This is a genomic window from Streptomyces sp. NPDC085900, from assembly GCF_044540925.1.
Classification (GTDB): Bacteria; Actinomycetota; Actinomycetes; order Streptomycetales; family Streptomycetaceae; genus Streptomyces; species Streptomyces gilvifuscus.
The window spans coordinates 1-56,486 of sequence record NZ_JBITSP010000018.1 but is presented as its reverse complement, the minus strand read 5'-3'; the positions used below and the strand labels follow the sequence as shown (position 1 = coordinate 56,486).

The following is a 56,486-nucleotide window of genomic DNA, read 5'->3' as shown; positions in this document are numbered from 1 at the left end:
GTAGTCGTTAAGGTCAAGACGACAAAGCCGGGACGACCACCGTCCGCGGGCGCGGGACGACCACGGTCCACGGGTTGGGCCCGTCAACCGGGGGAGCTGAAGGGACACCGTGAGAGAGCTGCGCATCAGGGTGCTGGCCGGCGTGTTCGTCGTGGCCGCAGTCCTGTCCTGGGCGGGCGCCCGCCTCTGGAACTCGATCGGGACGCTCCCCAGCGTCCCCTTGGCCGCCCCCATCGTCCTCGCACTGATCGCCGTGGTCCTGATGGCCACGGCGCTCTCGATCCGCGGCCGCCTCAAGGCCCAGCGCGAGCGCCGGCCCGAGGCCAAGGGCGTCGACCCCCTGATGGCGGCCCGCGCGGTCGTCTTCGGCCAGGCCAGCGCGCTGGTCGCGGCCCTGGTCGCCGGCATGTACGGCGGCACCGGTGTGTTCCTGCTGGAGCTCCTGGACATCCCGGCCCGCCGCGACCAGGCCATCTACGCCGGCTTCTCGGTCGTGGCGGGCATCGCGGTCATAGCGGCGGCCATCTTCCTGGAGCGCGTGTGCAAGCTCCCGGACGACGACGAGACCGACAACGGCGCGGCCTCTCCGGCCTGACGGCCGAGACACCGACGCCCGGGCCGACACCGACACCCACACCGCGCCGAAGTGCCCCGACGGGCCCTACTTCGCCATGATCAGGCTCATGGCCTCGTTGCGGGTGGCGGGATCGCGCAGCTGCCCGCGCACCGCCGACGTTATGGTCTTGGCGCCGGGCTTGCGGACACCGCGCATGGACATGCACATGTGCTCGCACTCGACGACCACGATCACACCGCGCGGCTCCAGGATCTTCATCAGCGAGTCGGCGATCTGCGTGGTGAGACGTTCCTGCACCTGCGGACGGCGGGCGTAGACGTCCACCAGCCGGGCCAGCTTCGACAGCCCCGTGATCTTGCCGTCCGCCGACGGGATGTACCCGACGTGGGCGACGCCGACGAACGGCACGAGGTGGTGCTCGCAGGAGCTGAGCACCTCGATGTCCTTCACCAGGACCATCTCGTCGTGCCCCAGGTCGAACGTCGTCGTCAGCACGTCCTCGGGCTTCTGCCACAGCCCCGCGAAGATCTCCCTGTACGCCCGCGCCACCCGGGCCGGCGTCTCCTTGAGGCCCTCCCGGTCCGGGTCCTCTCCGACCGCGATCAGCAGCTCACGGACGGCGTTCTCGGCACGCTTCTCGTCGAACTCGCCGATGGTGCCTTCGCCGTCCAGCGTCACGGGGTCGGTCATGTGGATTCTCGTTCCTGTGCGGGTCACGCGTGCGGGTCACGCGCCTCGTCTGCGGCCTGGCTGAAAACGCCGCGCCCCCCAGGCTAAACCTGGGGGGCGCGCACAGCCATTCCGGTCCCGAGGGACGGAAGGACCAGGTCAGCTCTCGGGTCGGTCCTCCGGGACCGCCTCGGTCGCCGGAGCGTGCTCCGTCGCCGTCGACTTGGCGGTGGAGATCGCCGGGGTCGCGCCGTTGGCACCGTTGGTCAGTGCGAGCTCCCTGGGGGAGAGCACCGGCGGGCGGGTGGACGGCGTGCGCCGCGAGGAACCGGTCCAGGCGGGCCGGGGCGGACGCTTGACGATGGGGGCGAAGATCTCGGCGATCTCCTCCTTGTTCAGCGTCTCCTTCTCCAGCAGCTGGAGCACCAGGTTGTCGAGGACGTCGCGGTTCTCGACCAGGATCTCCCAGGCCTCGTTGTGCGCGTTCTCGATGAGCTTCTTGACTTCCTCGTCCACCAGCGCGGCGACCTCTTCCGAGTAGTCGCGCTGGTGAGCCATCTCACGTCCGAGGAAGGGCTCGGTGTTGTCGCCGCCGAACTTGATGGCGCCCAGCCGCTCGGTCATGCCGTACTGGGTGACCATCGCGCGGGCCGTGGCGGTGGCCTTCTCGATGTCGTTGGCCGCGCCCGTGGTCGGGTCGTGGAAGACCAGTTCCTCGGCCGCCCGGCCGCCCAGCATGTAGGCGAGCTGGTCGAGCATCTCGTTGCGGGTGGTCGAGTACTTGTCCTCGTCCGGGAGCACCATCGTGTAGCCCAGCGCACGGCCGCGGCTCAGGATGGTGATCTTGTGGACCGGGTCGGAGTTCGGGGAAGCAGCCGCGACCAGGGCGTGTCCGCCCTCGTGGTACGCGGTGATCTTCTTCTCCTTGTCCGACATGATCCGGGTCCGCTTCTGCGGGCCCGCGACCACACGGTCGATGGCCTCGTCGAGCATCGAGTTGTCGATGAGCTTGCGGTCGCTGCGGGCCGTGAGCAGAGCCGCCTCGTTGAGGACGTTGCTCAGGTCCGCACCGGTGAAGCCCGGAGTACGGCGGGCGACCGCCGCGAGGTCGACGTCGGGCGCGACCGGCTTGCCCTTCTGGTGAACCTTGAGGATCTCCAGACGGCCCTGCAGGTCCGGCGGGTCGACCGCGATCTGGCGGTCGAAGCGGCCGGGGCGCAGCAGCGCCGGGTCGAGGATGTCCGGACGGTTGGTGGCCGCGATGAGAATCACACCACCCTTGACGTCGAAGCCGTCCATCTCGACGAGCAGCTGGTTCAGCGTCTGCTCGCGCTCGTCGTGACCGCCGCCGAGGCCGGCGCCGCGGTGGCGGCCGACCGCGTCGATCTCGTCGACGAAGACGATCGCCGGGGCGTTCGCCTTGGCCTGCTCGAACAGGTCACGGACTCGGGAGGCACCGACACCGACGAACATCTCGACGAAGTCGGAACCGGAGATCGAGTAGAACGGGACCCCCGCCTCACCGGCGACGGCACGCGCGAGCAGCGTCTTGCCGGTACCGGGGCGGCCGTAGAGCAGCACGCCCTTGGGGATCTTGGCGCCGACCGCCTGGAACTTCGCCGGCTCCTGCAGGAACTCCTTGATCTCGTGGAGTTCCTCGACGGCCTCGTCACAGCCCGCGACGTCGGAGAACGTCGTCTTCGGCGTGTCCTTGGTGATCAGCTTGGCCTTGGACTTCCCGAAGTTCATGACCCGGGAGCCGCCGCCCTGCATCTGATTCATCAGGAACAGGAAGACGACCACGATCAGAACGAAGGGAAGCAGAGAGAGCAGGATGCCCAGGAAGGGGTTCTGCTTGGACGGCGACACGGTGTAGCCGTCGGGGATCTGCTTGTCCTGGTATTTGGTCTGCAGCGTGTTGGCGATGGCCACGCCCTGGTCGCCGATGTAGCTCGCCTGGATCTTCGAGCTGCCCTCGACCTTTTCGCCTGACTTGAGCTGGACCTTGACGGTCTGCTCGTCACCGGTGGTCAGCTTGGCCGATTCCACCTTGTTGTCGTTGATCGCTGCGACGACCTGGCCGGTGTCCACCGTCTTGTAGCCGCCGGACGAACCGACGACCTGCATCAACACGACCACGGCAAGGACGGCCAGCACGATCCACATGACCGGCCCACGGAAGTATCGCTTCACGTCCATCCATACGGAGCGATGTCGCCCCGTCCCTCCTGCCATAGTGAGTTTGATAAGACAGTTCTTCTGACGGTACCCCAGCATTGTCGCCCGAAGCCGCACGGGCGGGCTGGCAAACCCGTCTGCATGCTCCAACGGCGCGAAACCCGCTGGGGTTCCCGATCGTCCTACAAAGACGGCTCTCTTGGCCGCAAGCGCGGCCCCAAGAGTGGCCCCAGGGGCCGGTCAGCCCCCGTAGACGTGGGGCGCGAGCGTACCCACGAACGGGAGGTTGCGGTACTTCTCGGCGTAGTCGAGGCCGTAGCCCACGACGAATTCGTTGGGAATGTCGAAACCCACCCACTCGACGTCGATGGCCACCTTGGCGGCGTCCGGCTTGCGCAGCAGGGTGCAGATCTTCAGGGACTCGGGCTCGCGGGAGCCGAGGTTGTTGATCAGCCAGGACAGCGTCAGCCCGGAGTCGATGATGTCCTCGACGATCAGGACGTGCTTGCCCTTGATGTCGGTGTCGAGGTCCTTGAGGATCCGCACCACTCCGGAGGACTGGGTGCCCGCGCCGTACGACGACACGGCCATCCAGTCCATGGTGACGGGGGTGGACAGCGCCCGCGCGAGGTCGGCCATGACCATCACCGCGCCCTTGAGGACACCGACGATGAGCAGGTCCTTGCCCGCGTACTCCGCGTCGATCTTCGCGGCCAGCTCGGCCAGTTTCGCGTCGATCTCTTCCTTGGTGATGAGCACCTGCTGGAGGTCGGCACCCATGTCTTTCGCGTCCACCCGCATCACTTTCGGTCGTCCCACCGGCTGCCCGAGCCCCGGGAGGGGTCCGGATTCCCTGCAAAGGGGATGAGATTCAGCCTTGCCGAATCACCAGTCTGCCACCCTGGCGCTGGGCGACGACTTTGCCGGGCAGGTTGATGACCCCTTGGCCGCGCCAGCCGGTGATCAGCCGGTCGACTTCCTCGATGTGGCGGGCGAACAGGGAACCCGCGGGAGCACCGGCCTCGATGGCGGCCTGGCGCAGGATGCGGCGGCGCACGGCGGGCGGCAGGGCGTAGAGCTTGGCGCACTCCAGCAGACCGGCGGCGTCCCGTACGGAGGCCTCGGCCTGGCGCGCCCAGGTGTCGAGGGCGTCCGCGTCGTCGCGGGAGAGCTGGGCCGTCCGGGCGAGAGCCTCGACGACACCCTTGCCGAGCGCCTTCTCCAGGGCGGGCAGGCCCTCGTGGCGCAGCCGGGAGCGGGTGTAGGCGGGGTCGGCGTTGTGGGGGTCGTCCCAGACGGGCAGGGACTGGACCATGCAGGCCTTGCGGGCGGTCTGCCGGTCGAGCTGGAGGAAGGGGCGGCGGTAACGGCCGCCGGCCCCCGAGACCGCGGCCATTCCGGACAGGGAGCGGATGCCGGAGCCGCGGGCGAGGCCGAGCAGGACGGTTTCGGCCTGGTCGTCGCGGGTGTGGCCGAGCAGGATCGCGTCGGCGCCGTGGCGGGCGGCGGCGGCGTCGAGGGCGGCGTAGCGGGCGTCGCGGGCGGCGGCTTCCGGGCCGCCTTCGCGGCCGACGGTCACGGCGACGGAGTCGACCGGGTCGAGGCCCAACTCGCGCAGGCGCAGGGCGACTTCCTCGGCGCGCAGGTCGGAGCCGGGCTGCAGGCCGTGGTCCACGGTGACGCCGCCGGCGCGGATGCCGAGCTTGGGGGCCTCGAAGGCGAGGGCGGAGGCGAGGGCCATCGAGTCGGCGCCGCCGGAGCAGGCCACGAGCACGAGCGGCGCGGACCGGGGCTCGTGCGAGCGCTGCTCGGCGACCACGGCCCGCCCGGAGGCGGCAGATGCCCCGGAGACGCCGGAAGACCCCGAGGCCGCGGACGGCTCGGAGCTCAAGTCGTTGAGGATGTCGTGTAGGACGCGGCGGACCGCCAGGCGTATCGCCGCGACCGCAGGATGGGGACCCATGTCCGGTTCCCTTCATGAAGTTTTCGGGGGGTGAACCCGAGGCCGGTCACTCAGAGTGTGTAGATGGTGACAGAACCGGGGCGTTCCCCGAGCATCGCACGCCTACCCATGGCTCACGGTCCCTCGGACGGGTGATTGGAGGGGCGTTCGCCTGCCGTCGGCCGGATTCGTCTCACGACCTTTCCACGACGCTCACGACTCGCTCTTGCGGTGCACCCGCGCGACCCAGTCCGCCGGTTTGGCGATCTCCGTCTTCGTGGGGAGGGTGTTGGGAGACGTCCACACACGGTTGAAGCCGTCCATGCCGACCTCCTCGACGACGGCCCGTACGAACCGCTCGCCGTCCCGGTACTGCCTGAGCTTGGCGTCCAGGCCGAGCAGCTTGCGCAGGGCGATGTCCAGCCGCGAGGCGCCCTTGGCGCGGCGCTGCTGGAACTTCTCGCGGATCTCGGAGACGGTCGGCACGACGTCCGGGCCCACACCGTCCATCACGAAGTCGGCGTGGCCCTCCAGCAGGGACATCACGGCGGTGAGCCGCCCGAGGATCTCCCGCTGGGCGGGGGTCTGCACGATCTCCACGAAGGACCGGCCGCCGTCGTCCTCCTCGCCCTCCGGGCGTCCCCCGGCGAGCGACTGGGCGGCCTCCCGGACGCGCTCCAGGACGGTCATGGGGTCGACGTCGGTCTCCCCCAGAAAAGACTGGATCTCGCCCTCGAGGTGGTCGCGCAGCCAGGGCACCGCGGTGAACTGCGTGCGGTGCGTCTCCTCGTGCAGACAGACCCACAGGCGGAAGTCGTGGGGCTCGACGTCGAGTTCGCGCTCCACGTGCACGATGTTGGGCGCCACCAGGAGCAGCCGGCCGCCGCCGTTCTCGCCGGCCGGGAGGTCGCGGGTGGACGGGGCGAAGGTCTCGTACTGGCCGAGGACGCGGGAGGCCAGGAAGGACAGCAGCATGCCCAGTTCGACGCCGGTGACCTTGCCGCCGACCGCGCCCAGGACCGCTCCGCCCGGCGTGTTGCTGCGCCGCTCCTGCATCTTGTCCAGCAGCGGCTTGAGGATCTCCCGGAAGCCGGCGACGTTCGCCCTCACCCAGCCGGGGCGATCGACGACGAGGACCGGGGTGTCGTGCGTCTCCTCCGTCCCCAGACGGGTGAAGCCCCGCACGTGTTGCTCCGAGGCCTTGGCATGCCGACGCAGTTCCGCGACGACCGCTCGGGCCTCGTCGCGGCTCACGTCGGGGCCCGGCCTCACGAGCCGGGTCGCGGTCGCGACCGCGAGATTCCAGTCGACCATCTCGGCACCACCGATGCTCGTCATGCGTCAACCGTACGTGAGCGGCTCCTCTTCGGGCAGGGCGTGACGGTCGGCCGGGTGGCCCGTGCTGCTGGGTCGACCGGCGGTGCGGCCGGGGTGCGTGGGTTCGCGCCGTCAGCGGCAGCCGCACGCCGCCAGCGCCGTGGCGGTCCGGTCCAGTGCCGACTGCGCCGCCGTCGGGCTGGTGGTGTCCGACGCCAGGAACGCGAACGCCAGCAGGCGGCCGTCCTGGTCCACGACCGTTCCCGCCAGGGTGTTCACGCCGGTCAGCGTGCCCGTCTTCGCCCGTACGACGCCTGCCGCGCCGTCCGCGTAGCGGCCGGTCAGGGTGCCGGTGAACCCGGCCACCGGGAGGCCGGTGAGGATCGGGCGGAGTTCGGGGTGGGCGGGGGCGCCCGCCTTCGCCAGCAGGGCCGTCAGGAGGTCCGCCGTGAGCCGGTCGTCGCGGTTCAGGCCGCTGCCGTCGTGGAACCGGGCGCCGCGCAACGGCAGTCCGAGCTTCTTCAGCTCGGCGGCGATCGCGCCGGCGCCGCCGTCGAAGCTCGCCCGGCCGCCCGTCGCCACCGCCGTCTGGCGGGCCAGGGCCTCGGCGATGTCGTTGTCGGAGTTGGTCAGCATGCGTTCGACCAGCGCCGAGAGCGGGGGCGAGGAGACGGCGGCCAGCGACTGCGCGCGCGTGGTCGCCTTGGACGGCCCCGGAGACGTCGTCCTGATCCCCCGCGCGGCCAGGAAGCCGGCGAACTTCGCCGCCGCGTCCGCCGCCGGGTTTGTCACGCGCGGGGCGGGGCCGCCGGCGGAGTCGTCCGTGCGGCCCTCGTCGGCCATGAGGGCGCTGACGGGGGCGAGGTTGTCGTTGACGCCGATGGGGTGCAGGTCGGGGCCGGTGTAGAGGGTGGTGTCGTAGGAGAGCGTCACCTTGGACAGGCCGCGCTTCTTCAGGGCCTTCGCGGTGGCGGCGGCCAGGTCGCGCAGGCTCGCCCAGCCCTGCGCGTCCTTGTGGGCCGTCAGGGTCGGGTCGCCGCCCCCGATCAGGACGAGTTCCCCGGTGTCGGGCTCCAGGGCGGTGCGGGTGGTGAGGCGGTGGTCCCCGCCCATCGCCGACAGGGCCGCGACGGCCGTGGCGATCTTCGTCGTGGAGGCGGGGGTGAGGGCGTCGTCGGCTCCGGTGCCGTACAGGCGCTTGCCGGTGGTGACGTCGACGACGGCCGCGGTGCGGTGGCCGCCGAGGGCCGGGTCCCCGAGGAGGGGGCCGAGGACGTCGGCGAGGGCCGGCCCGTTCGGGGCCGACTTCACGGTGTTCGTGGAGCCGCCGAGACCCACCAGGACCGACGCCGCGCTCGGCGCGGGACGGGGCGCCCCCGCCGCCGTATCGGACGATCCGGATGTATCGGTATTACGGCCGTGATCTGCGCCACCCGTGCGTTCCAGGGCGACCGCGCGGTCGCGCTCGGCCGTACGCTGACCGTTGGCGTCCCAGGGGCCGGCGGCGGTCACCACCCCACTGGCCAGCACCAGCCCGAGGGTCGTCGCGCCTGCTGTGTACTGCCAGGTCTTGACCGATCGCGGACGCGGAGCCCGCAGTGCCGCGAGTCGTGGACCCACGGCCCGTCGCGCTCGCGCGAGTCGCGGCTTCGCGACGGCCACGGCTCGTTCGAGACGTGGCCGTGCGGCGTTCGTGGCTCGTTCGAGCTGTGGGCGTACGGTCCCGGCGGCCCGTGCCAGACGTGGTCGTACGGCGTTCGCGGCCCGCGCCACGTGCGGTCTCGCGGCCCGCCAAGGCCTCAGTTCAGGCACGACCACCAGCCCCTTTCGCGATCACACACCTGCGTGAGGGACACTTAACCACCAGAACTATGTGTTGATCATGGAGGAGCCACCGGTGGAGTTCGACGTCACGATCGAGATCCCGAAGGGTTCGCGGAACAAGTACGAGGTGGACCACGAGACCGGTCGGATCCGCCTGGACCGTCGACTCTTCACTTCGACCGCCTACCCGACCGACTACGGCTTCGTCGAGAACACCCTCGGCGAGGACGGCGACCCGCTGGACGCGCTCGTCATCCTGGACGAGCCGACGTTCCCGGGCTGTCTGATCCGCTGCCGCGCGATCGGCATGTTCCGGATGACGGACGAGGCCGGCGGCGACGACAAGCTGCTGTGCGTCCCGTCGACGGACCCGCGCGTGGAGCACCTGCGTGACATTCACCACGTGTCGGAGTTCGACCGGCTGGAGATCCAGCACTTCTTCGAGGTCTACAAGGACCTCGAGCCCGGCAAGTCCGTCGAGGGCGCCGACTGGGTGGGCCGTACGGACGCCGAGGCCGAGATCGAGCGTTCCTACAAGCGCTTCAAGGACCAGGGCGGCCACTGAGCCCCCAGAAGTGCTCTCGGGCCGCACGCGTACGCGTGCGGCCCGTTTGTCATGCTGTGCGCATACTGGGCATTGCCGTACGCGTCGTACAGGGAGCGTTACTCACGTGACGGAGGCGGAGGACCGCAAGCCGCAGTCGGACGAGGCCAGGGGCACGTTCGATCCCGAGATCACATCCGAGTTCGCGATTCCCGCGGGCTTCGTCGCCCCCAGAGTCGCCGTCGAGCCGGAGACCACCTCCGAGTTCGCCGTCCCGGACGGGCTGGAGGTCCCGCAGCCGCCCGGTGCGGACTCCGAGGGGTCGGCGTTCAGCATGCCGAGCACCTACAGCTCCAAGCAGGCCCCCGTCGCCTTCACCCCGGCCACCGGCGTGCCGGTCGTCAGCCTGACCAAGGACGTGCCCTGGCAGGACCGGATGCGCACCATGCTGCGCATGCCGGTGGCCGAGCGGCCCGCGCCGGAGCCCCCGCCCAGGGTGGAGGACGGCGGCCCCGCCGTCCCGCGCGTGCTCGACCTGACCCTGCGTATCGGCGAGCTGCTGCTGGCGGGCGGCGAGGGCGCGGAGGACGTCGAGGCCGCGATGTTCGCGGTGTGCCGGTCCTATGGGCTGGACCGCTGCGAGCCGAACGTCACCTTCACGCTGCTGTCGATCTCCTACCAGCCGTCCCTGGTCGACGACCCGGTGACCGCGTCGCGGACCGTGCGGCGCCGGGCCACCGACTACACGCGGCTGGCGGCCGTCTACCGGCTGGTGGACGACCTCAGCGACCAGGAGACCCACATCTCCCTGGAGGAGGCCTACCGCCGGCTGGCGGAGATCCGCCGCAACCGGCACCCGTACCCCACGTGGGTGCTGACCGGCGCGAGCGGCCTGCTCGCCGGGGCGGCCTCCGTGCTCGTCGGCGGTGACCTGGTCGTGTTCCTCGCGGCCATGCTGGGCGCGATGCTCGGCGACCGGCTCGCGTGGCTGTGCGCGGGGCGCGGGCTGCCGGAGTTCTACCAGTTCACCGTCGCCGCGATGCCGCCGGCCGCCATAGGGGTCGCGCTGACCGTCGCCCACGTGGACGTGAAGGCGTCCGCGGTCATCACCGGTGGGCTGTTCGCGCTGTTGCCGGGGCGGGCCCTGGTGGCGGGCGTGCAGGACGGGCTGACCGGGTTCTACATCACCGCGTCGGCGCGCCTGCTGGAGGTCGTCTACCTGTTCGTCGGCATCGTCACGGGCGTGCTGGTCGTCCTGTACTTCGGGGTGAACCTGGGCGCCAAGCTCAACCCCGACGCGGCCCTGCGGATCGCCGAGCGGCCGCTGTGGCAGATCACCGCCTCGATGCTGCTGTCGCTGACGTTCGCGGTGCTGTTGCAGCAGGAGCGCTCGACGGTGCTGTGGGTGACGCTGAACGGCGGCGTGGCGTGGTGCGTGTACGGCGCGCTGCGCTATCCCGGCAACCTGTCACCGGTCGCCTCGACAGCTGTGGCGGCGGGGCTCGTCGGGCTGTTCGGGCAGCTGCTGTCGCGCTACCGGTTCGCGTCCGCCCTGCCGTACACAACGGCGGCGATCGGGCCGCTGCTGCCGGGTTCCTCGACGTACTTCGGGCTGTTGTCGATCGCGCAGAACGACGTCGACAAGGGGCTGGTGTCGTTGGCCACGGCCGCCTCGCTCGCCATGGCCATCGCCATCGGGGTCAACCTCGGGTCGGAGATCTCGCGGCTGTTCCTGCGGATCGGCTCCGCGGAGAAGCGGCGGGCCGCGAAGCGGACGCGGGGTTTCTGAGGTTCCGTTACGCCGGCTCAGTAGCCCTGGTTCTGGTTGTCGTACGGGTACTGCCCGCCGCCGTACGGCTGCTGCTGCGGGTACGGCTCCTGGGGGTACTGCTGCGGGTACCGCTGGTCCGGGTATCGCTGGTCCGGGTACTGGGGCTGCACGTACTGCTGGTTCTGGTCGTACGGCTGCTGGTACGGCTGCTGCTGGTACTGCTGGGAGTGGTCCTGGTCCGCCGACGGGATGCGGCGCAGCTGGGTCGTCGCGTCGTCCATGACGACCGGGAAGGGCTGCGTCTGCTCCTGGACGGGCTCGGACGCCTCGGGCGCGGCGTTCCGCTTCTTGGAGCGGGCCCGCAGGAACTCGATGATGATCGGGACCACCGAGACGAGGACGATCAGGATCAGGATCGCCTCGATGTTGTTCTTGACGAAGTCGATCTTGCCGAGCCAGGAGCCGAGCAGGGTGACGCCGGCGCCCCACAGGACACCACCGATGACGTTGAAGGTCAGGAACGAGCGGTACTTCATGCCGCTGACGCCGGCGATGATCGGCGTGAACGTGCGCACGATGGGCACGAAGCGGGCCAGGACCAGGGACTTGGGGCCGTACTTCTCGAAGAACTCGTGCGCCTTGACCACGTTCTCCTGCTTGAACAGGCGGGAGTCGGGGCGGTTGAACAGGGACGGGCCGACCTTCTTGCCGAACATGTAGCCCGCCTGGTCGCCGAGGATCGCGGCGACGCAGATCAGCGCGATCGCTCCCCACAGGGGGAAGTTCAGCTGGTTCGAGGTGATCAGCAGACCGCAGGTGAACAGCAGCGAGTCGCCGGGCAGGAAGAAACCGATGAGCAGGCCGGACTCGGCGAAGACGATGAGGAGCAGGCCCCAGATGCCGAACGTGTCGAGGAGGTAGTTCGGATCCAGCCAGCTCGGGCCGAGGGCAAGCGTCGTCACGGTTCCGGGCTCCTGAGGGGTGGGGAGAGGTACGGCGTCCCTGTGCGGGCGCTCAAAGCTATCAACGTTGTGTGTCCGCCCCAGGTTCCACCGGTGTCTCCAGGATGCACTGTGTGCCGATTGGGAGAAAGCTGTGAGGTCATGGGAATCGATGAATACGGCGGCGGCCAGGAGCCTCGCCCGGACGTACTGGTCGTCACGACGAACGACGTGCCCGGCCACCGGGTCGTGGAGGTCCTCGGCGAGGTCTTCGGGCTGACGGTCCGGTCCCGGCACGTGGGCAGCCAGATCGGGGCGGGACTGAAGTCGATGGTCGGCGGTGAGCTGCGGGGGCTGACCAAGACGCTCGTGCAGACCCGGAACCAGGCCATGGAGCGGCTGGTGGAGCAGGCACGCGCGCGTGGTGCGAACGCGGTGCTGATGTTCCGCTTCGACGTCACCGAGGCGGCGGGCGTGGGCACGGAGGTGTGCGCGTACGGCACAGCGGTCGTCCTGGCCCGGGAGTGATCCCCCGGGCCGGGACGACGGTCACGCCTCGTGGCGGGCGGCGTTCGCCGTGATCGCGTCCCTGAGGTGCTCGGCGAGGCCGGGGTGCATGGCGTCGTAGTACGCCTTGAAGCGCTCGTCGGAGACGTACATCTCCGCGAAGCACTTGTGCATGGCGTACGAGACCTCGAAGAACCAGCGGCTGACGTGCTGCCGGTGTTCCTCGGCCAGTGCCATCGCCGCCTCGCCGGTCGCCGGGGCGCCGTCGGCGACCAGGGCCGCGTACCGCTCGCTCCAGTCGTCGACCTCGGCCTGCAGGCGCTGCCAGTCCGCCTTGGTGTAGGTCGCGGCCCGGCGCTGCGACTCCGCGTACGCCTCGGTGCCGCCCCAGCGTGCCTCGGCCTCCTCGGCGTACTGGTCGGGGTCCTTGTCCCCGAAGACCTCGAAGCGCTCCTCGGGGGTGAGGTTGATGCCCATCTTGCGTGCCTCCATGGCGTGCTCCACGGCCTCGGCCATCTTCTGCAGCTTCTCGATCCGGGCGGTCAGCAGCTCGTGCTGGCGGCGTAGGTGCGCGCGCGGGTCCGTGTCCGGGTCGTCGAGCAGGGCCGCGACCTCCTCGAGCGGGAAGCCGAGCTCCCGGTAGAACAGGATCTGCTGCAGCCGGTCGAGGTCGGCCTCGCTGTAGCGCCGGTGGCCCGCGTGGCTGCGCTCGCTCGGGACGAGCAGCCCGATGGCGTCGTAGTGGTGCAGCGTGCGCACCGTGACGCCGGCGAAGCCCGCGACTTCTCCGACCGGGTAGCCGTCCCGTCCTGACCAGTGGCTCACTTCGTCCGCTCCCTTCTGGGTACGCACTCCACGGTGGCTCCTCACGTCGCGTGAGGTGCAAGCCCGATTCTCCCGGGATGTTCGGGCGCACAGGCCCGCCTGGGGTGGGCGGGGGAACTCCGCTCCGACGGCACTCGTTGATCGGCTGAGGCGAGGAGGCACTTCCATGGCGCTCCACAAAGGTCCCGACCAGCCCGACGAGCGCGCGCTGTCCGTCAACCCCTTCTTCGGCGAGGCGAATCCGGTCGGCGGCATGACCGAGGCCCCGCCCCGGCACCGGCTGCCGGACGCGCCCATGGCGCCGACGGCCGCCTACCAGCTGGTGCACGACGAGTTGATGCTGGACGGCAACTCCCGGCTGAACCTGGCCACTTTCGTCACCACCTGGATGGAGCCGCAGGCCGGCGTCCTGATGGCGGAGTGCCGGGACAAGAACATGATCGACAAGGACGAGTACCCGCGCACGGCCGAGTTGGAGCGGCGCTGCGTGGCGATGCTGGCCGATCTGTGGAACGCGCCGGACCCGTCGGCCGCCGTGGGCTGTTCGACGACCGGTTCGAGCGAGGCGTGCATGCTCGCCGGCATCGCGCTCAAGCGCCGCTGGAGCCGCCGGAATCCGGCGCCGGGCGCCCGGCCCAACCTGGTCATGGGCGTCAACGTCCAGGTCTGCTGGGAGAAGTTCTGCAACTTCTGGGAGGTGGAGGCCCGCCAAGTCCCCATGGAGGGCGACCGGTTCCACCTCGACCCACAGGCCGCGGCCGAGCTGTGCGACGAGAACACCATCGGCGTCGTCGGCATCCTCGGATCCACCTTCGACGGCTCCTACGAACCCGTCGCCGACCTCTGCGCGGCCCTCGACGCCCTGCAGGAGCGCACGGGCCTGGACGTCCCGGTGCACGTCGACGCCGCGTCCGGCGGCATGATCGCGCCCTTCCTCGACGAGGACCTGGTGTGGGACTTCCGCCTCCCGCGCGTGGCGTCCATCAACACCTCGGGGCACAAGTACGGGCTGGTCTACCCGGGCGTCGGCTGGGCGCTGTGGCGCGACAAGGAGGCGCTGCCCGAAGAACTCGTCTTCCGCGTCAACTATCTGGGCGGCGACATGCCGACCTTCGCCCTGAACTTCTCCCGGCCCGGCGCCCAGGTGGTCGCCCAGTACTACACGTTCCTGCGGCTCGGGCGGGAGGGCTACCGCGTCGTGCAGCAGACGACGCGCGACGTGGCCCGCTCCATCGCCGAGCGGGTTGCGGCGCTCGGCGACTTCCGGCTGCTGACCCGGGGCGACGAGCTACCGGTCTTCGCCTTCACGACGGCGCCGGGGGTGGAGTCGTACGACGTCTTCGACGTCTCCCGGCGGCTGCGCGAGCGCGGCTGGCTGGTGCCCGCGTACACCTTCCCGCCCCACCGCGAGGATCTGTCGGTGCTGCGGATCGTGTGCCGCAACGGCTTCTCGGCGGACCTGGCCGACCTGTTCGTGGAGGACCTGACCCGCCTGCTGCCGGAACTGCGCCGGCAGCCGCACCCGTTCACCCGGGACAAGGAGGCGGCGACCGGCTTCCACCACTAGGGTCCGGCGGTCCGCTCCCCCGTCGCGTACGGGTTCTCCTGCCCGTCCAGGAGGACGCCGACGAACGGCTCGCCCTCCCCGGTGAAGGTGTGGGCGCCGCCCTCGATCCGGCCGATCAGCCCCTGGGTCCACTCGGCCTCGGCGTCGGCCGTGTGGACCCAGAGGTTCATGATCTCGCCGATGTGGCCGAGCTGTTCGGGCCCGCCCTCGGGGACGTAGTGCTCGGTGACGTTCGTGCGCCACTCCTCGATGCGCCGGATGCGCTCCTTCAGCAGGGACACCACCTCGGCGCGCGGCAGGTCGACCATGAAGCCGATGGCCGCCGACTTCACGTCCATCTTCTGGTCGTAGGCGGTCAGCGCCTCGCGCAGCAGCCGGAGGAACTCCTCGGTGCCCCTGTCGGTGATCTCGTACTCCGTGCGCGGGGGACCGCCGGCCGTGGACGGGGCGATCTCGTGCGCGTGCAGAAGCCCCTGCTTCGCCATCTGCTTCAGGGCGTGGTAGATCGAGCCGGGCTTGGCGTTGGACCACTCGTGCGCGCCCCAGTACTCCAGGTCGTTGCGCACCTGGTAGCCGTGGGCCCGCCCGTGCTGGCGGACCGCGCCGAGCACCAGGAGACGGATCGCTGACATGGGGCCAGCGTAGGACCCCGCAAGGTCACCCCCAGCTCTTGCCCTGCTCCAGGGCGACCAGCTCGAACGCCGTCTTGCCGTCCAGCGACTCCCGGATGATGTCGGCGTGGCCCGCGTGCCGGGCGATCTCGCGGATGAGGTGCAGGCAGAGCCAGCGCACCGAGACGCGGGCGTCCGGCGGGAACCACGGGTCGTTCGGGAGCGGGAAGGTGTCGTCCAGGCTGGGCACCGAGCGGACGTAGGCCTCGGTCTCGGCGGCGACCTTCTCCCAGTACGCGAGCTGGGACTCGACGGTCTCGCCGTCCATCAGCCGGAAGGTCTCGTGCCAGTTGGACTGGTCGCGCCGGATCGCCGGCGGCTCCTGCTTGGCGCGCGCGATCCAGCCCTGCTCGACCTCTGCGACGTGCTTGAGCAGACCGGACAGCGACAGCTCGCTCGCGCTGGGGCGGGACGCCGCCTGCTCCTCCGTCAGCCCGAGCAGCGCCCTGCGGATGCCGCCGCGCTGCTCCTCGATGTACGCGAGCAGCGCTCCCCGCTCGTCGCCCTTCGCCTCCGCGGGAACGTGAGTGACCATGAGGGCCGCCTTTCGCCGGTGGCAGGAGGTCCGTCCCCCTGCCGACACCGACGAAGCTACGGGCCATCGAGGACAGCTACTGTCCTCGATGGCCCGCGGCGACGAAACCTGCCGGGCCTAGAAGGGGAACCCGCTCCTTCCATGCTGCACCGAAATCCACTTCAGCGTCGTGAAGGAGTCGATCGTGGTCTCGCCGTTCAGACGGCCGACGCCGGAGCTCTTCTCGCCGCCGAACGGCACCAGCGGCTCGTCGTGGACCGTGCCGTCGTTCACGTGGAACATGCCGGTGTCGATCTGCTTGGCGAAGTTCACGCCGCGCTCGATGTCACCGGTGTGCACGGCGCCGCTCAGGCCGTACGGCGTGTCGTTGACGATGCGCACCGCCTCCTCCTCGCCGTCGAAGGGGATGAGGAAGGCGACCGGGCCGAAGACCTCCTGGCGCAGCAGGGCCGAGTCGGCGGGGACGCCGGTCAGGACGGACGGCTCGACCAGGTTCTCGGTGGTCGTGCCGCGCAGCAGTACCGTCGCGCCCTCGGCGATGGCCTGCTCGACGGTGCCCGTGAGGGCCTCCGCCTGCGAGGAGTTGATGACCGGGCCGATGACGGTCTGCGGGTCGCTCGGGTCGCCGACCTTGAGCGTCTTGACCTTGGCGACGAACTTCTCGGTGAACTCGTCGGCGATCGAGCGGTCCACCAGTACGCGGTTGGCGGCCATGCAGACCTGGCCCTGGTGGACGTAGCGGCTGAAGACCGCCGCGTCGACCGCGTAGTCGAGGTCGGCGTCGTCGAGGACCACGATGGCGCTGTTGCCGCCGAGTTCGAGGACCGAGCGCTTGAAGTGCGAGGCGCAGACGGTGGCCACGTGGCGGCCGACCTTGTCGGAGCCGGTGAAGGAGATGACCTTCGGCACCGGGTGCTCGATGAAGGCGTCGCCGATCTCGGCGATGTCGGTGATCACGACGTTGAGGAGACCGCCCGGGAGACCCGCGTCCTCGAAGATCTTCGCGACCAGCGAGCCGCCGGTGATCGGGGTGTTCTGGTGGGGCTTGAGGACCACGGCGTTGCCGAGCGCCAGGGCGGGGGCGACCGACTTGATCGACAGCAGGAAGGGGAAGTTGAAGGGGCTGATCACGCCGACCACGCCGACCGGGACCCGGTAGAGGCGGTTCTCCTTGCCGTCCACCGGCGAGGGAAGGATCCTGCCCTCGGGCCGCAGCGCCCACTGGATCGACTCGCGCAGGAACTCCTTGGCGAGGTGGAGCTCGAAGCCGGCCTTCAGACGCGTGCCGCCGAGCTCGGCGATGATCACCTCGGTGATCTCCTGCTCGCGCTCCTCGATCAGGCGCAGCGCCTTCTCGAAGACGGCGCGGCGGGCGTACGGATTGGTCGCGGCCCACTTCTTCTGCGCACGGGCGGCCGCCCGGTAGGCCTCATCCACCTCGTCGACCGTGGCGATGGTGATGGACGCGAGCTTCTCGCCGTCGTACGGGTTGAAGTCGATGATGTCCCAGGAGCCCGTGCCCGGGCGCCACTCACCGTCGATGTACTGCTGGGCCAGGTCGGTGAAGTACGACGACATGTGATCCCCAAATCACTAGCAGACACACGATCAACGTCACGGTCTGATCTGGTGTCATCGTACTTGTGACACAAGTGAGTTGGGGACGGTGAGCGAAGTTCTGGGGAGAACCGGGGCAGATCCCTAGGAAAGCTGGAGGAGACCCCGTAGAAGGTCCCGGCTCTCGTCCGGTCCGGGGCTGTCCTGCTGGAGTTCCTTGAGGGCCTTCTCGTACTGGGCCACGTCCTCGGCCTTGTCCAGGTAGAGCGCGCTGGTGAGCTGCTCCAGGTAGACGACGTCCGTCAGATCCGACTCCGTGAAGGACAGGATCGTGAACGCGCCGCTCTCGCCGGAGTGGCCGCCGAAGCTGAACGGCATGATCTGCAGCCGCACGTTCGGATGCTCGGAGACGTCGATCAGGTGCTGGAGCTGACCGCGCATCACCTCGCGGTCGCCGTAAGGGCGTCGCAGGGCGGCCTCGTCGAGCACGATGTGGAAGTCGGGCGCGTTCTCGGAGACGAGGTACTTCTGCCGCTCCAGGCGCACCGCCACCCGCTTCTCGACCTCGGCCTCGCTCGCTCCCTTCATGCCGCGCCGGACGACGGCACGTGCGTACTCCTCGGTCTGCAGCAGCCCGTGGACGAACTGCACCTCGTACGCGCGGATGAGGGAGGCGGCGCCCTCCAGGCCCACATAGGTGGGGAACCAGCTCGGCAGGACGTCGGAGTAGCTGTGCCACCAACCCGCCACGTTGGCCTCCCGGGCGAGGGAGATGAGTTGGGTGCGCTCCGCCTCGTCGGTGATGCCGTACAGCGTCAACAGGTCTTCCACGTCACGCGTCTTGAAGCTCACCCGGCCCAGCTCCATCCGGCTGATCTTCGACTCCGAGGCGCGGATCGAGTAACCCGCGGCCTCGCGCGTGATCCCCCGCGCCTCGCGCAGTCGCCTCAGTTGCGAGCCGAGCAGCATGCGCCGCACCACCGATCCGGGCTCTCCCACGCTCACGTTCGCCAGCCTCCCCAACCGCCTTCAGGGGCCGCAGTCTGCCACTAAATCACTCCGAGCAGTACTCGTCCGATTACAGAGAAGCAAAGAACCCAAAGATTCTGCACAGGAAGAGGGAGGGAGTTGGCAAGTACGGGGAGAGAAGATGGCGGAAAAAATGGCCAACAAGCGGTACGGGAACGTCCAATTCGGTCACGTGCACGTGCATCTGCACCTTGCATCTGCACCACACATCCGAAACCATGGTCTCGCGCAACCGCTGCATCGTGCACGCTTGGACCGCGAATTCCCGGGAGTGCCTCGCATGGGGACGAATGGATCGACCATGCTCGAGCCGTTACGGCAGGGCCTTCCGCCGCTGGACATCGCGGCCGTGTCCAACGCCGCCTCCTGCGCCCTTCCCGCCCGCTACGAAGCGGTGCGCGAAGCGAGGGGCTTCACCCGCAGAACGCTGGACCAGTGGGAGATAGGCGACCGCTTCGACGACGTCTGCCTGGTGGTCTCCGAACTCGTCACCAACGCGCTGCGGCACGCCCTGCCGGCCGGTGCGGTGCGTTCCGCGGAGCCGACCCCCTGTGTACGGCTGCACCTGCTGCGCTGGACCGAGCGGCTGGTGTGCGCGGTGCGCGACCCCAGCCAGGACACCCCGGTCGAGCGCGAGACGGAGGACTTCTCGGCGGAGTCCGGGCGCGGACTGTTCCTGGTCGACTCCTTCGCCGACGGCTGGGGCTGGCACCCGCTCGCGGGCACACTCGGCGGCAAGGTCGTCTGGGCGCTGTTCCAACTGCCCGAGCCTCACTCGGAGTTGGCCGAGTGAGGCACCGCGGCGTTTTCTGAGGCCACTGTTCTACGCGCGTCGCGGGACCCGGCCCCGACCGTCACCGACGGCAGGGGTCAGCCCACGAGGTGGTCGAACTCCCCGTCCTTGATGCCCAGGAGCATCGCCTCGATCTCCGCCCGCGTGTAGACGAGCGCGGGCCCGTCGGGAAAGCGGGAGTTGCGCACGGCCACGTCACCGCCGGGCAGCCGGGCGAACTCCACGCAGGAACCCTGCGAGTTGCTGTGCCGACTCTTCTGCCAGGCCACCCCGTTCAGCTCCGTGGCTGCCATGCCGTTGTACACGTCGCGGTCCACAGGTCGCTCCCCGGTGGTGCGGTGGCCCTGGGGCCATTGATGCAATGGTCAACTGCTCGGGATCATAGCTCTGTTCACGTGCAGATGCATGAGCAAATGCACGTGCACGGGGGGTGTTCCTGTGGTTACGGATGTGAAGTGCGAGGTGCTACATCCGTTCCAGCGCCTGCCCCAGGCTCGGCATCACATGCGCCCTCCAGCCCCCGCCCATGATCGTGCGGGCCATCAGCTGGGCGGGATCGTCCGGGTCGAATCCCTCGTGCACAAGGAAGAGACGCGTTCCGCGGCCTTCCTGTTCCAGTGTCCACGTGATGGTCCAGTCCGCCGGGTTGGCCGGATCGGCGTCCGCCCAGCGGAGCGAGAGCATCCGCTCGACGTCGTACTCGAGAACCATCACGTCGACGACGCCCGAGAAGTTCACGTTGGGCCGGGGTACGGAGGTCAGGCGGTAGCGGTGACCGACCTCCAGCCGGAAGTGCTCGCTTCCCTGCATCTGCCACTGCACGAGCAGCGCGGGGTCGGTCAGGGCCCGCCAGACCTTGGCGGGCGGGTGCGGGAAGAAGCGGTCGACGCGGACGACGGTGAGGTCGTCGTCGGGCTCGGCCTCGGGGCCGGTCATGCCGGATCACCGTCGGGCATGCGGTCCAGGAGGTCGCCGAGGTCGTTCAGGCGCTCGCGCCAGAAGCGCTCGTAGGGATGGAGCCAGTCCTGCACGTCGGCGAGCGGGGCCGCCTCCAGGCGGTAGATGCGCCGGCGGCCCGAGCGCTGCTCGGAGACCAGGCCGGCCTCGCGCAGCACCCTGAGGTGCTCCGACAGGCTCGGGCGGCGCATGTCGAAGTGGTCGGCCAGTGTTTGCACCGGCTGCGGTCCGCCGTCGCGGAGGAGCCGCAGCACCTCGCGGCGGGTGGCGTTGGCGAGCGCGGCGAAGACGCGGTCCGCGTCCGCCTCGACGGCCCCGGCTGCGGTCATCCCGGCCTTCCTAGTGGTGTGCCTCCGTGAGCAGCATCAGACCGTTGCCGTCGGGGTCCGCGAAGGAGGCCATGCGGCCCCAGGGCTGGTCGCCGGGCCCGGTGACCGGAATTCCGGCCTGGGCGAGCCGGGCGCAGTCCGCGTCGACATCGGTCGTCACCAACATGATCCCCCGTGCCGAGCCGGGCTCGAAGCCACCCATGCCGGGGCCGGCGAGCGTGAAGACGGTCTGGGCGCCCTTGGGGGCCACCTGGAGCCAGCGCCCCTGCGGCAGGTCCAGGTCGGCGGCGACCTCGAAGCCGAGGACGTCCGTGTAGAAGCGCAGGGCACGGTCCTGGTCGGAGACGGGGAGGGTCACGAAGGAGGCGTGGGTGATGTGCATGGCAGCACGATAGGTAGGCGATTCCCTACGCGTAAACCGTAGGGAATCGCCTACGTATGCTGCTTCACCAGCGGCAGTACGAGGCCCTCCGGTCGCAGTAGGGCAGCAGTGCCGTCTCCCGGGCGTTCTTGATCGCACGGGTCAGCAGGCGCTGCTGCCGGGCGGTGGCACGGATGACGCGACGGCTGCGGATCTGTCACCGCGGGCCCGTGAGAGGTCTGGTGAATCTCACAGCCGCTCCCCATGGGACGGAGGGAGGTCCCTGATAGCTTGCTGCGGGCGTCGTGGCCAGTCGGCCGGGCGTCCGGCCACCGCCCGCTACAGCTAGGGAGCTACCAGTGACTTCGGCGACCTTCACGCGTCCCGCCCGTACGCTGTCGCGCCGACGGCTGCGGATCGCGGCCGTGGCCGCGGGGCTGACGGGCGTGCTCGCGCTGACCGCGTGCAGCGGCGGCGACTCCAAGGACTCCTCCTCGTCGAGCCCCAGCGCGTCGGCCTCCTCGACCACGAGCTCGACCACGGGCGGCGGGAGCGGTGCCGCGACGAGTTCGTCGGACGAGCTGCAGGGCAGCTGGCTCGCCACGAAGGGCGGCAAGGCCGTGGCCCTGGTGATCACGGGCAAGCAGGCCGGCCTCTTCTCGACCGGCGGTTCCGTGTGCAGCGGTACCGCGGGCAAGGAGGCCGGCATGGAGATGATCCATCTGACGTGTACGGACGGCAGCAAGGAGCGGGCGACCGGGATGGTCGACTCCGCTTCGAAGAACGCGCTGCACATCACCTGGTCGGGGAGCCTGGGCAAGGAGACCTACACCAAGGCGGAAGGTGGCAAGCTGCCGTCCGGGCTGCCGACGACCGGTCTGGGGCAGTAGGTTCGGCGGCACCACTCCCCTGAGCACCAGAGGAACCACATGCGCACCACCCCGCTCGCCGTCACCGCCCTCGCGGCGGCCCTGCTCCTGACCGCCTGTGGCAGCAACGGCGGTGACGACGGCGACAAGAACAAGGCCGATGCCGGGTGCACGCTCGGCGTGGACGTCGCCGCCAGCGCGGCCCCGGCCGCCGGGGACACCGGCAACGTCACCGTCACGGTCACCAACCGCGACGCCAAGTGCGTCCTGAACGGATTCCCGGCCGTCGACCTCCTCGCGGGCGGCGACTCGAAGGCCGTCCCCGCCGACAAGTCCGCCAAGCCCCAGAAGCTGACCCTGGCCAAGGACGCGACGGCCTCCTTCACGATCACCTACACCCGCGGCGGCACGGGCGGGAAGCAGAGCCTGCCGGTGAAGACCGCGAAGTTCACCCTGCCCGGCGCCACCGCCGGTCACAGCTTCAAGTGGTCGTACGGCGAGGTCGCACTCCAGGGGGACACGCCGAACGCCTCCGTCACGCCCTTCACCCAGGCGAGCGACTGACGCGCCGCCTCACGGCAGCCGCGGCCGGGACGCGATCCGCGCCCGTTCGGCGGCCTCCGCTCCCTCCGTCCAGCCCTGGGCGTCGCTCACTCCGCGCATCCGGGTCGTGGTCGTGCTCGGAAACATGCGGTCCGTGTGCGCCGTGACGGCGACCTCGCGCGAGGCCAGGACCGGTAGCAGGTCGTCGGTCACCTGGGTCTCGGCGGCCGCCGCGAGGCGTATGCCCATCCGGTGGGCGTAGGCCGCGAGGAAGGACTGCCGGAAGGTCTTGGTGCGCTTGCGGCCGCCCGCCCTCTGCGCCGACTCGGCCCTCGTCATCGCGTGCGTGGCCTGCACCAGCAGCGAGGTGTACAGCAGCTCGACCACCTCCAGGTCGGCCTCGAACCCGACGACCGTGGAGAAGCCCCACGGTTCGTTCCACACGGCCCGGCAGTGGTTGGCGGTGGCCACCACGTCCAGCAGAACCGCCTTGGCCTGCTCGTACGGCGCCTCCACACCGATCCGGCAGGCGCCCGGGGTGTCCGCGGCCGGCGCGCGGGCCGCGAGCAGCGCCTCGTCGATGCTGTAACGGGCGGTCAGCTCCTGCGCCTTGGCGGTCAGCGCCTCCGCCTCCTCGGGAAATCCGGTGGCCTCCGCCTTGGCGAGCAGCGCGCGGATCCGGGCGAGCATGCGGGACTCGGGGCCGCCGCGGTGGGCGGCTCCGGACCCGTGCTCGCGGTCTTCGAGCGGTTCCAGCGTCGGCAGGCGCAGCAGCAGGCGGTACAGCTCCAGAACCGTGGTCGCGTGCGTGAAGCGGTCGGTGCGGGCAGGGGTGTCCGTCGTGAGTTCGTCCAGCTGTGCCGTCCAGCGGGGGCCGCGCGGGCGGTCGTCCGGCACCTGCTCCCGGATCAGCGCCGACACCAGGCGGACGTGTACGTCGTCCAGTTCGCGCCGTACGACGCGGACCAGGTCGGCGGGCTGCCAGCCGCGCTGCCACGCCGACGCCACGAACTCCCGGCCGCGCCGCGCCAGTTCCCCGTCCACCGCGGGGTCGGCCGCGAGGAGGGACGCGCCGGTGTCGAGGGCGGAGTCGGAATCGGCGTACAGGGCGGCGTGGAAGGCACGGTCGACGGTGCCGGCGTTGGACGTGGTGCTCACTCTTCGATCGTGACATGCCGGACTGACAGGCGGGGGCCGCCCCGGTGGTACGTGAGGCCCGGGAGGCGGTCGCCGCCGAGGGACCGTACGTCGGCGTCGACCAGGTGGCCGAGTTCCTCGGCGCTCTCCACGTCGTACGCCCCCTCCGCCAGCCGACGGCGCAGCAGCACCGCGAGCTGTTCGGCGACCTCCAGGAAGGCGTCGTGCTCGACGAGGAGGCGGACCGTGTCGTCGACGAGGCCGCGAACGTCCGCGAGGGTGAGGGAGGCCGGGGCGGCGGCGGGAGTGTGGCCCGTGGCCGAACGCGTGGTGGACGTGGTCACGGAAGGTGAGTCAACCACCGTTGCCGTGCGGGCCGCAGGGCGTCGGCCGGACTCCTTCCGTCTCACTCCTCGAAACTCGCTCGCCCCCGGGGAGGGCGCTTTCGAGCATGGCCGCATGGTGGACATGTCTTCGTACGCTGCCTTCCTGGTCGCCGCCTTCGCCCTGTGCGTCACTCCCGGCCCCGACATGATGTTCATCGTGGCGATGGGCGGCCGCGGCGGCCCACGGACCGGCGTGCTCGCCGCGGCCGGGGTGGCCTGCGCGATGTTCGTGCACACGGTGGCCGCCGCGCTCGGGCTGTCGGCGCTGTTCCTGTCGCTGCCCGCGCTCTACCACGCACTGCGCTGGGCGGGCGCGGCCTACTTGCTGTACCTCGCGGTGAAGGCGTTCCGGGACCGGGGACTCGTGGTCGAGGAGGGTGGAGCGGCGGAGCCCGGGCGGCGGCGCGCCTTCTGGCAGGGGGCCGTCACCAATCTCCTCAACCCCAAGGTGATCCTCTTCAACGTCGCCTTCCTGCCGCAGTTCGTGGACCCGGGCCTGGGTCATGTGCGCGAGCAGTTCCTGGTCCTCGGGCTGACGATCACGGTCATGGGGTTCGCGGTGGACGGCTCGGTCGGACTGCTGTCCGGCAAGCTCGCGTCCCTGCTGCGCCGCAGTCGCAGGGTGGCGCGCGGGCTGAACATCTTCACCGGGACGGTCTTCACGGGCCTCGCCGTCCGACTGTCAACTCAGGGTTGACGCCAAGCATGTGTCAACTTACGGTTGACACATGTCGACGAATCCGACCGTCACGTCATCCGTACGCCTCGACGACCTCATCGCGGCGATCAAGAGGGTTCACTCCGAGCCCCTGGACCAGCTCCAGGACGCGGTGATCGCCGCCGACCACCTCGGCGAGGTGGCCGACCACCTGATCGGCCACTTCGTGGACCAGGCCCGGCGTTCCGGCGCCTCCTGGACGGACATCGGCCAGAGCATGGGCGTCACCCGGCAGGCCGCGCAGAAGCGGTTCGTGCCGAAGGAGTCGACCGACCTCGACCCCAACCAGGGCTTCGGCCGCTACACCCTGCGGGCCCGCAACGTCGTGATGAGCGCGCACAACGAGGCCAAGGCCGCGCCCCACACCGAGGTCGCGCCCGCCCACCTGGTCCTCGGCCTGCTCGCGGAACCGGAGGGCCTGGGTGCCAAGGCGATCGCCGCCCAGGGCGTCACCCTCGACTCGGTGCGGGAGGCCGCGACCGCCGCCCTGCCCCCGGCGGCCGAGGCGGCCCCCGAGCTCGTCCCCTACGCCTCCGACGCCAAGAAGGTCCTGGAGCTCACCTTCCGCGAGGCCCTGCGCCTCGGCCACAACTACATCGGCACCGAACACATCCTGCTGGCCCTGCTGGAGTTCGAGAACGGCACCGGCGTCCTGTCCGGACTCGGCATCGGCAAGACCGCGGTGGAGGCCGAGCTGGCCAAAGCCCTGGAGAAGTACCTGCAGGCCCCGCCCGGGCCGAGCTGAGGCCGTTGTCAGACCCTCCTGCCAGACTCGGCCCTATGACCGATCGCTGGGCACTCGCCCCGGCCGAGGACGGTGGCGCGGAGATCGCCCCCCTCGGCCCGGACGGGCTGCTCACCGGACCGGTCCTGTGGGAACCCGACCTCGCCACCGCCGTGCGGGCCCGGCCCGAGGTCGCACGCTGGGTCTGGCGGTCCACGGCCGAGGTGTATCCGCGACTGCTCGCCGCGGGGGTGCGAGTGGAGCGGTGCTACGACGTCGAGGACGCCGAGACCCTGCTCCTCGGCCACGAGGGGCGGTCCGGCGAACCACGGTCGGCGGCCGCCGCCCTGGCCCGGCTGCGCGGCGGCCCCGTACCGCCCGACCCGCCCCAGCGTGCCGCCGTACCCGGCTCGCAGTCCTCGCTCTTCGAGCCCCGCGCCGTCCATGTGCCGCTGCCCGACCTCGTCGAGGTGTACGCCGGGCAGCAGCGCAGGCACGACGCGACCGCCCACCCGGAGCGGATGCGGCTGCTGACCGCGGCCGAGTCGGCGGGCATGCTCGTCGCCGCCGAGATGAACCGCGCCGGACTGCCGTGGAGCGCCGAGGTCCACCGCCGCGTGCTGCACGAACTGCTCGGCGAGAGATACGCGGGCGGCGGCGAGCCCCGGCGGCTGGCCGAGCTCGCCGACGAGGTGTCGGCCGCCTTCGGACGCCGGGTGCGGCCCGACCTGCCCGCCGACGTCGTCAAGGCCTTCGCGCAGGCCGGCATCAAGGTGCGCTCCACCCGGCGGTGGGAGATCCAGTCCATCGACCATCCGGCCGTGAAGCCCCTGGTCGAGTACAAGAAGCTGTACCGCATCTGGGTCGCCCACGGCTGGTCGTGGCTGCAGGACTGGGTGCGGGACGGGCGGTTCCGGCCGGAGTTCCAGGCGGGCGGGACGGTCACGGGCAGGTGGGTCACCAACGGCGGGGGCGCCCTGCAGATCCCCAAGGTGATCCGGCGCGCGGTCGTGGCCGACCCGGGCTGGCGGCTGGTCGTCGCGGACGCCGACCAGATGGAGCCGCGGGTACTGGCGGCCATCTCCCGCGACCCCGGGCTGATGGAGGTCGCCGGACGGGAGACGGACCTGTACCAGTCCGTCTCCGACCGGGCCTTCTCCGGCAACCGCGACCAGGCCAAGCTCGCGGTGCTCGGCGCGGTGTACGGGCAGACCTCCGGCGACGGCCTGAAGAACCTCGCCGCCCTCAGACGCCGCTTCCCCAAAGCGGTGGCGTACGTCGACGACGCCGCGCGCGCCGGCGAGGAGGGGCGGCTCGTACGGACCTGGCTGGGGCGGACCTGCCCGCCCGCGGCCCGACCGGGCGAGGACGCGTCGGAGGAGGCGGGCATCCCGCAGGACGACCCCGCCGAGACCGGCCCCGGCTCGGCCTCGGGCTCGGGCTCCGAGTGGGTGCCGGGTTACGCCTCGACGAACGCCCGCGCCCGCGGCCGGTTCGCCCGCAACTTCGTGGTGCAGGGCAGCGCGGCCGACTGGGCTCTGCTGCTGCTCGCCGGGCTGCGGCAGGCCTGCGCGGGCATGGCCGCCGAGCTGGTCTTCTTCCAGCACGACGAGGTGATCGTGCACTGTCCCGAGGAGGAGGCGGAGACGGTCGTGGCGGCGATCCGGGAGGCGGCCGAGACCGCGGGGCGGCTGACCTTCGGGCAGACGCCGGTACGGTTCCCGTTCACCACGGCGGTGGTGGAGTGCTACGCGGACGCCAAGTGAGCGGAGGCCGACTGAGAGGTCATCGGTGCAGCAGCTCCCGCAGTTCCGCGGCCACCGTCTGCTCGTCGGTGCCGTCCAGGGCGTCGAGGGCCGCACGCCACTCGGCCCGCGCCTCCTCGGCGCGACCCCGTTCCCGCAGCAGGAGCCCGTACTGGTGGCGGGCGAGACCGCCGGAGTAGCGGTCGGCGCGGGCGTCGGCCCGGCGCAGCAGATCGGCGCACTCGCGCTCGGCCCGTTCGGTACGGCCCAGCAGGCGCAGCGCGCGCACCAGGCCGAGCCGGGTCTGGGACTCGCCGTGCCAGTCGCCGTGGCCGCCGAGGATGCGCAGGCTCTCCTCGAAGTGCGGCAGGGCGGCGGCCGGTTCACCGAGGGTGAGATGCGCATAACCGATGTTGCAGTGCGCGGAGTGCTGCACGATCACGGCACCGATCTCCTCGCCGATCACGAGAGAGCGCCGGTGCTGCTCGATGGCGGCCCGCGGGTCGGTGTGCTCGTACAGGTTGCCGAGGTGGCTGTGGGTCACGGCCTCGCCGTAGGGGTCGTTCAACTGCCGTGAGTACTCGAGGCTCCGGCGCAGGGCCCGCTCGGACTCCGGGTACCGGCCGAGGCCTTCCAGCAGCAGACCCCGGTTGTTGAGGCAGCGGCGCACCCAGGAGATCCGGCCGAGCCGGCGCCAGATCGTCAGGGCCCGGTCGTTGAGGGCGAGGGCCTCGCTCTGGCGCCCCGTCAGGAAGTGCACCCCGCCCAGATCGCCCAGCGCGTACGCCTCGGCCGCCTCGTCCCCGAGCCGCCGGGCCAGCCGCAGGGCGGTACGGCCGAGCACCTCCATCTCGGCGACCCGGCCGCTCCGCTGGACGTAGGGGAAGAGGAGACGGATGAGGCAGGAGATGCGGGCGATGAGACGGTCGTCGGAGTTCACCGACGCGTCGGCGTACCGCTCCACCAGGGTGACCACGTTCTCCAGCTCCATGTCGCCCCACGCGAAGGCCTGTTCACCGGACTCGAAGGGAGGCAGGGCGTCGATCTCCGACGCGTGGTCCGGGGGCTGGGCGGCGGTCGGGCGGCGACGGTCGTCCCGGTCGAGGCCGGGTTCGACGATCGCGGTCAGGGCGAGTTCGGCGACGGCCGCGTACCAGCGCAGGGCGATGTCGGCGGCGGAGGTCGTGGTCGCAGGGGCGCCGGACGCGGTCGGAGAGGTGCCGGTGGCGTCCGGAGGGGCGCCGGACGCGGTCGGAGGGGCGCCGACGGCGTTCAGATGGGCGTCGGATTCGTCTGCGGCCTCGGCGAGTTCGCGGGCGAAGTCACGGACCAGGTCGTGCGGTGCGTACCGGCCGTACGCCGTCTCCTCCAGGAGGGCCACGTCGATGAGCCGGTCGAGAGCGGCCTCGGCGCGGTGCGCGTCGATGCCGGCGAGGCGGGCCAGCAGGGGCGCTCCGTAGGCGGGCAGGTCGAGGGCGCCGATGCCGCGCAGCACGAGGGCGGCGTCGCGGTCGGCCTCCCGGTCCGACGCGGCGAGCGCGTCGTGCGCGACGGCGAGCGAACGGCGGACGCTCAGGTCGTCGTACTCCAGGTGATGCAACCGCCCCTCAGTAGCGGCCAGTTGATGGGCCAGTACATCCGGGGTGAGCGCCCGGCGGGCGGCGAGGCGGGCCGCGACAATGCGCAGGGCGAGCGGTAGACGGCCGGTGAGTTCGACGAGGGGGTGGGCCGCGTCGAGGCCGTCCCGGCCGGAGACCGCCTGCAGCAGCGCCGCGCTCTCCTCGCCGGTCAGGGGGGTGAGCGGGTGGCGGCGAGCTCCGTCGAGGACGGTGAGGGACGAACGGCTGGTGACGATCACCGCGCATCCCGCACCGGCCGGCAGCAACGGCCGTACCTGCGCGGCGTTCGCGGCGTCGTCCAGCACCATCAGGGTGCGGGTCGGGGCGAGGAGGGAGCGGAGCAACGCGGCGGCCGCGTCGGGGTGTTCGGGGATGTGACGCGGCTCGGTGCCCAGGTCGCGCAGCAGGGCGGCGAGGGCCTGGGCGGCGGTGAGGGGCGTCATGCCGGGCGTGGCGCCGTGCAGATTGACGTAGAGCTGCCCGTCGGGGAAACGTTCCCGCAGTTCATGGGAGACGTGCAGGGCGAGGGCGCTCTTGCCGACGCCGGGCATGCCGCTGATGACGGCGACGGCGGGGGCGGTGGCGTCACCGGCGCCGAGGGTGGCGCGCAGGTCGTCGAGGACGACGGCGCGGCCGGTGAAGTGAGCGGGGGGTGGGGGGAGTTGGGCGGGCGGAGGGAAGGGGTGGGGGTGAGCGGGGTGAGGGGCCGGGGGCGGCGGAGGGGTCGACGCGGTGCCTTCTTCGCGCGTAGCGGCGGGGGTGGGTGGGGGCGGGGCGGCTTCGCCGTGGGTACCGGAATCGGTATCGGCACCGGCATGGGGGGCCTCCCCCGCACCCGCGGCCTCACCCCCCGCATCCACCCGCCGCAGCACCTCCACATGGGCCTCCCGCACCAGCGGGCCCGGTTCCACGCCGAGTTCCTCGACGAGGCGGGTGCGCAGGTCGCGGTGGACGGCGAGGGCCTCGGCGCGGCGGCCGGTGCGGTGGAGGGCGAGCATGAGCTGGCGGTGATAGGACTCGCGGAGCGGATGCTCGGCGGCGAGCGCGGCCAACTCCGGCAGGAGCCGGTCGAGGCGGGCGCCGCCGAGGGCGAGCTCGGCGTCGTAGCGCCACTCCAGGAGGAGCAGCCGGGCCTCGGCCAGGCGCTGTACGTAGGCGTAGCCGCCCAGGTCGGAGGGCAGGCCGTCGAGCGGTGTGCCGCGCCACAGGGCGAGCGCGGAGGCGCACTCGCGCACCACCCGCTCCCAGTTGCGCGCGGCGTGCGCTCCCCGGGCCGCCGCGGCGTGGCGTTCGAAGACCTGGACGTCCAGCTCGCCCTGCTCGACCCGCAGGACGTATCCGGGCGGCACGGTCCGCAGGCGTTCGGGGTCGTCGAGGAGCCGTCGCAGCCGGGCCACGTGGTTGTGCAGCGAGGCGTGCGCGGAGGCGGGCGGCGCGAGGCCCCACAGCGCGTCCTTGAGCGAGTCGACGGAGACGACCCGGCCGGCCTCCAGGAGCAGCGCGGCCAGCAGGGTGCGGACCTTGGGGCTGCCGATCGCGGTGACGCCGGTGTCGTCGGCGGACCGGATGCCGACGGCGTCGGACTCGTCGGCGGCGCGCTGGACGTCGTAGAGGACCGGTGGTCCCAGCAGCCCGAACCGCAGCTCGTGCCGACTCACGCCGCCCACCGCCCACCGTTCTTGGCGGAAATCCGCCCTCTTCCCGGCGGTTTCCCGCCACCCGTTCCACGACCGGTCCCTGTCGGAATCCGCTACGGTTCCGCCGCCGCGACCCTGCCGACCGGCCGCTTCGCGCCAGTCGGCCGAGGACGGCACGGAGGACCGTTGGCCACATGTTAGCGATCCGTTGGTGCGACCTGATGTGATCATTTCATCGGAACCGGCCCGGGGGTGCGCGCGTAGGACGCGTTGCTCGGGGGAGTGTCGCCGCCGCGGCCGGGTCCGGGGGACGTCAGACGGTCCCGGTCGGCGGAGGTGAACGACCGGGGCCCTCGTCCCCTCCCTCTCGGTCCCTCTCAGATCACGGGCGGACGCCCCAGGCGCGACAGGCGCCACACCGTCCGCCAGCGCATGGGCCGTCGTTCGCCCGCCGGTTCGCGTACGCCTTCCAGGAAGCCGCCGAACCAGGCGCGCAGTCCGGCCCGCGACCGGGTGCGCAGGAGGGTGAGGAGCACCCAGACTCCCAGGTGGACGGGGATGAGCGGCAGCGGCAGCCGGCGACGCGCGAGCCACACCCTGTTGCGGGCGTTCACGCGGTAGTAGATGGCGTGCCGGGCCGGCGAGGTCTTCGGGTGCTGGAGCAGCAGTTCCGGTGCGTACAGGATGCGCCAGCCCGCGTCGGCCGCCCGCCAGGCCAGGTCGGTCTCCTCGTGGGCGAAGAAGAACTCCGCGGGCCAGTGGCCGATCTCGTCGAGCATGGCCGTGCGGAAGGCGTGCCCGCCGCCGAGGAACCCGGTGACGTATCCGCCGCGCATCGGGTCGGAGGCGCCGACCCTCGGCACGTGCCGCTGCTGGGTCTCGCCGTGCTCGTCCGCGATGCGGAAGCCGACGATGCCGAGCCGGGGATCGGCCGCGAACAGCTCCCCCACGCGCCGCAGCACATCGGCGTCGACGAGCAGTCCGTCGTCGTCCAGTTCGACGACCACGTCCACGTCCCCGAAGTCCCGCAGACTGTCCAGCGCGGCGTTGCGGCCGCCGGGGCAGCCGAGGTTCTCGTCGAGTTCGAGGAGGGTGACCTCGCCGGGCAGCGAAAGCCGCTGGGCGAAGTCGGGCAGCGGGCAGCCGTTGCCGACGATCACGATCCGCGTCGGGGCGAGGTCCTGCTTGGCCACGGACTCCAGCAGCGCGTCGACCTCGGCGGGCCGATTGCCCATGGTCACGACGGCGACGGCGATCCGCGGCGCTTCCCTGTCCCGCATACCCTCACCCCGTCCGGCCGTCGCCAACATCGGCCGCGATGCTAACCGTTCACGATGAGGACTTCCTGAGTACGCCGTTTCGTATGCCAACTCTTGGCACGATCCGCGCACGTGTTCACCCGTTCATACGTCGGCGGGCGCGCACGGTGACCCCGCACGACGGCACGACGACGGTTACGCCTTCGTACGACGGTTCTCCCTGCGCCGCACGAACTTCAGCCCCGACCAGTCGTCCCCCAGCGCGGCCACCTTCACGTCGACCACGCCGAGCGGGAGGAACAGCTCCCGCAGGTCGTTCTCGGAGATGTCGCTCACATGCCCGGCGGCCTTGCGCGGCCAGGCGATCCAGAGCATGGCGTCGTCGGCGAGCTCTCCGACGAGCAGCGGGGCGTCCACCGCGAGCGCGCGGTGCTCCCGGTAGAAGGCGACGGTGACGTCGGCCCCGCGGGGACCGGCCCCGACGACATCGACGCCGTCGGGGAGACCGGGGATGTCGAAGGCGTCCGGTGCGTGCCGCAGGGCGAGGCGATGACCGGCCTTGACGCCGATCTTCTTGGCGAGGGGGGTGGCGGAGTAGCCGCCGCCCTCAGCACCCGATCCACCCATGCCCACCCTCCGCTCACCCGGGCCCGACGCGCTTACCGTCAGGGGACATGAAATACCCCAGGCCGACAACCTCTGACCTGGGGTTCGCTGGAGCCGCCTTCGGGATTCGAACCCGAGACCTACGCATTACGAGTGCGTTGCTCTGGCCATCTGAGCTAAGGCGGCGCGCCGTCCGCACTATGGTGCGATCAGCAACGTCGGTAAGTCTACACAGTTTCCGGGGGTGCTCGGACCACGCCCCGGAGGCGGGGGTTCCGGGGCGTGGGCCAGGGGCTATGAGCAGCGTTTCCCCATGGCCGGCGGGGTTCCGTGGAGCAGGTAGGTGTCGATCGCGGAGTCGATGCAGTCGCTGCCGCGGCCGTAGGCCGTGTGGCCGTCGCCCTGGTAGGTGAGGAGGCGGCCGGAGGTGAGCTGGGCGGCCAGGGACTGCGCCCAGCGGTACGGGGTCGCCGGGTCGCGGGTGGTGCCGACCACCACGATGGGCGCCGCGCCCTTCGCCTCGATGCGGTGCGGCTCGCCCGTGGCCTTAACCGGCCAGTACGCACAGTTCAGGGAGGCCCAGGCGAGCCCCTCGCCGAAGACGGGCGACGCTTTCTCGAAGGACGGCAGCGCCTTCTCCACCTGTTCGGGCGAGGAGAACGCGCCGGGCAGGTCCAGGCAGTTCACGGCGGCGTTGGCGAACATGAGGTTCGAGTAGCGGCCCTGGCCGTCGCGCTCGTAGTAGCTGTCGGACAGCACCAGCAGGCCCGCTCCGTCGCCCTCCTTCATCGCCGACGTCAGCGCCTCCCGCAGTTGCGCCCACGAGCCCTCGTCGTACATGGCCGCGATCACGCCGGTGGTCGCGAGGGCCTGGCCGAGCTTGCGGCCGTCCGCGTCGCCGGTGGCGAGGGGGTGCGCGTCCAGTTTCTTGAAGAAGGCGCTGAGGTTGCGGCCCACCTGGGCGGGAGTGGTCCCCTTGCGGCCGAGCGGGCAGTCCGGCTGCCGCACGCAGTCCTTCGCGAAGGACTGGAACGCCGTCTCGAAGCCCGCCGTCTGGTCGAGGTTCAGCCGGCGCGCGGGCAGCGTGGGGTCCATCGCGCCGTCCAGCACCAGTCGGCCCACTCGCTCCGGGAACAGTCCGGCGTACGTCGCCCCGAGGAACGTCCCGTACGACGCCCCCACATACGTCAGCTTCCGGTCCCCGAGCGCGGCCCGCAGGATGTCCATGTCCCGGGCGGCCTCCGCGGTCGAGACATGCCGCAGCAGTCCCGCCGAGTGCGCCCCGCAGCCCTCCGCGAACTTCTTGTAGGCGTCGACGAGTTCGCCGGTCTCCCGCCGGTCGTCGGGTGTCGTGTCGGTCTGCGTGAACGCGTCCATCTGGCGGCCGTCGAGGCATTCGACGGGCTCGCTGCGGGCGACTCCGCGCGGGTCGACAGCGACCATGTCGTAGCGGGCGCGCACCTCGGCCGGGTAGCCGATGCCCGCGTACTGCTGCAGGTAGCCGATCGCCGAGCCGCCCGGCCCACCGGGGTTCACCAGCAGCGATCCCAGCGGCTTGCCCTTGCCGGTGGCCTTCTTGCGGGCGACGGCCAGCTTCACGTCCCCGCCACCCGGGTGGGCGTAGTCGAGCGGCGCCTTCATCGTGGCGCACTGGAAGCCGGGGACACCGCAGCCGTGCCAGTTCAGCTTCTGCGTGTAGTACGGGGCCAGCGCGGACGGTGTCGACCGGGGCAGCGCGGCCAGTGCCGCCTCGGCCGCGCCGCCGGCGGAGCTGGCCGGGCCCGAGGTGGAGCAGGCGGAGACGAGCAGGGCGGCGGTGGCGAGGAGGAGGGCGGCGTTTCGGGGCCGACCGGGACGGATGCTGCGCCTGATGTGCATCAAGCGAGCGTAACCGTGCGCAGTGGATCGAATGCGGTGCGTGTGGAGCGTGGCTCGTACGAGTTAACCGGTCAACCTCCCGTTGATCGTCCCCGGTCGATCTACCGTTGATCGTCACCCGGTCGATCTACCGTTGATCGCTGGGTCGGGCTCCGAAGTCAGCTCGTCAGCCGGCTCTCAGCGCCATCGTCATCGCCTCCACCGCGAGCAGCGGGGCCACGTTGCGGTCGAGTGCCTCGCGGCAGGCGGCGATCGCCTCGATGCGGCGGAGCGTGGACTCGGGTCTGCTTCCGCGGGCGATGCGCTCCAGGGCGTCCTCGGCGTCCGCGTTCGCGATGGCGACGCGCGAGCCGAACTGGAGGGCGAGGACGTCCCGGTAGAACGCGGTGAGGTCGGTCAGCGCGAGGTCGAGGCTGTCGCGCTGGGTGCGGGTGCGGCGGCGCTTCTGCTTGTCCTCGAGGTCCTTCATGACGCCGGCCGTACCGCGCGGCATCCGGCCGCCCTGGACCGCGCCCAGCGCCGCCTTGAGCTCCTCGGTCTCCTTGCCGTCCGTCTCCTCGGCGAGCTGCTTGGCATCCTCGGCGGCCGCGTCGACGAGCTCCTGGGCGGCCCTGAGCGCGCTGCCGACGTCCTCGACCCGCAGCGGCAGCTTCAGGACGGCGGCGCGGCGCTCACGGGCGGCCGGGTCGGTCGCCAGGCGGCGGGCCCGGTCGACGTGCCCCTGGGTGGCGCGGGCGACGGCGGCGGCGACGGCCGGTTCGATCCCCTCACGGCGCACGAGCATGTCGGCGACGGCGTCCACCGACGGCGTCAGCAGGTTCAGGTGGCGGCAGCGGGAGCGGATGGTGGGCAGGACGTCCTCGACGGAAGGCGCGCACAGCAGCCAGACCGTGCGTGGGGCGGGCTCCTCCACGGCCTTGAGCACGGCGTTGGCCGACTTCTCGTTCAGCCGCTCGGCGTCCTCGACGAGGATGACCTGCCAGCGGCCGTTCGCCGGAGACGTGAACGACTTTCGTACGGTGTCCCGCATGTCCTCGGCGAGGATCTGCGTGCCGACGGCGGCGACGGTGGTGACGTCGGCGTGCGTGCCGACCAGGGCCGTATGACAGCCGTCGCAGAACCCGCAGCCGGGGGTTCCGCCGAGCGCGCGGTCGGGCGACACGCACTGCAGGGCGGCGGCGAAGGCCCGCGCCGTCTGGTTGCGTCCGGCGCCGGGCGGCCCGGTGAACAGCCAGGCGTGCGTCATCTTGGACGCCTCGGGAAGCGGCGTGTCGGCGGCGACGGCGGTGACGAGGGCGTCGGCGTCCCGAGCGGCCGCGTCCAGCTGCGCGGCCACCTTCTCCTGGCCGACGAGGTCGTCCCAGACGGTCATACGTCCCCCCGCCCTTTCGTCACGGTTCGTGTTGCGGCTTCCATTGTGCGGGCTGCCACTGACAACGGGGCCGACGGCGCCGTAGGGGCGGCCGCCACGAAGGCCGGCCGCCCCTACGGTGCCTCAGCTCTCGGGGGTGCCTCAGCGCCCCCGGCCTCGACGCCGGCCCCGGCCCGTGTCGTCGTCGTGGCCGTCCTGATGCGGTCCGAGCAGTTCGTCCGCCAGCGAGGGCAGGTCGTCCAGCGGGGTCTCCTCGGCCCAGTCGGACCGGGCCCTGCGCCGCGGCGCGCCCTCCGCGTCGAGCTGGGGCATCTCGCGGGTACGGTCCTCGGTCCCGTCCGGCCGGGCAGGCCCCGCCGGCTCGTCCCGGAAGTACCCCGGCGGCACCCGGTCCGACGGGTCCTCACCTCGCACGGGGGGCAGCACGGCCGTCTCGTCGGCCGCACCCGGAGGAACCGGCGGCAGCACAGCCGTCTCATCGGCGGCGCCCGGCGGAACCGGGGGCAGCACGGCCGTCTCGTCCGCAGCACCCGGCACCACCGGGGGCAGCACAGCGGTCTCGTCCGCGGCGCCCGAAGGAACCGGCGGCTGCGGGAGCTGGGCCGTCACCTCGGAGTCGGACTCGCCCCCGCGGCGCGTGCCCCGCGGCTCCTGGTCCCGCACCGGCCGCAGCACCGCCGTCTCCTCGACAGGTCCGCCCGAGGCGTTCGTCGGCGTCACCACCGGCGTCGGCTTGGTCGGCGCCTCCGGCGGCACCACGGGCGCGGCCGGCTGCTTGGGCCCGGCCTCCGCGGCGGCCGCGGCCTGCTCGGCGAGCCGGCGGGCCTCCTCGGCGCGCAGCAGGGCCTCCTCGGCCTTGCGTTGCTTGTCCAGCCGCCGTGCCTCGGCCTCGGCGTGCAGCCGGGCCTCCTCCTCGGCCTGCCTGCGCCGGCGCTCCTCCTCGGCCTTGCGGCGGGCCTCCTCCTCGGCGCGCGCCTTCTCCTCGGCGAGCAGCCGCTGGCGCTCCTCCTCGGCACGCCGGGCGGCTTCCTCGGCCCGGCGCCGGGCCTCCTCCGCCTGCCGTTCGGCCTCGCGCCGCTGCGCCTCCTCCAGCTCGCGCCGCTTGCGCTCCTCCTCCTCGGCGCGCAGCTTGGCGAGCTGCTCCTGGCGCTCGCGCTCCAGCCGCTCCTCCTCGGCCTTGCGGGCGGCCTCCTCCTCGGCCTTGCGGCGGGCTTCCTCCTCGGCCTTCTTCCGCGCTTCCTCCTGCTCCCGGATCTCCTGCTCGGACAGCGGCAGCAGCTGGTCGAGCCGGTGGCGTACGACGGTGGTGACGGCCTCGGGCTCCTGGCCGGCGTCCACCACCAGGTACCGCCCGGGGTCGGCCGCCGCGAGCGTGAGGAATCCGGAGCGTACGCGCGCGTGGAACTCGGCCGGCTCCGACTCCAGCCGGTCCGGCGCCTCGGTGAACCGCTCGCGGGCGCTCTCCGGGGAGATGTCCAGCAGCACGGTGAGGTGGGGTACGAGCCCGTTCGTCGCCCAGCGGTTGATGCGGGCGATCTCCGTCGGGGACAGGTCGCGGCCCGCTCCCTGGTAGGCCACCGACGAGTCGATGTACCGGTCGGAGATCACGACGGCGCCCCGTTCCAGGGCGGGCCGCACCACCGTGTCCACGTGCTCCGCGCGGTCCGCCGCGTACAGCAGGGCCTCGGCCCGGTGGGACAGGCCGGCGCTGGAGACGTCCAGCAGGATCGACCGCAGCCGCTTGCCGACCGGGGTCGCGCCGGGCTCGCGGGTCACCACGACCTCGTGGCCCTTGGCCCGGATCCACTCGGCGAGCGCTTCTGCCTGTGTGGACTTGCCGGCGCCGTCGCCGCCCTCCAGGGCGATGAAGAAGCCGTTGGCGGCGGGCGCCGTCACCGGGTCGTCGCCGCCCAGCAGGGCGTCCCGCAGGTCGTGCCGCAGCGGCACGCCGGAGCGGTCGTCGACCTTGGCCAGCACCAGCGCGGCCACCGGCAGCAGCAGCGCGCCGACCAGCATGAGGGTGAAGGCGGCGCCGCCGTGGGCGAAGACGAACTTGCCGTTCTCCAGCCGGTGCGGGCCGATCCCGGCGGCCACGATCGGGGCGATCACCGCGCCGAGGGCCACGGTGACCCGGACGACCGCGTGCAGGTGCTCGGTGGTCCGCGCGCGCCGGTGGTCCTCGGCCTCCTGGTCGAGGAGGGTGTGCCCGGTGTTGGCGGCGACGCCCGCGCCGATGCCGGCGAGCGTGACGATCAGCAGGACGGTGGTGACGTCCGGGACGAGCCCGGCGGCCAGCAGCGCGATGCCGGTGAAGGCGATGGCCAGCGCGAGCAGGCGGCGGCGCGACAGCGACACCAGCAACTTCGGCGCCGTACGGATGCCGACGACGACACCGCCGGTCAGTCCGAGGACCAGGAGGCCGTAGGTCACCGGGCCGCCGTGCAGGTCCTTGGCGTGCAGCACGCACACCGCGACGGCGGCGGCGATCGCGCCCGCGACGGCGGCGCCGGAGAGCACCAGCAACGGGATGGCTCCCGTGCGGCCCTTGTCGACGCCCGTGGCCCCCTTGGGCCGGCGCAGTCCCTCGAGCGGCGAACGCGCGCGCGGGGTGCGCGTGTCGGGCAGTTCGAGGAAGGTCACGACGGACAGGGAGGCGGCGAAGAGCCCGGCCGCCACGTACGAGGCGAGGGCGGCCTGGTGCTGGGCGAACCAGTCGAGGCCGGCGCCCAGCAGGTTGTTGAGCAGCCCCGCGACGACGAGCGCGGCGGCCGCGAGCGGGATCGCCACGAAGGTCGTGCGCAGCGACAGGCGGCGCAGGGCGTCCATGTGGTCGGGCAGGGGTCGTACCGTCGCGCCCTCCGGCGGCGGGGCCGGCAGCAGCGCGGGCCCCGCGCTCTCGCGGCAGACCGTCCAGAAGCGCTCGGCGACGCCGGTCACGAAGGCGGTCACCAGCAGGATCGCCAGCGCGTGGTCGGGCGTCCAGTCGATCCACAGCGGGGCGACGATGAGCGCGAGGACCCGGACGGCGTCGGCGCCGACCATCGTCCAACGGCGGTCGAGCGGGCCGTCGTGGGAGGTGAGCGAGGTGAGCGGGCCGAGGAGGACGGCGCCGAAGAGCAGCGTCGCGAGGATGCGTACCGCGAAGACGGTCGCCACTGCGAACGCCACGCCTCGGTAGTTCCCGCCGAACGAGCCTTCGCTGATGGCCGCTTGGAGGGCCAGGAGCACCAGCACGAGGAGGGCGAGGGTGTCGCCGATCGACCCCACGAGCTGTGCGCTCCACAACCGCCTCAGCTGCGGTCGTTGCAGCAGGGCGCGGACGGCGCGCTCGCGGGAGTCCGCGACAAGGGCGTCGTCGGGGGCCGGATTAGGGGCCGTTGGCTGCTCGGCTCGCGTCATGCTTTCAGCCTATCGGGACGGACCGACAACCCACCGGGCGCGCCCGAACGTGCGCACGCCCCGACACCAAAGCGATATCGGGGCGTTCGTTTCGCGAAGTCTCCTTGGGGAAGCCCCCCGTGAGTCGGTCGCCGCTCAGTCGTCCGACGTCGTCTTCGAAGCCGTCGTCTTCTTCGCGGTGGCCGTCGTCTTCTTGGCGGCCGTCTTCTTCGCTGCCGTCGTCGTCTTCTTCGCGGCGGTCTTCTTGGCGGCCGTCGCCTTCTTGGCCGGGGCCTTCTTGGCGGGCGCCTTCTTCGCCGTCTTCTTGGCGGGCCCCTTCGCCCGCTTCTCGGCGAGGAGTTCGAAGCCGCGCTCCGGGGTGATCGTCTCGACGCTGTCGCCGGAGCGCAGGGTCGCGTTGGTCTCCCCGTCGGTCACGTACGGTCCGAAACGGCCGTCCTTGACCACGACCGGCTTCTCGCTGACCGGGTCGGTGCCCAGTTCCTTCAGCGGCGGCTTGGCGGCCGCGCGGCCGCGCTGCTTGGGCTGCGAGTAGATCTGCAGCGCCTCTTCGAGGGTGATCGTGAAGAGCTGGTCCTCGGTCTGCAGCGAGCGCGAGTCCGTGCCCTTCTTCAGGTACGGGCCGTAGCGGCCGTTCTGCGCGGTGATCTCCTGGCCCTCGGCGTCGGTGCCGACGACGCGCGGCAGCGACATCAGCTTGAGGGCGTCCTCGAGGGTCACCGTGTCCAGCGACATCGACTTGAACAGCGAGGCCGTACGCGGCTTGACGGCGTTCTTGCCGGTCTTCGGGGTGCCCTCGGGGAGCACCTCGGTGACGTACGGGCCGTAGCGGCCGTCCCGGGCGATGATCTGGTGGCCCGTCTGCGGGTCGGCGCCAAGCTCGAAGTCGCCGCTCGGCTTGGCCAGCAGCTCCTCCGCGAGCTCGACGGACAGCTCGTCCGGGGCGAGGTCCTCGGGCACGTCCGCCCGCTGGTGGCCCTCGGAGTCCTTCTCGCCGCGCTCGATGTACGGGCCGTAGCGGCCGACCCGCAGCACGATGCCGTTGCCCACCGGGAACGACGACACCTCGCGCGCGTCGATCGCGCCCAGGTCGGTCACCAGTTCCTTGAGCCCGCCGAGGTGGTCCCCGTCGCCGTTGCCTGCCTCGGCCGCGCCGCCGATGCCGTTGGCCTCGCCGAAGTAGAACCGCTTCAGCCACGGCACGGCCTGCGCCTCACCGCGGGCGATGCGGTCGAGGTCGTCCTCCATCTTGGCGGTGAAGTCGTAGTCGACGAGCCGCCCGAAGTGCTTCTCCAGGAGGTTGACCACGGCGAACGACAGGAAGGACGGAACGAGCGCCGTGCCCTTCTTGAAGACGTAGCCGCGGTCGAGGATCGTGCCGATGATCGACGCGTACGTCGACGGGCGGCCGATCTCGCGCTCTTCGAGCTCCTTGACGAGGCTGGCCTCGGTGTAGCGGGCCGGGGGCTTGGTGGCGTGCCCGTCGACCGTGATCTCCTCGGCGGACAGCGCGTCGCCCTCGTTGACCTGCGGCAGCCGGCGCTCGCGGTCGTCCAGCTCGGCGTTCGGGTCGTCGGCGCCCTCGACGTAGGCCTTCAGGAAGCCGTGGAAGGTGATCGTCTTTCCGGAGGCTGTGAACTCGACGTCCCGGCCGTCGGCGGCGGTGCCACCGATCTTCACGGTGACGGAGTTGCCGGTGGCGTCCTTCATCTGGGAGGCGACCGTGCGCTTCCAGATCAGCTCGTACAGCTTGAACTGGTCGCCGGTCAGGCCGGTCTCGGCGGGGGTGCGGAAACGATCACCCGAGGGGCGGATCGCCTCGTGCGCCTCCTGGGCGTTCTTGACCTTCCCGGCGTACGTCCGCGGGCTCGACGGCAGGTAGTCGGCGCCGTAGAGCTGCGTCACCTGGGCGCGGGCCGCGGCCACGGCGGTGTCGCTGAGGGTCGTGGAGTCCGTACGCATGTAGGTGATGAAGCCGTTCTCGTACAGCTTCTGGGCCACCTGCATGGTCGCCTTGGCGCCGAAGCCGAGCTTGCGGCTCGCCTCCTGCTGCAGCGTCGTCGTACGGAACGGGGCGTACGGCGAGCGGCGGTACGGCTTGGACTCGACGGAGCGGACCGCGAACCGCGTCTGCTCCAGGGCGGCGGCCAGGGCGCGGGCATTCGCCTCGTCGAGGTGGAGGACCTGCTCGCTCTTGAGCTGTCCCAGGGAGTCGAAGTCGCGGCCCTGCGCGACTCGCCTGCCGTCGACGGTCTGCAGGCGGGCGACCAGCGACGACGGGTCCGAGGAATCACCCGCGCGGCCGGTCGCGAAGGTGCCCGTCAGGTCCCAGTACTCGGCAGAACGAAAAGCGATGCGCTCGCGTTCCCGCTCCACGACGAGACGGGTCGCGACGGACTGGACGCGGCCGGCCGACAGCCGCGGCATGACCTTCTTCCACAGGACCGGCGAGACCTCGTAGCCGTAGAGACGGTCGAGGATGCGGCGGGTCTCCTGGGCGTCGACCAGCTTCTGGTTCAGCTCGCGCGGGTTGGCGACGGCCGCCTGGATCGCGGCCTTGGTGATCTCGTGGAAGACCATCCGCTTGACCGGGACCTTGGGCTTGAGCACCTCCTGGAGGTGCCAGGCGATGGCCTCGCCCTCGCGGTCCTCATCGGTGGCGAGGAAGAGCTCGTCGGAGTCCTTGAGCAGGTCCTTGAGCTTCTTGACCTGGGCCCTCTTGTCGGCGTTGACCACATAGATGGGCTGGAAGTCATGGTCGACGTCCACACCGAGGCGGCGGACCTCGCCGGTGTACTTCTCCGGCACCTCCGCGGCGCCGTTGGGAAGGTCGCGGATGTGCCCGACGCTCGCCTCGACGGTGTAGCCGGGGCCGAGGTAGCCCTTGATCGTCTTCGCCTTGGCAGGCGACTCGACGATGACGAGTCGGCGGCCGCCGTGTGCGGTCTCGCTGGTCGGGGACAACTTCGCTCTTCTCTCCGGTCGATGCTGGGGCCTCCCCAGGCGTTCTTCCCGGGGCCGTGTCATGGTGACGCTGCGGAGTGTGACGGTACATCCCGCCCCCGTGTCAAACGGGAAAAGCTCGCAACGGCCACTCGAACGGTAACCCGAGTCGCGCCATTCCTGCCGCCCGGAGTGCCCAGCCGTCTTTTCCAGGCGAACCGGAGGATCACCTCCCGATTACCTCGTCCGCAGCTCCGGGGCCGCTTTCAGACTCGGGCGAGGCACCAGGCCGCGAGGGTCAGCGCGATCACCGACGCCAGGCTCGCGAGAGCCGCCGATGCGACCGGGTTCACACCGTGCGCAACGGGCTCGCCGTGCCGCACCCGGGCCACGGTCCACACCAGCAGCGCTCCGCCGAACAGCGCGAACACCACTCCAGCGAAGATCGCCGGTCCGCTCTCCATGGCTCCCCGTGCCCCTTTTCCACCAGTCCGCGCGTGCCCCGTCCGGGGAGACTGGCACGCGCGGGAAACGGCCGGGCGAACCCGAGGTGAACGCGGAGCCGACACGCCTGTGGATCACCGCCCGTCGCCGCGCCGGTCCGGACCGACCCGGGCACCGGTGCCCCCCGCGGCCGTCGGTCAGGGCACCGGCACGGGTGCCCCCGCGGCGGTCGGTCCCGGCACCGCGGGTCCCGGCGCGCGAGCCGCCCCGAATTCGTCGCGGTGATCTATGCCGGCGTTGCCCGCGCCCTACTCCCCGCTCAATTCGGCGGGGGCCCGCACCGTCTATGACCTGGTGGGCGTGCGCTTTCTCACGGCTTCCGAACGGGCTTTTCGGGGTCTTTGCCGCCGGGTGCGTGAACCGGTCGCACACCCGGCGGAAGGCGGAATCCGCCGAGGCCTCGGTCCATAGGAAATCTTGGCCGGTTTCATATGCCAGCGGGGAATGCCGCCAGGCACTCCCGGCGTGTCGCTCAGGCCGGCTCCAGGAACCCCTGCTCCACCAGCAGCCTGATCTGGGCCGGCGTCCGGTCGCGCAGCAACACCGGATCCTCGCCGACCAGTTGCGCGATGGCGTCCAGGATGCGGCCCGCACTCAGCGAGCCGTCGCACACGCCGGCGAAGCCCGCGCCGACCGTGTCGACCTTCGTGGCCCGGCGCATGCCGCGGTGCTGACGCAGCACCACATGCTCCGGGTCCTCGGCGCCGGGCAGCCCGACCTGCTCCTGGACGACCTCGGCGACGAGCCTGAAGTGCCCCTCCAACAAGGCCGCGTCGTCGTGCGCGCGCAGGTAGTCCACCCGCTCGAAGTGCGCCCGCACCGCGTCGCCGAGCGGCTGCTCGACCGAGTGCGGCCACTCCTCCACGGTGATCGACGGCTCGGCGGCCGTCGTCCGGCGCAGGGTGATCCAGCCGAAGCCGACCGCCTTAACCTTGCGCGCCTCGAACTCGTCCAGCCAGGCGTCGTACCGCGCCTGGTACTCGACCGGGTCCCCGCGGTGGTCACCGGCGTCCCTGAGCCACAACTCGGCGTACTGCGTGACGTCCTGGACCTCGCGCTGCACGATCCACGCGTCGCACCCGCGCGGCACCCACGACCTGAGCCTGTCCTGCCAGTCCTCCCCTTCCACGTGCTGCCAGTTGGCGAGGAACTGCGCGAACCCGCCCTCCCGCAGCCGCTCCCCCGACTGCTGAACGAGCGAGCGGCACAGATCGTCCCCGCCCATCCCGCCGTCGCGGTACGTCAGCCGGGCGCCCGGAGAGATGACGAACGGCGGGTTGGAGACGATCAGGTCGAACGTCTCGTCGTCCCGGACCGGTTCGAAGAGCGAGCCCTCGCGCAGGTCGGCCGCCGGTGCGCCGGACAGGGCCAGCGTGAGCGCGGTGATGTGCAGGGCGCGCGGGTTGAGGTCGGTCGCCGTCACGCGCGTGGCGTGCTGGGCGGCGTGCAGCGCCTGGATGCCGGAGCCGGTGCCGATGTCGAGGGCCGACGCCACGGGCGTACGGACGGTGATGCCGGCGAGGGTGGTCGAAGCGCCGCCGACGCCGAGGACGACGCCCTCGTCCCGGTGGCCGATCCCGCCGGCTCCGCCGACCGCGCAGCCCAGGTCGGACACGATGAACCAGTCCTCGCCGTCGGCCCCGCCGTACGGCCGTACGTCCACGGTCGCCGCGACCTCGTCGGCCCCGGCCGGCACCAGCCACCCGCTCTCCAGGCAGGCGTCCAGGGGCAGAACGCCCGCCACGCGCGCGTGCGGCACCGGCTGCTGCAGCAGGAACAGCCGGACGAGCATTTCCAGCGGCGTGTCCCCGCGGGTCGCGCGGAGCGCGGGGACGATCTCGCTGCGGGCCAGCGCCGCGTACGCGGGGGCGCCGAGCAGGTCGAGCAGCCCGTCCGCGGTGAAGGACTGCGCGAGCAGGGCGTCCCGCAGCCGGGCGGCCACGTCGAGGCGGTCGGAGGCGGGCAGGGCGGGGAGGCTGGAGGTACTCACGCCCCCATTGTGGCCGGGACGGGCGCCCGCCCGCAGCTCCGCGTCAGCTCGCCGTGGACGAGGCCGTGGCGGACGCCGACTTGCAGCTGGTCTGCTTCGCCATCGCCTTGCCGACCTCGCCCTCCTCCAGGGTCTTCAACGCGTCGTTCCCGCTCTGGCTCAGCTTGTCCAGCGAGGTCGCGATGTTCTTGAGGCCGTCGGCGAACTTCGCCTGGTCCTTGGTGTCGAGCTTGTCGACCTGCGTCTTCAGCGTGGCGTAGGACGTGCCGATGCCGTTGAGCTCCTTGACCGCGTCCTGCTGCTTCTTCGCGCCGTTGTCGACGTCGGGCGCCCCGGCCTTCTGCACGGCGGCACCGATCGCCTTGTAGGCGTCGGACATGTCCTGGAAGGCCTGCGCGTCGGTCTTGCGCACCTCTTCCGGCGTGCTGTTGTCCGAGGTCTCCTTCTGGATCGCGGCGTTGGCGGCCTCGATCTTCTTGGCCTGCGGCTGCACGGCGTCACAGACCTGCTTGGCCCAGGCATCCAGCTTGTCGTTGCCCTTGTCGCTGCTGCTGCAACCCGACAGCGCCACTACCAGTACCGCACCGCCGGACAGTGCGGCAGCGAGCTTCTTGTTCACCGGATTGGTCCCTTCCATGGCTCTCGGCCCCGGAACATACACGCCGCACGGACGACACCCCCATTCCGGGCGCCCACTTAAATACCTTTTAGGACTATTTGCACCATGCGAGAGAAGGCTCACCGTGAGGCTGCACACATAAGACGGGCACAGCCGGGCACACGGGGCGCACACATGCGAAGACGGGCGGGCGACGCGTCAACACGCGCCTCCCGCCCGCCCCTTGGAGCCGGGTCCCGTAAGACCGTCTACGAAACCACCGCGGGGTCGGTGGGCTTGGCCACCTGCTCGGACTTGCCCTCCTCGTCGCCCATGGCGATCCCGCGCCGCTTGGACACGTAGACCGCCCCGACGATGACGACGAGCGCCAGGATCGCGATCCCGATCCGGACGCCGAGGCTCTTGTCGCTGCCGAAGGAGAACTTGATCACCGCGGGCGCGATGAGCAGCGACACCAGGTTCATCACCTTCAGCAGCGGGTTGATCGCGGGACCCGCGGTGTCCTTGAAGGGGTCGCCGACCGTGTCGCCGATCACGGTGGCGGCGTGGGCCTCACTGCCCTTGCCGCCGTGGTGGCCGTCCTCGACGAGCTTCTTGGCGTTGTCCCAGGCGCCACCGGAGTTGGCGAGGAACACCGCCATCAGCGTGCCCGCCCCGATCGCGCCGGCCAGGTACGAGCCGAGCGCGCCGACGCCGAGCGTGAACCCGATGAAGATGGGCGCCATCACGGCCAGCAGACCTGGCGTGGCCAGCTCCCTGAGGGCGTCCTTGGTGCAGATGTCGACGACACGTCCGTACTCGGGCTTCTCGCTGTAGTCCATGATCCCGGGGTGCTCGCGGAACTGCCGCCGCACCTCGTACACCACGGAACCCGCCGAACGCGACACCGCGTTGATCGCCAGCCCCGAGAAGAGGAAGACGACCGCCGCGCCGGCGATCAGGCCGACCAGGTTGTTCGGCTGCGAGATGTCCATCGACAAGGTCAGCGGGGCACCCGCCCCGCTCAGCTTCTCGCCCACGTCCGCCACGTTCGTGGTGATCGCGTCCCGGTACGACCCGAAGAGCGCCGACGCCGCCAGGACGGCGGTGGCGATGGCGATGCCCTTGGTGATGGCCTTCGTCGTGTTGCCGACGGCGTCCAGGTTGGTGAGCACCTGGGCGCCGGCACCCTCGACGTCGCCGGACATCTCCGCGATGCCCTGCGCGTTGTCGGAGACCGGACCGAAGGTGTCCATGGCGACGATCACGCCGACCGTGGTGAGCAGACCGGTGCCGGCCAGCGCCACCGCGAACAGCGCGAGCATGATCGACGTGCCGCCGAGAAGGAAGGCGCCGTAGACGCTGAGTCCGATCAGCAGGGCGGTGTAGACGGCCGACTCGAGTCCCACCGAGATGCCGGCGAGCACGACGGTGGCCGGGCCGGTCAGCGAGGACTTGCCGATGTCCATGACGGGACGACGGTTGGTCTCGGTGAAGTAGCCGGTCAGCTGCTGGATGACGGCCGCCAGCAGGATGCCGATCGCCACCGCGATCACCGCGAGGATCCGCGGGTCGCCGTCCTTGGCCTTGATGGCGGCATCGGTGACGCCATTGAGGTCGGAGTACTTGGACGGAAGGTAGATGAAGACGGCCGCCGCCACGAGCACGAGCGAGATCACCGCGGAGATGAAGAACCCGCGGTTGATGGCCGACATCCCGCTGCGGTCCGCACGGCGCGGGGCCACGGCGAAGATGCCGATCATGGCGGTGATCACGCCGATCGCGGGCACGATCAGCGGGAAGGCCAGTCCGGAGTCGCCGAAGGCCGCCTTGCCGAGGATCAGCGCGGCGACCAGGGTCACGGCGTACGACTCGAACAGGTCGGCCGCCATGCCCGCGCAGTCGCCGACGTTGTCGCCCACGTTGTCGGCGATGGTCGCGGCATTGCGGGGGTCGTCCTCCGGAATGCCCTTCTCGACCTTGCCGACCAGGTCGGCGCCGACGTCGGCGGCCTTGGTGAAGATGCCGCCGCCGACACGCATGAACATGGCGATCAGGGCGGCCCCGAGGCCGAAGCCCTCGAGCACTTTGGGCGCGTCGGCCGCGTAGACCAGCACCACACAGGAGGCGCCCAGCAGACCGAGCCCCACTGTGAACATGCCGACGACGCCGCCCGTGCGGAAAGCGATCTTCATGGCTTTGTGCGAGACGGCGGTGAGATCCTTTTCGGGCTCACCTTCCGCCGGAGTCGCTTCCCGGGCCGCCGCGGCAACGCGCACATTGCTGCGTACCGCCAGCCACATGCCGATATAGCCGGTGGCCGCCGAGAACGCGGCGCCGATCAAGAAGAACACCGATCGGCCTGCGCGCTGATTCCAGTCGTCCGCGGGCAGCATCATGAGCAGGAAGAACACGATCACGGCGAATACGCCGAGCGTGCGCAGCTGACGGCCCAGATAGGCGTTCGCGCCTTCCTGGACCGCTTCCGCGATCTTCTTCATGCTGTCGGTGCCCTCGCCCGCAGCCAGCACCTGGCGCACCAGGATGCCCGCGACGACGAGCGCGGCCAGTGCGACGACCCCGATGACCGTCACGATGATCCGGTTGTCGTCGGTCAGGACTGCGGCTGCGAAGGTTGTGGGGTGGTCCAGCTGATGAGGGGTAGAAAGCCCCGCCATTCGTCCTCCTTGACGCTTGGGCTGAGCTCAAGATGTGGACGGATTCTAGGTACCCGCACCTGATCAAAACAGAGCACGGGAAACGGAATTAGCCTTCACATGCTCTCCAGCAAATGATCGACGTCACGCCACTGAACCCGAAAGTGGTAACGCCCCAAAGGCATTGACGCCGCCATTTACTTGATCGAATTATCTCCTGATTGATCGTGAAGGAATTCACGAAATGCATCTTGCCTGACCACTGTAGGCACGATCACCGCGCGCCGACATGCCGAAGGGCCCTACGACGTAGGGCCCTTCGGTACAGAAACAGTGGGACGGGACTCAGGGGAGCACTGCGACGGGTGGTGTGGTCGGCCAGGTCATCCGGATCGACCCGCCGTGCTTCCCGGCACTCACCTCGACGTCGTCGACGAGGCCGCTGATGACCGCGAGGCCCATCTCGTCCTCCTCGGTCTCCACGTCGTCGCCCGCGCCGGCTGCCCGGTCTCCCGGGGCCGCACGCGGCGCCTCGTCGCCGACCTCGATGGAGAACTGCTTCTCCTCCTCGACCAGCTTCACCTGCACCGGCGAGGTGATGCCGGCGCTCTGGTGCAGTCCGACGGCTCGGCTGCAGGCCTCGCCGACGGCGAGCCTGACCTCGTCGAGGACGGCCTCGTCCACTCCGGCCCTGCGCGCAACCGCTGCCGCCACCAGTCGGGCGGTCCTGACGTGCTCGGGCAGCGCGCTGAAACGGAGTTCAACGGTGGCCATGCATCCCCCTCGGAACTACGGGCGTGCGGTCGGGGGGCCGGGCCGCCGAATGCCCGGACCCCCTGATGGATCTAGGTCCGCCTGGGAGCGGTCACTTCCCGCCCCATGGGGCGGTGGTCAGTCGGTCGCCGCCACCGCTTCCTCGACCGAGGTGTGGATCGGGAACACCTTGGTGAGGCCGGTGATGCGGAAGATCTTCAAAATGCGCTCCTGGTTGCAGACCAGGCGCAGCGAGCCCTCATGGGCTCGTACCCGCTTCAGGCCGCCGACCAGCACGCCGAGCCCGGTGGAGTCGAGGAAGTCGACGCCCTCCATGTCAACGACGAGGTGGAAACTCCCGTCGTTCACCAGCTCGACCAGCTGCTCGCGCAGCTTGGGCGCGGTATATACGTCGATTTCGCCACCGACCTCGACGACCGTACGATCGCCGACGGTACGGGTCGACAGGGACAGGTCCACGGATCCTCCAGCACCTTGCTATCGAGCGGTCGCCCCTCGGGACGTTCGGCCTCAGCCCCCGGACGGTTCGCCAGCCGCGATGGCATTCAATCACTTACCGGCAGGCGTGCACGACGCCTTGGTCCCATTGTCCGTCACGCCAGTGACACACTCGGTGCCGATGGCCAAGAATCACCGATCCGATCGATCCCCGACGGACACCGTCTCCCGGCCCGCGCCGGGCACGGTCCTGGACCGGCTCGCCTCCGGGCCGAGCCGGGCTTCGCGCATCACTCATACGGAGCACTTGCCCCCGCGTGAGGGTCGCCATGCCGTCTGGCCTGACCGGATTCGCTCGGAGGTGATCGCTGCCATCCAGGCCTGTGGCATCGAGCACCCCTGGGCCCACCAGGCACTCGCCGCCGAGCACGCCTTGGACGGCGACTCGGTGGTCGTCGCCACCGGCACGGCGTCGGGCAAGTCCCTGGCGTACCTGGCGCCCGTCCTGTCCACGCTCCTGGACGGCTCCGAGGCCCCGAACGGCCGCGGCACCACCGCCCTCTACCTGGCCCCCACAAAAGCTCTTGCGGCCGACCAGTGCCGATCCGTGAAGGAACTTTCACAACCTCTGGGAAATGCCGTACGTCCCGCGGTCTACGACGGCGACACTCCGTTCGAGGAACGCGAGTGGGTCCGCCAGTACGCCAACTACGTCCTGACCAACCCGGACATGCTGCACCGCGGCATACTCCCGTCCCACCCCCGCTGGTCCTCCTTCCTGAAGTCGCTGAGGTACGTCGTCATCGACGAGTGCCACACCTACCGGGGCGTCTTCGGCTCCCACGTCGCCCAGGTCCTGCGGCGCCTGCGCCGCCTGTGCGCCCGCTACGGCTCCTCCCCCGTCTTCCTCCTGGCCTCCGCGACCGCCGCCGAGCCCGCCGTCGCCGCCCGCCGCCTGACCGGCCTGCCGGTCGTCGAGGTGGCCGACGACGCCTCACCTCGCGGTGAACTGGTGTTCGCCCTGTGGGAGCCCCCGCTCACCGAGCTGCAGGGCGAGAAGGGCGCCCCGGTCCGCCGTACCGCCACCGCCGAGACGGCCGACCTGCTGACGGACCTGGCCGTGCAGGGTGTCCGCTCGGTCGCCTTCATCCGCTCCCGGCGCGGCGCCGAACTGATCTCCGTCATCGCCCAGGAACGCCTCGCCGAGATCGACCGGTCACTGGCCAGACGCGTGGCGGCGTACCGGGGCGGCTACCTCCCGGAGGAGCGCCGCGCCCTGGAACAGGCCCTGCACTCGGGCGAGCTGCTGGGCCTGGCCGCGACGACGGCCCTGGAACTCGGCATCGACGTCTCCGGCCTGGACGCCGTCGTGATCGCCGGCTACCCGGGCACCCGCGCGTCCCTGTGGCAGCAGGCGGGCCGCGCCGGGCGCGCCGGGCAGGGTGCGCTGGCCGTCCTCGTCGCCCGCGACGACCCGCTGGACACCTTCCTCGTCCACCACCCCGAGGCCCTCTTCGACCAGCCCGTGGAGTCCACGGTCCTCGACCCCGACAACCCCTACGTCCTCGCCCCGCACCTGTGCGCGGCCGCCGCGGAGATCCCCCTGACCGACGAGGACATGGACCTCTTCGGCCCGGAGGCCGAGAGCCTGCTGCCCCAGCTGGAGGCCGCGAAGCTCCTGCGCCGCCGTACCAAGGCCTGGCACTGGACCCGCCGGGAGAGGGCCGCCGACCTCACCGACATCCGCGGCGGGGGCGGCCGGCCGGTCCAGGTCGTCGAGGCCGGCACGGGCCGCCTGCTCGGCACGGTCGACGAGGGCGCCTCCCACTCCACCGTCCACGAGGGCGCGGTCCACCTCCACCAGGGCCGCACCTACCTGGTCCGCTCCCTGGACCTGGAGGACTCGGTGGCGCTCGTCACCGAGGCGAACCCCCCGTATTCGACGGTCGCCCGGGACACGACGTCCATCTCCGTCCTGGAGACGGACACCGAGATCCCCTGGGGCGACGGCCGCCTGTGCTACGGCTCCGTCGAAGTCACCAACCAGGTCGTCTCGTTCCTCCGCCGCCGCGTCATCACCGGCGAAGTGCTCGGCGAGACCAAACTCGACCTCCCTCCCCGTACGCTGCGCACCCGCGCCGTGTGGTGGACGGTCACCGAGGACCAGCTCGACGAGGCCCGCATCAACCCCGAGATCCTCGGCGGAGCCCTGCATGCCGCCGAGCACGCGTCGATCGGCATGCTGCCCCTGTTCGCGACCTGCGACCGCTGGGACATCGGCGGGGTCTCGATCCCGCTGCACCCGGACACCCTGCTGCCCACGGTCTTCGTCTACGACGGCCATCCCGGCGGCGCGGGCTTCGCCGAGCGCGCCTTCCACACCGCCCGCGCCTGGCTCACCGCCACCCGCGAGGCCATCGCCTCCTGCGAGTGCGAGGCCGGCTGCCCGTCCTGCATCCAGTCCCCCAAGTGCGGCAACGGCAATGACCCACTGCACAAACGGGGAGCGGTACGACTCCTCACGGTGCTGCTGCGGGGGGCGCCGGAGGATAGGCCGGGAGCCCGGGAGGGGGAGCTGGGAGCCCGGGACGGGAAGCCGGGAGCGCGGGAAGAGCAGCCCGGAGACCGGGAGGGGAAGCCGGAGGCGCGGCCAGAGGCGCCGTCGGCTCCGGTTCCGCGGGTCCCGCCCGCGCCCTGACCTCCGCCGCGAACGGCCCTCTTCCCGACGCCGCCGTCACGTCCGAGATCTGGCCCACGACCACGCACCGCACGAGCCGCGCACCCTCCGCCCGGGCCACCCGGTCCGCCCGGGCACAGGCCGCCGCGGTGCCGTCCGCCCACCGGTCCGCCGCCGCGAGCGCCGCCAGGTCCGCCCCGCCGGCCGCCCGGTGCCGGACCACGACGGCCTGCCCCAGAGCCAGTACGACGCCGAACACCACGCTCAGCGCGGCGATGGCCCCGAGGCTCCACACGGTGGCGGAGCCGCGGTCGGAGCGCCACGCCGGCCTGCGCCTCATCGGCCGGCCCCCACCGTCTCCTCGGCCGCCGCCACGGCCTCCTCCCGTACCTCGAAGGGCAGCCCGCGCAGGGCCGGCGGCTTCGCCACGACGACGACCCTCACCTGGTCTCCCTCCCGGCCCACCGTGACCCGCGCACCGCGCGGCGCCGCCTCCCGCGCCACCCGCAGGACCGCGTCGGCCGGGTCCTGGCGGGCCGCGGCACGTGCCCCGGTCCGCGCCGCGTCCACGCACTGGATCTGGGCGGCGACCACCAGCAGCCCCCAGACCAGTGCCATCGCGAACATCACCAGTACGGGCAGCACGACGGCCGACTCCGCCGTCACGAACCCCCCGTCCGCCCTCCGCCTACATCCGCGCATCGAGCGCCCGCTTCACGATGCCCTGCAGCTCCGCGCTGACGGCCCCGCTAGTCACCACCTTGTAGAGCATCGCCGCGAACGCCACCGCCGCCACGATGCCCATCGCGTACTCGGAGGTGACCATCCCCGCGTCCCTCCGCGCCGCCCGCGCCCTGCACACCAGGGCGCGCAGCCGCGCCCGAACCACCTTGCACATCTCAACCCCCGTAAGGATCCGTTCCGTTGATCAGCGACCTACCGGTCGGCGACCGCTTCGTCGCCACTGCCTCGTCGTCCCCGTCGTCACCACTCCACCCGCGTCACCCGCCCCCACCTCCTCCCAGCACCCCGCCCGCGAGCCCGATCACCACGGGCAGTACGCCGATCGCGATGAACGCGGGCAGGAAGCACAGGCCTACCGGCGCGGTCACCATCACGGCCGCCCGTCGGGCCCGGCCCGACGCGGCACGCGCCCATTCCGCACGGACCTCCCCGGCCAGGCGGCCCACCGGTCCGGCGGCGGGCAGCCCGGACACATCGGCCCGTTCCAGCAACCGGGCCAGGGCACCCGCACCCGGCAGCGCCGCGAGCCTCAGCCAGGCCTCGGACGGTTCCCCGCCGAGCCGTACCTCCGCCGCGCCGCGCGCCAGCGCGTCCCCGACGGGACCGCCCAGGGCCTCGCCCACGGCCTGCGCCGCGACGACCGGACCGGCGCCGGCCGCGATGCAGGCGGCCAACAGATCGGAGGCGAGCGGCAGTTGTCGTGCCGCCTCGGCGGGGTCGAAGTCCTCGGTGGTGACGGTCGCCGCCTGCCTACGGCGCCACCACCACAGCCCGGCCGCCATGAACAGCCCCACCACGACCCCGGCGGCACCGCCCACCAACACCCACCCGGCACACACCGCCCCCGCCACAGGCCCCCATCCCCGCACGGCGACCCGCACGTCCAACCGAGGCCCGGCAGATGCAGATGCCACCTCCATGGCGGCCACCAACCCGGCCAGCCTCCGCCGCACTCTTCGCTCTCGCCGCACCGACTCCAGCCACCTCAGCGCCCACACGACGGCCGACACGATCCCCACGGCCACCAACAGCCTGTGGACAACTTCCGAACTCACCACGCCCGCCTCCTCGTTCTGGACCCGCTCCCCGTCGTCACGCCGCCTCGGCTCCCCGCACGATCCGCATCGCCCACCACATCCCGAGGCCCTCCAGCAGGCCTCCGACCAGGAGGCAGCCCACGCCGGCACCGGTGTGCAGCAGTACGCGCAGGGGATCGGCACCCAGTGCGGAACCCAAGGCGAGACCCAGGACCGGCAGCCCCGCGAGCATCAGCGCCGTGGACCGGGCGCCCGCCAACTGGGCTCGCAGGTCGGCACGTTGGTCCCGTTCCGCCCGCAACGCCGCTTCGAGCCGGTCGAGTCCGGCGGCGAGGCCGGCTCCCTGGTCCACGGCGACCCGCCAGCACGCGGCGAGCCCCAGCAGTCCCTCGGCCCCCGGTTGCCGTGCCGCGACCGCCAGCGCTCCCGGTACGTCACCGCCGAACCGCGCCGCCGCCAGCACGGTCGCCTGCCCGTCCCCGAGGCCTCCGGAGTCGCGTGCGGCGTGCAGCAGCGCTTCTCCCGGCTGCCGTCCGGCCCGCACCTCCCCGGCGAGCGCCCCGCACAGCCCGATCACCGCGTCCCCGCGGCGCTCACGTGCCCGTCGGTCCAGGCCGGCCAGCCGCACCCGTCGCAGCAACGGCACCCCGGCCGCCCCCGCGACGACCGGCACCACCGACGCGCCCACCACGGCCAGCACCAACCCGACGGCCAGCGCCCACCACTCGGCCCCCAGCCGCCCGCGAACGCGCCGCAGTCGGCCGGTCATCGCCCGCCACGAGGGCGGTCCCGTCCCCACCACCCCGCCACCGGCGAGCAACAGCTGCGCCCGCCGCGCCCCGGAGTGCCATCCGCCCAGCAGCAGGGCCATCACCCCGACGCACAACACGGCCGCCGCCATCGCGAACCCACCCGCACCCATCACCATGTCGTCCCGCTCCCGTCCTCGCACTCGCCCATCCCCATCACCACGTCCTCCCGCTCCCGCCCTCGCCCATCTCGGTCACCACGTCCTCCCGCTCCCGTCCTCGCCCTCACCCGTTCGACCGCCTTCTCGGCCGCCGAGCAGTTCCCGCAGCCGCCCCCACCCCCGCTCGCGCACGAACTCCTCCGCGCCCCACCGCAGCGCCGGCACCGTCCGCACCAGACCCGACCCGTCCCGTTCCAGGACGTGCACCTCGGCGATGCGCCGCCGGCCGGTCCGGTCCCGTACGAGGTGCAGCACCACCGACAGCGCGGCCGCCAACTGGCTGTGCAGCGCGGCCCGGTCGAGTCCGGCCGCCGTGCCGAGAGCCTCCAGCCGGGCGGGGACGTCGCCGGCGGCGTTCGCATGGACGGTGCCGCAGCCGCCCTCGTGTCCGGTGTTCAACGCGGCCAGCAGATGCACCACTTCGGGGCCGCGCACCTCTCCCACGACCAGCCGGTCCGGGCGCATCCGCAGGGCCTGCCGCACCAGGTCCTCGAGGGTGACCAGTCCCGCGCCCTCCTGGTTGGCGGGTCTGGTCTCCAGCCGTACGACGTGCGGGTGGTCCGGTCTGAGCTCCGCCGAGTCCTCGGCGAGCACGATCCGCTCACCGGGCCCGACGAGTCCGAGCAGCGCGCTCAGCAGCGTCGTCTTGCCGCTTCCGGTGCCCCCGCTGACGAGGAAGGACAGCCGTGCCTCGACCAGGGCCCGCAACACGCGCTCCCCGCCCGGCGGCACCGTCCCCGCCGCGACCAGTTCGTCCAGCGTGAACGCGCGCGGCCTTACCACCCGCAGCGACAGACAGGCGCAGCCCACGGACACCGGTGGCAGCACCGCGTGCAGCCGGGTCCCGTCGGGCAGACGGGCGTCGACCCACGGCCGGGCGTCGTCGAGGCGCCGCCCGGCCACCGCGGCCAGCCGCTGCGCCAGCCGTCGTACGGCCGCGGAGTCGGCGAAGGAGACCGACGTCAGTTCCAGTCCGCCGCCCCGGTCCACCCAGACCCGGTCGGGGGCCGACACCAGCACGTCGGTCACGGACGGATCGGCGAGCAGCGGCTCCAGCGGCCCGCTGCCGACCAGTTCGGAGCGCAGTCGCTCGGCCGCCCCGAGGACCTCGGCGTCCCCGAGGACCCGCCCCTGCTCCCGCAGTGCCTGTGCCACCCGCGCGGGCGTCGGCTCGGCCCCGCTCTCGACCAGCCACTGCCGTACGCCGTCCAGCAGCCCCGGTGCCGCGGTCATGCCGCACCCGCCTCGACGAGCGCCCGCTCCCAGAACCGACGGCAGAACCGGGCGAGCGGCCCGCGCCCGCCGGCGCCGGGCGGTGCCTTGCCCTCACCGGGGCGTACCAGGCCGGCCTCGACCGGTACCTCGCCGACCAGGGGCAGGCCCAGCAGCCGGGCCACCTCGCGGTCGTCGAGCCCGGGCGCGTACGGTCCGCGGACCGCCACGCGCAGGTCGCGCAGGATCATGCCCGCAGCGGAGGCCACCCGTCCGGCCGCGGCGACCGCGCGCAGTTCCGCCGGAACGACGAGGAGCCCCAGGTCGAGCTGGGAGAGTGCCTCGGCGACCCCGTCGTCGACGCGGCGCGGGAGGTCGACGACGACCGTGCCGCCGCGGCGCCGGGCCGCGGCGAGCACCGCCCGCATGGCCTGCGCCGGGATGGCCACGCAGTCGCCGCGGTCCCAGCTGAGCACCCTCAGGGAGTGCAGCTGCGGCAGCGACTCCTCCAGCGCGCCGCCGCCGACCCGGCCGCGGGAGGCGGCGAAGGCGGGCCAGCGCAGGCCCTCCGCGGTCTCACCGCCGAGGAGTACGTCGAGTCCTCCGCCGAGCGGATCGGCGTCCACGAGGAGGGTGCGCAGCCCCTCACGCGCGGAGGTGACGGCGAGGGCGCACGCGAGCGTGGACGCTCCGGCCCCGCCGCGGCCGCCGATGACGCCCACGGTGAGGGCGGGCCTGCCGACCCCCTCGGCCACGTCGGCGATGCGGTCGACGAGCCACTGTTCGCCGTCGGGCAGCATCAGCACGTGATCGGCGCCGATCTCGACGGCCCGGCGCCAGACCCCGGAGTCGTCCTGGTCGCGGCCGACGAGCACCACCCCTCGTCGGCGGGCGGCCCCGCGCACCCTTCGGGCCGCGTCGTCGCCGACCAGGACGAGCGGCGCGGCCTCCCAGCCGCCCGCGCGCTCCGACAGGGAGTGGTGGACTTCAGGTGTCGCCCCGGCCGCGGCGCACAGCCGCAGCAGGTCGTCCAGCAGGTCGACGTCCTCCGTGACGATCAGTGAGCTCTTTCAGAGTGGCCACTGATCGGGTGACGGGCCGGCGTCCCGAAACGCACGAGGCTCCCGTGCCGTTGAGAGAGGTATTCGACGTCTCA

Annotated in this window: 50 protein-coding genes, 1 tRNA gene and 2 pseudogenes (1 of these 53 running past the window's edge); 13 read left to right on the top strand and 40 right to left on the bottom strand. The window is 71.5% G+C overall.

All coding sequences use genetic code 11. The features are described 5' to 3' along the window. Both folK and ACIGDI_RS40460 read left to right on the top strand, forming a co-directional pair. Nucleotides 1–4, top strand: partial view of a 2-amino-4-hydroxy-6-hydroxymethyldihydropteridine diphosphokinase gene (gene folK, locus ACIGDI_RS40465; protein ID WP_399907470.1) — the end only. Its footprint begins 608 nt before the window's first position; only the last 4 of its 612 coding nucleotides appear in the window; the start codon falls outside the window, past its left edge; the stop codon is at nt 2–4. A 105-nt stretch (nt 5–109) separates the two neighbouring features. After that, nucleotides 110–595 (top strand): DUF3180 domain-containing protein, encoded by a 486-nt coding sequence (locus ACIGDI_RS40460; RefSeq protein WP_399907468.1) that lies wholly within the window; start codon nt 110–112, stop codon nt 593–595. Between the two features lie 66 nt (nt 596–661). Here the strand turns inward: ACIGDI_RS40460 and folE are convergent, their stop codons facing one another. From folE to dacB, 6 genes are all read right to left on the bottom strand, one after another. Beyond that, a complete protein-coding gene (gene folE / locus ACIGDI_RS40455; RefSeq protein WP_399907466.1) occupies nt 662–1,267 on the bottom strand; it encodes a GTP cyclohydrolase I FolE in 606 nt (201 codons plus the stop codon). 138 nt (nt 1,268–1,405) lie between these two features. After that, nucleotides 1,406–3,445 carry an ATP-dependent zinc metalloprotease FtsH gene (gene ftsH / locus ACIGDI_RS40450; RefSeq protein ID WP_200699826.1) on the bottom strand — a complete coding sequence of 680 codons (2,040 nt, stop codon included), beginning with the start codon at nt 3,443–3,445 and terminating at the stop codon, nt 1,406–1,408. Nucleotides 3,446–3,664: 219 nt separating this feature from the next. Further along, complete coding sequence (hpt, locus tag ACIGDI_RS40445) at nt 3,665–4,225, bottom strand: hypoxanthine phosphoribosyltransferase (RefSeq protein WP_058924027.1); 561 nt, start codon at nt 4,223–4,225, stop codon at nt 3,665–3,667. 70 nt (nt 4,226–4,295) lie between these two features. Beyond that, nucleotides 4,296–5,387 (bottom strand): tRNA lysidine(34) synthetase TilS, encoded by a 1,092-nt coding sequence (gene tilS, locus ACIGDI_RS40440; RefSeq protein WP_399907464.1) that lies wholly within the window; start codon nt 5,385–5,387, stop codon nt 4,296–4,298. A 192-nt stretch (nt 5,388–5,579) separates the two neighbouring features. Further along, nucleotides 5,580–6,704, bottom strand: a complete 1,125-nt coding sequence (locus ACIGDI_RS40435) for a zinc-dependent metalloprotease (protein ID WP_399907462.1) — start codon at nt 6,702–6,704, stop codon at nt 5,580–5,582. 111 nt (nt 6,705–6,815) lie between these two features. Continuing rightward, nucleotides 6,816–8,501, bottom strand: coding sequence for a D-alanyl-D-alanine carboxypeptidase/D-alanyl-D-alanine-endopeptidase (dacB, locus tag ACIGDI_RS40430; RefSeq protein ID WP_399907460.1), 1,686 nt, complete (start codon nt 8,499–8,501; stop codon nt 6,816–6,818). Between the two features lie 79 nt (nt 8,502–8,580). Between dacB and ACIGDI_RS40425 the strand changes: the two genes are divergently transcribed. After that, nucleotides 8,581–9,072, top strand: a complete 492-nt coding sequence (locus ACIGDI_RS40425; RefSeq protein WP_007452023.1) for an inorganic diphosphatase — start codon at nt 8,581–8,583, stop codon at nt 9,070–9,072. Nucleotides 9,073–9,178: 106 nt separating this feature from the next. Continuing rightward, nucleotides 9,179–10,840: a threonine/serine exporter ThrE family protein gene (locus tag ACIGDI_RS40420; protein ID WP_399907458.1), complete on the top strand. Its 1,662-nt coding sequence runs from the start codon at nt 9,179–9,181 to the stop codon at nt 10,838–10,840. A gap of 17 nt (nt 10,841–10,857) precedes the next feature. Here ACIGDI_RS40420 and ACIGDI_RS40415 read toward each other — a convergent pair whose 3' ends face one another. Next, nucleotides 10,858–11,784 (bottom strand): DedA family protein, encoded by a 927-nt coding sequence (locus ACIGDI_RS40415; protein WP_399907456.1) that lies wholly within the window; start codon nt 11,782–11,784, stop codon nt 10,858–10,860. Nucleotides 11,785–11,925: 141 nt separating this feature from the next. On the opposite strand from ACIGDI_RS40415, the gene ACIGDI_RS40410 reads away from it, so the two are divergent. Continuing rightward, nucleotides 11,926–12,291: a YbjQ family protein gene (locus tag ACIGDI_RS40410; RefSeq protein ID WP_385244926.1), complete on the top strand. Its 366-nt coding sequence runs from the start codon at nt 11,926–11,928 to the stop codon at nt 12,289–12,291. 21 nt (nt 12,292–12,312) lie between these two features. On the opposite strand, the gene ACIGDI_RS40405 is transcribed toward ACIGDI_RS40410, so the two are convergent. Further along, on the bottom strand, nt 12,313–13,122 hold the full coding sequence (locus ACIGDI_RS40405; protein WP_399907453.1) for a MerR family transcriptional regulator: 810 nt from the start codon (nt 13,120–13,122) through the stop codon (nt 12,313–12,315). 139 nt (nt 13,123–13,261) lie between these two features. Here ACIGDI_RS40405 and ACIGDI_RS40400 point away from each other — a divergent pair, with 139 nt between their 5' ends. Next, nucleotides 13,262–14,662 (top strand): glutamate decarboxylase, encoded by a 1,401-nt coding sequence (locus tag ACIGDI_RS40400; protein ID WP_399907451.1) that lies wholly within the window; start codon nt 13,262–13,264, stop codon nt 14,660–14,662. Here the strand turns inward: ACIGDI_RS40400 and ACIGDI_RS40395 are convergent. From ACIGDI_RS40395 to ACIGDI_RS40380, 4 genes are all read right to left on the bottom strand, one after another. Further along, nucleotides 14,659–15,294 carry a PadR family transcriptional regulator gene (locus tag ACIGDI_RS40395; protein WP_399907449.1) on the bottom strand — a complete coding sequence of 212 codons (636 nt, stop codon included), beginning with the start codon at nt 15,292–15,294 and terminating at the stop codon, nt 14,659–14,661. The genes ACIGDI_RS40400 and ACIGDI_RS40395 overlap by 4 nt on opposite strands. Nucleotides 15,295–15,319: 25 nt before the next feature. Continuing rightward, nucleotides 15,320–15,868 carry a DinB family protein gene (locus tag ACIGDI_RS40390; RefSeq protein WP_399907448.1) on the bottom strand — a complete coding sequence of 183 codons (549 nt, stop codon included), beginning with the start codon at nt 15,866–15,868 and terminating at the stop codon, nt 15,320–15,322. Between the two features lie 117 nt (nt 15,869–15,985). Further along, complete coding sequence (locus ACIGDI_RS40385; RefSeq protein WP_399907446.1) at nt 15,986–17,446, bottom strand: aldehyde dehydrogenase family protein; 1,461 nt, start codon at nt 17,444–17,446, stop codon at nt 15,986–15,988. Between the two features lie 123 nt (nt 17,447–17,569). Further along, the gene (locus ACIGDI_RS40380; RefSeq protein WP_399907559.1) at nt 17,570–18,394 is read right to left on the bottom strand and encodes a helix-turn-helix domain-containing protein; all 825 of its coding nucleotides are present in this window, start codon (nt 18,392–18,394) and stop codon (nt 17,570–17,572) included. Between the two features lie 361 nt (nt 18,395–18,755). Between ACIGDI_RS40380 and ACIGDI_RS40375 the strand changes: the two genes are divergently transcribed. Next, nucleotides 18,756–19,247, top strand: a complete 492-nt coding sequence (locus tag ACIGDI_RS40375) for an ATP-binding protein (protein ID WP_399907444.1) — start codon at nt 18,756–18,758, stop codon at nt 19,245–19,247. A 77-nt stretch (nt 19,248–19,324) separates the two neighbouring features. On the opposite strand, the gene ACIGDI_RS40370 is transcribed toward ACIGDI_RS40375, so the two are convergent. The 5 genes and pseudogenes from ACIGDI_RS40370 to ACIGDI_RS40350 form a co-directional block, all read right to left on the bottom strand. Continuing rightward, nucleotides 19,325–19,540, bottom strand: coding sequence for a DUF397 domain-containing protein (locus ACIGDI_RS40370; RefSeq protein WP_142154697.1), 216 nt, complete (start codon nt 19,538–19,540; stop codon nt 19,325–19,327). A 172-nt stretch (nt 19,541–19,712) separates the two neighbouring features. Further along, nucleotides 19,713–20,183, bottom strand: coding sequence for an SRPBCC domain-containing protein (locus ACIGDI_RS40365; protein ID WP_399907442.1), 471 nt, complete (start codon nt 20,181–20,183; stop codon nt 19,713–19,715). Next, on the bottom strand, nt 20,180–20,533 hold the full coding sequence (locus ACIGDI_RS40360; RefSeq protein WP_399907440.1) for an ArsR/SmtB family transcription factor: 354 nt from the start codon (nt 20,531–20,533) through the stop codon (nt 20,180–20,182). Before ACIGDI_RS40360 ends, ACIGDI_RS40365 begins: the two co-directional genes overlap by 4 nt. A gap of 10 nt (nt 20,534–20,543) precedes the next feature. Further along, complete coding sequence (locus ACIGDI_RS40355) at nt 20,544–20,915, bottom strand: VOC family protein (RefSeq protein ID WP_399907438.1); 372 nt, start codon at nt 20,913–20,915, stop codon at nt 20,544–20,546. Between the two features lie 64 nt (nt 20,916–20,979). Beyond that, a pseudogene (locus ACIGDI_RS40350) lies at nt 20,980–21,111 on the bottom strand (hypothetical protein); the annotation flags it as partial. Nucleotides 21,112–21,253: 142 nt separating this feature from the next. Between ACIGDI_RS40350 and ACIGDI_RS40345 the strand changes: the two are divergent. Beyond that, nucleotides 21,254–21,784: a hypothetical protein gene (locus ACIGDI_RS40345; RefSeq protein WP_399907436.1), complete on the top strand. Its 531-nt coding sequence runs from the start codon at nt 21,254–21,256 to the stop codon at nt 21,782–21,784. Nucleotides 21,785–21,823: 39 nt separating this feature from the next. Beyond that, a complete protein-coding gene (locus ACIGDI_RS40340; protein WP_399907434.1) occupies nt 21,824–22,327 on the top strand; it encodes a DUF4232 domain-containing protein in 504 nt (167 codons plus the stop codon). A gap of 9 nt (nt 22,328–22,336) precedes the next feature. Here ACIGDI_RS40340 and ACIGDI_RS40335 read toward each other — a convergent pair whose 3' ends face one another. Further along, nucleotides 22,337–23,464, bottom strand: coding sequence for a DUF2786 domain-containing protein (locus ACIGDI_RS40335; RefSeq protein WP_399907433.1), 1,128 nt, complete (start codon nt 23,462–23,464; stop codon nt 22,337–22,339). Continuing rightward, nucleotides 23,461–23,787 (bottom strand): hypothetical protein, encoded by a 327-nt coding sequence (locus tag ACIGDI_RS40330; RefSeq protein WP_399907431.1) that lies wholly within the window; start codon nt 23,785–23,787, stop codon nt 23,461–23,463. Before ACIGDI_RS40330 ends, ACIGDI_RS40335 begins: the two co-directional genes overlap by 4 nt. Nucleotides 23,788–23,902: 115 nt before the next feature. Between ACIGDI_RS40330 and ACIGDI_RS40325 the strand changes: the two genes are divergently transcribed. Genes ACIGDI_RS40325 through ACIGDI_RS40315 form a run of 3 tightly spaced genes read left to right on the top strand, consistent with a single transcriptional unit; the run spans nt 23,903 to nt 27,037 of the window. Continuing rightward, on the top strand, nt 23,903–24,526 hold the full coding sequence (locus ACIGDI_RS40325) for a LysE family translocator (RefSeq protein ID WP_399907429.1): 624 nt from the start codon (nt 23,903–23,905) through the stop codon (nt 24,524–24,526). Nucleotides 24,527–24,557: 31 nt separating this feature from the next. After that, a complete protein-coding gene (locus tag ACIGDI_RS40320) occupies nt 24,558–25,292 on the top strand; it encodes a Clp protease N-terminal domain-containing protein (RefSeq protein ID WP_399907428.1) in 735 nt (244 codons plus the stop codon). A gap of 35 nt (nt 25,293–25,327) precedes the next feature. Further along, complete coding sequence (locus ACIGDI_RS40315) at nt 25,328–27,037, top strand: bifunctional 3'-5' exonuclease/DNA polymerase (protein WP_399907426.1); 1,710 nt, start codon at nt 25,328–25,330, stop codon at nt 27,035–27,037. A gap of 19 nt (nt 27,038–27,056) precedes the next feature. Here the strand turns inward: ACIGDI_RS40315 and ACIGDI_RS40310 are convergent, their stop codons facing one another. The 14 genes from ACIGDI_RS40310 to bldG form a co-directional block, all read right to left on the bottom strand. After that, complete coding sequence (locus ACIGDI_RS40310; RefSeq protein WP_399907424.1) at nt 27,057–30,302, bottom strand: BTAD domain-containing putative transcriptional regulator; 3,246 nt, start codon at nt 30,300–30,302, stop codon at nt 27,057–27,059. A 347-nt stretch (nt 30,303–30,649) separates the two neighbouring features. Next, the gene (locus tag ACIGDI_RS40305) at nt 30,650–31,552 is read right to left on the bottom strand and encodes a glycosyltransferase family 2 protein (protein WP_399907422.1); all 903 of its coding nucleotides are present in this window, start codon (nt 31,550–31,552) and stop codon (nt 30,650–30,652) included. 174 nt (nt 31,553–31,726) lie between these two features. Continuing rightward, nucleotides 31,727–32,158: a DUF3052 domain-containing protein gene (locus tag ACIGDI_RS40300; protein WP_399907420.1), complete on the bottom strand. Its 432-nt coding sequence runs from the start codon at nt 32,156–32,158 to the stop codon at nt 31,727–31,729. Between the two features lie 88 nt (nt 32,159–32,246). After that, nucleotides 32,247–32,323 (bottom strand) — tRNA-Thr (locus ACIGDI_RS40295). A 108-nt stretch (nt 32,324–32,431) separates the two neighbouring features. Then, complete coding sequence (locus ACIGDI_RS40290) at nt 32,432–34,015, bottom strand: alpha/beta hydrolase (RefSeq protein ID WP_399907418.1); 1,584 nt, start codon at nt 34,013–34,015, stop codon at nt 32,432–32,434. A gap of 166 nt (nt 34,016–34,181) precedes the next feature. Beyond that, nucleotides 34,182–35,387, bottom strand: a complete 1,206-nt coding sequence (locus tag ACIGDI_RS40285) for a DNA polymerase III subunit delta' (RefSeq protein WP_200704459.1) — start codon at nt 35,385–35,387, stop codon at nt 34,182–34,184. 141 nt (nt 35,388–35,528) lie between these two features. After that, complete coding sequence (gene tmk, locus ACIGDI_RS40280; RefSeq protein WP_399907416.1) at nt 35,529–38,786, bottom strand: dTMP kinase; 3,258 nt, start codon at nt 38,784–38,786, stop codon at nt 35,529–35,531. 135 nt (nt 38,787–38,921) lie between these two features. Further along, entirely contained in the window at nt 38,922–41,750 is a 2,829-nt protein-coding gene (topA, locus tag ACIGDI_RS40275; RefSeq protein WP_399907414.1) for a type I DNA topoisomerase, read from the bottom strand. Nucleotides 41,751–41,995: 245 nt separating this feature from the next. Beyond that, nucleotides 41,996–42,193, bottom strand: a complete 198-nt coding sequence (locus ACIGDI_RS40270) for a hypothetical protein (RefSeq protein ID WP_399907412.1) — start codon at nt 42,191–42,193, stop codon at nt 41,996–41,998. A 512-nt stretch (nt 42,194–42,705) separates the two neighbouring features. Further along, entirely contained in the window at nt 42,706–44,223 is a 1,518-nt protein-coding gene (locus ACIGDI_RS40265) for a methyltransferase (protein ID WP_399907410.1), read from the bottom strand. A 43-nt stretch (nt 44,224–44,266) separates the two neighbouring features. Next, entirely contained in the window at nt 44,267–44,860 is a 594-nt protein-coding gene (locus ACIGDI_RS40260; RefSeq protein WP_399907408.1) for a small secreted protein, read from the bottom strand. Between the two features lie 230 nt (nt 44,861–45,090). After that, complete coding sequence (locus tag ACIGDI_RS40255; protein WP_399907406.1) at nt 45,091–47,499, bottom strand: sodium-translocating pyrophosphatase; 2,409 nt, start codon at nt 47,497–47,499, stop codon at nt 45,091–45,093. A 324-nt stretch (nt 47,500–47,823) separates the two neighbouring features. Further along, nucleotides 47,824–48,252, bottom strand: a complete 429-nt coding sequence (locus ACIGDI_RS40250) for an ATP-binding protein (RefSeq protein WP_399907404.1) — start codon at nt 48,250–48,252, stop codon at nt 47,824–47,826. Nucleotides 48,253–48,369: 117 nt separating this feature from the next. Continuing rightward, nucleotides 48,370–48,711: an anti-sigma factor antagonist BldG gene (gene bldG / locus ACIGDI_RS40245; RefSeq protein WP_003975386.1), complete on the bottom strand. Its 342-nt coding sequence runs from the start codon at nt 48,709–48,711 to the stop codon at nt 48,370–48,372. Between the two features lie 79 nt (nt 48,712–48,790). On the opposite strand from bldG, the gene ACIGDI_RS40240 reads away from it, so the two are divergent. Beyond that, nucleotides 48,791–51,388 (top strand): DEAD/DEAH box helicase, encoded by a 2,598-nt coding sequence (locus ACIGDI_RS40240; RefSeq protein ID WP_399907402.1) that lies wholly within the window; start codon nt 48,791–48,793, stop codon nt 51,386–51,388. A gap of 40 nt (nt 51,389–51,428) precedes the next feature. Here ACIGDI_RS40240 and ACIGDI_RS40235 read toward each other — a convergent pair. The 7 genes and pseudogenes from ACIGDI_RS40235 to ssd all read right to left on the bottom strand — a co-directional run. Continuing rightward, nucleotides 51,429–51,707 (bottom strand): annotated as a pseudogene (locus ACIGDI_RS40235) (Rv3654c family TadE-like protein); the annotation flags it as partial. Beyond that, nucleotides 51,704–52,069, bottom strand: a complete 366-nt coding sequence (locus ACIGDI_RS40230; protein ID WP_200704452.1) for a TadE family type IV pilus minor pilin — start codon at nt 52,067–52,069, stop codon at nt 51,704–51,706. The pseudogene ACIGDI_RS40235 and the gene ACIGDI_RS40230, both read right to left, overlap by 4 nt. Continuing rightward, nucleotides 52,056–52,265, bottom strand: coding sequence for a DUF4244 domain-containing protein (locus tag ACIGDI_RS40225; RefSeq protein ID WP_272177510.1), 210 nt, complete (start codon nt 52,263–52,265; stop codon nt 52,056–52,058). The genes ACIGDI_RS40230 and ACIGDI_RS40225 overlap by 14 nt, the downstream gene beginning before the upstream one ends. 103 nt (nt 52,266–52,368) lie before the next feature. Beyond that, nucleotides 52,369–53,166, bottom strand: a complete 798-nt coding sequence (locus ACIGDI_RS40220; protein WP_399907399.1) for a type II secretion system F family protein — start codon at nt 53,164–53,166, stop codon at nt 52,369–52,371. 37 nt (nt 53,167–53,203) lie between these two features. Further along, entirely contained in the window at nt 53,204–54,049 is an 846-nt protein-coding gene (locus tag ACIGDI_RS40215) for a type II secretion system F family protein (protein ID WP_399907557.1), read from the bottom strand. 102 nt (nt 54,050–54,151) lie between these two features. Then, on the bottom strand, nt 54,152–55,351 hold the full coding sequence (locus ACIGDI_RS40210) for a TadA family conjugal transfer-associated ATPase (RefSeq protein ID WP_399907397.1): 1,200 nt from the start codon (nt 55,349–55,351) through the stop codon (nt 54,152–54,154). Continuing rightward, entirely contained in the window at nt 55,348–56,391 is a 1,044-nt protein-coding gene (ssd, locus tag ACIGDI_RS40205) for a septum site-determining protein Ssd (protein ID WP_399907555.1), read from the bottom strand. Before ssd ends, ACIGDI_RS40210 begins: the two co-directional genes overlap by 4 nt. Between the last annotated feature and the right edge of the window lie 95 nt (nt 56,392–56,486).

What these genes read in the sequence shown, in the direction of transcription:
- ACIGDI_RS40320 (WP_399907428.1), top strand. Translation starts at nt 24,558, where the DNA reads ATGTCGACGAATCCGACCGTCACGTCATCCGTACGCCTCGACGACCTC.
- ACIGDI_RS40240 (WP_399907402.1), top strand. Translation starts at nt 48,791, where the DNA reads ATGGCATTCAATCACTTACCGGCAGGCGTGCACGACGCCTTGGTCCCA.
- ACIGDI_RS40360 (WP_399907440.1), bottom strand. Translation starts at nt 20,533, where the DNA reads ATGACCGCAGCCGGGGCCGTCGAGGCGGACGCGGACCGCGTCTTCGCC.
- ACIGDI_RS40315 (WP_399907426.1), top strand. Translation starts at nt 25,328, where the DNA reads ATGACCGATCGCTGGGCACTCGCCCCGGCCGAGGACGGTGGCGCGGAG.
- ACIGDI_RS40385 (WP_399907446.1), bottom strand. Translation starts at nt 17,446, where the DNA reads ATGTCGTCGTACTTCACCGACCTGGCCCAGCAGTACATCGACGGTGAG.
- ACIGDI_RS40325 (WP_399907429.1), top strand. Translation starts at nt 23,903, where the DNA reads ATGGTGGACATGTCTTCGTACGCTGCCTTCCTGGTCGCCGCCTTCGCC.
- ACIGDI_RS40365 (WP_399907442.1), bottom strand. Translation starts at nt 20,183, where the DNA reads ATGACCGGCCCCGAGGCCGAGCCCGACGACGACCTCACCGTCGTCCGC.
- ACIGDI_RS40225 (WP_272177510.1), bottom strand. Translation starts at nt 52,265, where the DNA reads ATGTGCAAGGTGGTTCGGGCGCGGCTGCGCGCCCTGGTGTGCAGGGCG.
- ACIGDI_RS40410 (WP_385244926.1), top strand. Translation starts at nt 11,926, where the DNA reads ATGGGAATCGATGAATACGGCGGCGGCCAGGAGCCTCGCCCGGACGTA.
- tmk (WP_399907416.1), bottom strand. Translation starts at nt 38,786, where the DNA reads ATGACGCGAGCCGAGCAGCCAACGGCCCCTAATCCGGCCCCCGACGAC.
- ACIGDI_RS40300 (WP_399907420.1), bottom strand. Translation starts at nt 32,158, where the DNA reads ATGGGTGGATCGGGTGCTGAGGGCGGCGGCTACTCCGCCACCCCCCTC.
- ACIGDI_RS40270 (WP_399907412.1), bottom strand. Translation starts at nt 42,193, where the DNA reads ATGGAGAGCGGACCGGCGATCTTCGCTGGAGTGGTGTTCGCGCTGTTC.
- ACIGDI_RS40285 (WP_200704459.1), bottom strand. Translation starts at nt 35,387, where the DNA reads ATGACCGTCTGGGACGACCTCGTCGGCCAGGAGAAGGTGGCCGCGCAG.
- ACIGDI_RS40210 (WP_399907397.1), bottom strand. Translation starts at nt 55,351, where the DNA reads ATGACCGCGGCACCGGGGCTGCTGGACGGCGTACGGCAGTGGCTGGTC.
- ACIGDI_RS40370 (WP_142154697.1), bottom strand. Translation starts at nt 19,540, where the DNA reads ATGGCAGCCACGGAGCTGAACGGGGTGGCCTGGCAGAAGAGTCGGCAC.
- ACIGDI_RS40390 (WP_399907448.1), bottom strand. Translation starts at nt 15,868, where the DNA reads ATGGTCACTCACGTTCCCGCGGAGGCGAAGGGCGACGAGCGGGGAGCG.
- ACIGDI_RS40435 (WP_399907462.1), bottom strand. Translation starts at nt 6,704, where the DNA reads ATGACGAGCATCGGTGGTGCCGAGATGGTCGACTGGAATCTCGCGGTC.
- ACIGDI_RS40250 (WP_399907404.1), bottom strand. Translation starts at nt 48,252, where the DNA reads ATGGCCACCGTTGAACTCCGTTTCAGCGCGCTGCCCGAGCACGTCAGG.
- ACIGDI_RS40290 (WP_399907418.1), bottom strand. Translation starts at nt 34,015, where the DNA reads ATGCACATCAGGCGCAGCATCCGTCCCGGTCGGCCCCGAAACGCCGCC.
- ACIGDI_RS40375 (WP_399907444.1), top strand. Translation starts at nt 18,756, where the DNA reads ATGCTCGAGCCGTTACGGCAGGGCCTTCCGCCGCTGGACATCGCGGCC.
- ACIGDI_RS40260 (WP_399907408.1), bottom strand. Translation starts at nt 44,860, where the DNA reads ATGGAAGGGACCAATCCGGTGAACAAGAAGCTCGCTGCCGCACTGTCC.
- ACIGDI_RS40380 (WP_399907559.1), bottom strand. Translation starts at nt 18,394, where the DNA reads ATGCTGCTCGGCTCGCAACTGAGGCGACTGCGCGAGGCGCGGGGGATC.
- folE (WP_399907466.1), bottom strand. Translation starts at nt 1,267, where the DNA reads ATGACCGACCCCGTGACGCTGGACGGCGAAGGCACCATCGGCGAGTTC.
- ACIGDI_RS40355 (WP_399907438.1), bottom strand. Translation starts at nt 20,915, where the DNA reads ATGCACATCACCCACGCCTCCTTCGTGACCCTCCCCGTCTCCGACCAG.
- ACIGDI_RS40255 (WP_399907406.1), bottom strand. Translation starts at nt 47,499, where the DNA reads ATGGCGGGGCTTTCTACCCCTCATCAGCTGGACCACCCCACAACCTTC.
- ACIGDI_RS40395 (WP_399907449.1), bottom strand. Translation starts at nt 15,294, where the DNA reads ATGTCAGCGATCCGTCTCCTGGTGCTCGGCGCGGTCCGCCAGCACGGG.
- ACIGDI_RS40305 (WP_399907422.1), bottom strand. Translation starts at nt 31,552, where the DNA reads ATGCGGGACAGGGAAGCGCCGCGGATCGCCGTCGCCGTCGTGACCATG.
- ACIGDI_RS40400 (WP_399907451.1), top strand. Translation starts at nt 13,262, where the DNA reads ATGGCGCTCCACAAAGGTCCCGACCAGCCCGACGAGCGCGCGCTGTCC.
- hpt (WP_058924027.1), bottom strand. Translation starts at nt 4,225, where the DNA reads ATGCGGGTGGACGCGAAAGACATGGGTGCCGACCTCCAGCAGGTGCTC.
- ACIGDI_RS40215 (WP_399907557.1), bottom strand. Translation starts at nt 54,049, where the DNA reads ATGGCGGCGGCCGTGTTGTGCGTCGGGGTGATGGCCCTGCTGCTGGGC.
- ACIGDI_RS40340 (WP_399907434.1), top strand. Translation starts at nt 21,824, where the DNA reads ATGCGCACCACCCCGCTCGCCGTCACCGCCCTCGCGGCGGCCCTGCTC.
- ftsH (WP_200699826.1), bottom strand. Translation starts at nt 3,445, where the DNA reads ATGGACGTGAAGCGATACTTCCGTGGGCCGGTCATGTGGATCGTGCTG.
- tilS (WP_399907464.1), bottom strand. Translation starts at nt 5,387, where the DNA reads ATGGGTCCCCATCCTGCGGTCGCGGCGATACGCCTGGCGGTCCGCCGC.
- ACIGDI_RS40230 (WP_200704452.1), bottom strand. Translation starts at nt 52,069, where the DNA reads ATGCGCGGATGTAGGCGGAGGGCGGACGGGGGGTTCGTGACGGCGGAG.